Here is a 55812-nt window from a genome sequence, read left to right as displayed (position 1 = left end):
GCACCGGCCACGCCGGCACCCGCCCCGGCCGCCAGCGCGCCGGCCGCTGCAGCCCCCACTGCCACCACCACGGCATCGGCCGACGTGCCCAAGGAATGCCAGGAATACCTGGACAAGGTGAGCGCCTGCGTGGGCAAGCAAAGCGGTGCCGCCGCCGATGCGCTCAAGGGCAGCCTCGAGCAGACCAAGGCCACCTGGGCCAGCTACGGCGCCAACGCCGCACAACTCGGCGCTGCATGCAAGGCTGCTTCCGACGCCTTCGCCGCACAAGCCACGGCCATGAAGTGCTGATGCGCTGAGTCGCTAATGCCGGCGAGGCCACCCTCGCCGCGCGACGCGACACACCTCCTCGTCCTCGACGAGGAGGCGCCGCCCCCACACAGCGGACGGCGCCGAAACGGTTCCTGTCAGACCGAGACAATCCAGCCCCCATGACAGACCTCCTCACCAACCTCACCTGGCACGCCCTCTCAGGCCCGCATGCGTCTTTTGCCGCCGGCACATCGACCGCACGCCGCTACGCCACAGGCTTCTCCCCCATCGTCGGGTTTGCCGATGCCCTGCACCCCGACCTCGACGCGCTCCTGCCCTTCTGCACGCCGGACGAGCACTTCTATGCCATCGGCTGGTCGGGCACCGCGCCGTCCACCTGGCAGGTCGACATGGAGTCGGTCATCGTGAAGATGATCTGGGACGCGCCTGCGCCCGTGGCCGACACGCTTCCTGATGTGGTCCGGCTCGGCGCAGCAGATGTAGAACAAGTGCTGGCCCTGGCCGCCCTCACCCGCCCCGGCCCCTTCTCCACGCGGACCATCGAGCTCGGCGAGTACTTCGGCTGCTTCGACGACAACGGCCGGCTCGTGGCGATGGCCGGTGAACGCATGGCCGCCGGCACGCTGCGCGAGATCAGCGGTGTCTGCACGCATCCCGATGCGCAAGGCAAGGGCTACGCGAAGCGCCTCGTCACGCGCCTGGTGGCGCAGCAGATGCAGCGCGGCGAAGTGCCGGTGCTGCATGTGATGCAAGGCAACGCGGGCGCGCGGCGCATCTATGAGCGCATGGGTTTCCGCGTGCACAGCGAACCGGTGGTTCGCGTGATCTCGCGGCGCTGAGCGGCGGTACGGCTACCGCCTCAGGAATTCGCGCAGCGCATCGAGGGCGCGCAGCACGCCGGCTTCATCCACGTCCCGGTGCGTGACCAGGCGCAGCCGGCCGTACAGCATCGAGACGCGGATGTCTTTCTCTTGCAGGTGCTGTTGAAGCGCACGCGCCGTGTCCTGCCCCCGATCGGCCAGATCAAGAAACACGATGTTGGTCTGCGGCGCCTCCGCACGCACGCCGGGGCGGTCGCAAATGCCTTCATGCAACAGCCTCGCCAGCCGGTGGTCTTCGGCCAGCCGCTCGACATGGTGGTCCAGCGCATGCAGCGCCGCTGCGGCCAACACACCGGCCTGCCGCATCGCACCACCCGCCGCTTTTCTCACGCGCCGCGCCCGCGCAATGAAGGCCGCACTGCCGCACAGCGCACTGCCGACCGGCGCGCCCAGCCCTTTGCTGAAGCACACCGACACGGAATCGAAATGCCCCGCGATGCGCCGCGCGCCGGCCTCGGGCAACGTCGCCTCCGAGGCCGTGGCCGCATTGAACAAACGCGCGCCATCCAGGTGCGTCGACAGGCCGCGCTGCCGCGCCAGATCGGTCGCCGCACTCAGGTACGCATCAGGCAGGCATCGCCCACCCAGCGTGTTCTCGAGCGCGAGGAGCCGCGTGACGGCAAAGTGCTCGTTGTCCGGCTTGATCGCGTCGGCGATCGCCGCCAACGGCAGAGTTCCGTCTTCCGCGTGGTCGAGCGGCTGCGGCTGCACGCCGCCGAACATCGCAGCGCCGCCGGCCTCCCAGCGGTAGCAGTGCGCCATCTGGCCGACGATGTATTCGTCGCCGCGCCCGCAATGCGCGAGCACCGCGCACAGGTTGGCCTGCGTGCCGGACGACACGAACATCGCCGCCTCGAAGCCCAGCATGCCGGCGATGCGCGCCTGCAGCGCGTTGACGGTCGGGTCTTCGCCGTAGGTGTCGTCACCCACGGGCGCGCGCTGCATCGCCTCGTACATGGCGGGCGTGGGTCGCGTGACCGTGTCGCTGCGCAGATCGACGCACGCGCTCATGCCGCGCCCAGCGTGCCGCCGAGTTCCTTGTTGACGACCGAGAGCCAGTAGGCGATGCCCAGCGGCAAGGCCTTGTCGTTGAAGTCGTAATACGGCGTGTGCACGTCGCCCTGGCCGTCGCCCTTGCCCAGGCCGTTGCCGATCAGCATGTAGGCGCCGGGGCGCCTGCGCGCGAAGAACGCGAAGTCATCGCCACCGGTCAACGGCGCCTGCTCGGGATTCACGGCCTGCAGGCCCACCACGTCGTGTGCGGCGCGGATCGCATTGCGCGTCGCGTCGGGGTCGTTCACGAGCGGCACGGAGTTCCACCAGCACTTCACGTGCACCGACGCGCCCTCGGTGGCGGCCGCGTGCTCCGCATGCTCGCGCAGGCGCTTTTCGAGCAGTGCCTGCACCTCGTCCGAGAACGCGCGCATGGTGCCCGAGATGCGCAGCTCCGCCGGAATCACGTTCATGGCCTCGGGATCGCCCGCGCCGATGTGGCCCACGCTGACGGTGGCCGGCTCGGTCGGCGCCACGTTGCGGCTGACGATCGACTGCAGGCCGAGGATGAAGTGCGCCAACACCACGCTCAGGTCGGTCGACAGGTGCGGGTAGGCGCCGCCATGGCCGCCGGTGCCGTTGAAGCGCACCTGCCATCGCCCCGACGCCGCCATCATCGCGTGGCTGCGAATGCCGAACTGGCCCAGCGGCAGCGCGGGCATGGTGTGCATGCCGAAGATGCGGTCGCAGGGAAAGCGCTCGAACAGCTGCGCCTCGAGCATCGCCAGCGCGCCGCCGCGCCCTTCTTCCGCAGGCTGGAAGATCAGGTGCACCGTGCCCTCGAAGTCGGGGTTCTCGGCCAGGGCCTGGGCCGCGCCGAGCAGCATCGCCGTGTGGCCGTCGTGGCCGCAGGCGTGCATGCGGCCCCGGACCGTCGAGGCATGGCCCAGCGTGTTCTGCTCGCACAGGGCCAGGGCGTCCATATCGGCGCGCAAGCCGATGGCGCCCGCCCCCGCGCGCCGGCCGCGCACGACACCGACCACGCCGGTGTTGCCGACCTTCTCGTGGGTCTCGATGCCCCAGCCGCGCAGCTTGCCGGCGATCAGCGCCGAGGTGCGGACCTCCTCGAACCCCAGCTCGGGGTTGGCGTGGATGTCGCGGCGGATGGCCGCGATCTCGTCGATGTGCCGGTTGGCGAGGTCGAGGAGGCTCATCGCGCCACCTCGCTCTTCTCGGGCGGCATGCGCGAGACGATGCCCTGCATCTTGCCTTGCGTCTCGGCCACGACCTCGGCGAAGCCCGGGCGCGCGCCCGCGGCGGCCGGCATGAAGCCGATGCGCCGCAGGTTCGCCGCCACCTTGTCGTCGGCCAGCACGGCATCGACGGCGGCCGACAGGCGCTGCGTGACGTCCGGCGGCGTGTGGCGCGGCACGAAGAAACCCAGCCAGGTGTTCAGGTCGATGCCCTTGAGGTACTTGCTCTCGTTGAGCGTGGGCACGTGCTTGAGCAGCTCGTCGCGCTGCAGGCCGGTGGTGCCGAAGCCGCGCACACGGCCGCTCTCGATGGCTTCGGGAAAGGTGGCCGGCGCCACCAGCGTCAGGTCGACCTGGCCGCCCAGCAGGTCGGTCACCTGCGTGGAGCCGCCCTTGTACGGCACGTGCAGCATCGAGGTGCCGCTGCGCTCCTGGATGTCGCGCATGACCACGTGCTGCAAGGTGCCGATGCCCGAGGTCGCGTAGCTCAGTGCGCCGGGGTTCTTGCGCGCGAACTCGATCAGCTCGTCGGTGGTGCGCGCGGCAATGCCGGGGCGCCCCACCAGCACGAACGAAGAGTCGCCGACGCGCGCCACCGGCACCAGGTCGTCGGTCTTGTAGCTGACGGCGCGATTGACCAGCGGCGCCAGCACCACTTCATTCACCGAGCCGAGCAGCAGCGTGTAGCCGTCGGCGCGGGCACGCACCACCTTGGCGGCACCGATGGCGCCGGCACCGCCGCCGAGGTTTTCGATCAGCACCGGCTGCCCCAGCTGCTTGCCGAGCGCCACATGCAGCGCCCGCGCCATGGCATCGACGGAACCGCCCGCCGGGTACGCCACCACGACCGTCACCGGCTTGTTCGGGTAAGCCTCGGGCGGTGCGGCATGGCCGTGAAAGGCCGCGGCGCACAGCAGCGCGGCAGCGAGGAGTCGGGTTCTTCTTGGCATGGTCGGATGGATGTCGCTGGAATGAACGGGAAAGGCCATTCTTCAATGACGCCCCGTCGAGAACCAATGCCTTGCATGCCCCAGCCATGCATCCTGCTTATAGCTTCAGGGGTGCTTCGCAGCGAAGCGGAACAGATGGTCCTTCAGCAGGTTCGCGGCCTCGCCGCGTTCATCGCGCACGCTCAGGATGCCCAACGGCGGCAACGCGGGCAGGTCGGTCACATCGATCAGTGCGATCTGCCCCATGTCGATGAACTGGCGCATCGCGCTGTAGGGCGTGAAGCTGAGCAGCGTCTCGCTCTGCAACTGGGCCAGCACCATCGCGCTGGAGCGGACCTCGAGCTTGCGGTAGCGCGCCGCTGTGCCGTGTGCGGCCATGAGGGCATCGAAGGTCTTTCGCGCATGGGTCGCGGGATGCAGCATGAGCCACATCTCGTCCAGCAGGTCCGGCAGGCGCAGCCCGCGCTTGCGCACCAGCGGATGGTTCGGGCCCGCGACGACCACGAGCCGGTCGGGCAGAAGGTCGGCGAACTCCCAGCCCTCGGGCCACACCGGCGGCTCACGGCACAGCATGAGGTCGACCTCGCGATTCGAGATCAACGCGCTCGACTCCGCGGCATTGGCCTCCTGCAGCTGCACGAGGATGTCGGGCTTCGATTGCCCGAAGGCCGGCAGCGCCCGCACCAGCAGCCCGTTGATGGCGCCATGGATCGCACCCACGCGCACGATGCTGTGCCCACTCGATTGGCGGAAGGCCACGAACTGCGTGCCCGCCTCGAGCGTGGCGAGCGAGCGCTGCACGAACGGCAACAGCTCGCGCGCCATGTCCGTCATGCGCATGCCGCGCGCATGGCGATGGAACAGCGGGCACTGAAGAAACTCCTCCAGGTCGGCCACGAGGTGCGTCACCGCGGGCTGCGTGAGACCGATCGCGTCGGCCGCGCGCTGCGCGCTGCCGAACTCGGCGATGGCGGCAAACGCCTGCAGATGGCGAAAGCGCGCCCCCGTCATGAGACGCGCATAAAGAACAGCAGACGACGGAGTCATGGCACGGGAGCAGGCCGCGACGGCCTCGGCGGGAAAGCCCGGATGCTAAGCGCCCCTTGCATGCGCGGCCATGGGTTGTGTCCCTGAGGCCGGGGCACCCAGCCATAAGCAAAGCAGACCCCTGGGTCTCAATTTTCATTTGTTGTGCCCCCGCCCCAAAAGAAGAATCGCGGCCGGCAACGCAGCCCTCAGCACAACAACGGAGACAGAACGCATGAAGAAGAGATTGACCGCCCCGGCCACCCTGGCCCTGGCCCTTGCCGCATCGGGTGCAACGCACGCCCAGTCCACCCTCACGATCTTCGGCGTGCTCGATGCCTCGATCACCTCGACCACCAACCGGGCGCAGAACCTGTCGCCGCTCGGCGGCAGCGTCTCGCTCTCGCGCACCGAGCTGGCCAACAGCCGCAGCGCCAGCAGCCGGCTGGGCTTCATGGGGCAGGAAGACCTCGGCGGCGGCATGGCGGCGGCGTTCTGGCTCGAAGCCCCCGTCACCAACGACGACGGCGCCACCGGCATCGCCACCTTCTCGCGCCGCTCGACCTTGAGCCTGCTGGGTACCTTCGGCGAGCTGCGGGTGGGCCGCGACTACATGCCGGTGTTCGTCAACGACGTGCTGGTCGACCCCTTCAGCTTCAACGGCGCCGGTGCCGCCCTCACCTTCATCGCCAACACCGGTTCGCGGCTCGACCGCGTTTCGCGCGCGAACAACTCCATCGCCTACTTCCTGCCGCCGAACCTGGGCGGCTTCTACGGCCAGGCGATGTACGCGCTGCACGAAGGCACCAAGCAGACGCTGTGGACCACGCCGCCACCGCCCAACAGCACGCGCACCGGCCGCCACATCGGCGCGCGCTTCGGCTACGCGAAGGGACCACTGGACATCGGCGTTGCCTTCGGCCGCAGCACGACCGGCGACGACTACAACGCAGGCACCACCGACGAGGTGCAGCTCGCAAGCCTGGGGCTGACCTACGACTTCAACTTCGCCAAGTTCTACGCAGGGGTCAACCGCAGCAAGGCCGGCCGCGACTACGCGAGGCCGCCTGTCTCGCCGCTGCCCGACGCCACGCTGAACAGCGCGCTGGTCGGCGTCACCGTGCCGGTGGGTGTGGGCGTGATCCGCGCGACCTATTCACGGGCCGTCTACGACGAGCACCTGAACGACAACCGCCCCGACCCGCAGGCCAGCAAGATCGCGCTGGGCTACCTGCACAACCTGTCCAAGCGCACCGCGCTGTACGCCACCGTGGCCCGGCTGCGCAACAAGAACGGCGCCGCCATCACCATCGGCGGCCCGGCCTACCTGCGCAGCGCGTCGCTCGTGCCGACGACGTCGACGGGCTACGACGTCGGCATCCGGCATGCCTTCTGACCGGCCGCAGATCAGGCCGCAGCCGCCCCGCGCTCGCTCGTGATCTCCGCGCCTTCACGCATGGTCTTCGTGACCGGCGTGTTGGCCACCACCTCGAGCAGGCGGCTCCACTGCGCATCGGTGAGCGGTGCGCTGGCATGCAGCACGCGGTGGATGTGCGCCTTGCCGTCCGCGTCTTTCGAAAAGCTCAGCTCGGCCTTGAACTCGCCGAGTTCCCAGCCCTTGCGCTGCGCATACATCCGCAGCGTGATCGCGGTGCAGGCGGAGAGCGCGGCCAGGTAGTAGTCGTAAGGCGCCGGCCCCGCGCCCTGCCCGCCCAGCGATGCCGGCTCGTCCGCCACGAGCTGGAACTTGCCGACCTGGATGCGGTGGGTGAAATTGACGTCGGTGGAGACGATCGTTGCGGTGTGGCCCATGGGGTGTGCTCCTGTTGACAAGCAAGCATTCTGGCGTGGCCGGACCGCCCTAAAACATCAGCGCCAACGCGGTTGATCCAGGCGCTCATAATGCTCGCCGGGCGGCCATGCCAGGGGTCGCCAGCCACCCGGCACAAGCGGGTGCGCCGCCTTCCTGCCTGGCATCGACGGAACGACACCATGAGCGCTTTGCACATGTTTCTACCGGTCTGCGAGCCCGCGCGCAGCGAGGCACTGGCACTGTTCATCAAGACACACCACGTCCCCCGCCATCTCGTGAGAGGCATCTCGCGCAAGATGCCGGACGACTGCGGGCCGCCCGCGCCGGTTCGCACTTCGCAGGAACAACCGCAGGCCACATCCGCCCAGCCATCGGCCGCATCGGCCTAGGGCGGGCAGACCGCAAGGAAGACAGCCCCCGCCGCGCCGGCCGCGCGCGGCGCGTGTTCGTGCGCCTCTTCTTGGCTCGCCCCCGGTGGCCGCCAGGCCTCGCGTGTCACATCGCCGCGAGGCAGCCCGTCCTTCCATTCGCCTACACCGAAAGCACGGGATAAAACCCACCTTCATCGGTCACACTGGCGACATCGAAGAACGAATTCGCGAGCCGTCGCGACATACTGCACGAATGCAAAAAAATCACATGGAAACGAGCCGCCCCACGATGCGCTCGTTCCGCAGCCAGCCATGACGGAGTTGAGGGTCAGCTGGGAGCACACGTTCCCCGACGACGGGACGAAGCTGGTCGTCCATTCGAACTGGGTTTCCAACACCCCCGCCACGCAGGCCTACCTCGAGGCCCTGATCGCGCGGGTCGGGGAGATGGACCCGGCCCCCCACTGCGTTTTCGAAAAACGCCAGGCCGTCCCTTCGCGCTCGTTGCCGCCGGACCTCGGCACCTTCACCTCGGCCGAGTTCTGGCAAGTGGCCGAGCTGCTGCACCTGCAGGCCACCCCGTCCCTCGCCGCCGCGCGGCTGGTGCTGGTCGAGGGCATGCGCCCGGCCAAGGCGGCGAGGCAGCTCAACACGAGCCCGCAGGCGCTGACGAACGCGCTGCGAAAGATCCGCACGGAGCGCGCGACCTCGTCGCGGCTGGGCAGGCTGCCCGCCGACCGGCCGCCATCCGAAGGCCTCGCGCCGCGGGAGCCCTGAGCGGCCGTCGTGAGGCCGCACGTCGTGCCTGAGCCAGGCGCCCGACAGCGGGCCCCGCGCCAGCGACCGGATCGGCCGACCGGCGCGCCCTCCCCAGCTTGCATCGGCACGGTCAATCCCGTACGCTGACCCGGCGTCCACGCGCAACACCCGAGCCCCTGCGGGCCGCCGGGCCGGCCTTGCGGACGCGCAAAGGAGTCCCGCCATGCCAAGCCGATCGAACGGCCTCGCGGCCGAAGTGGAAGCCGTGCGAACGCTGGCGCTCGTGGGCGCCGCGGCTTCCGGCAAGACCTCGCTGGCCGAGGCCTTGCTGTTCAAGGCCGGTGCCATCGGCGCATGCGGCAGCATCGAACGCGGCAGCACCGTCAGCGACCACGACCCGCTCGAGCGCCGCATGCTGCATTCGCTCAACGCCTCGGTGATGCACCTCACGCATGCCGCCACGCGCATCCACTTCATCGACACGCCCGGCGGCCCCGATTTCCTCGGCCAGAGCCTGCCGGCGCTCGAGGCGGTCGAAACGGTGGCGGTGGTCATCAATGCCGCCACCGGCATCGAGCCGATGGCGGTGCGCATGATGGCGTACGCGGCCTCGCGCCACCTGGCCCGCATGATCGTCGTCACCAAGATCGACTCGCAGGGCATCTCGCTGGCGGGCCTGCTGGCCGACATCCAGGCCACCTTCGGCCGCGAATGCCTGCCGTTGAACGTGCCCGACGGGGTCAACCGGCAGGTGATCGACTGCTTCTTCAACCGCTTCGGGCGCTCCGACTTCGGGCCCGTCGAAGCGTCGCACCGCGCGCTGGTGGAGCAGGTGGTCGAGGTCGACGCGGCCTTTGTCGATCGCTACCTCGAGGAAGGCGACGTGGACCCGTCCGAGCTGCACGCGCCGCTCGAGCAGGCGCTGCGCGAAGGCCACCTGATCCCGGTGTGCTTCGTGTCGTCGCGCAGCGGCGCCGGCGTGGCCGAGTTGCTGGACGTGATCGTCAAGCTCCTGCCCGACCCGACCGAGGGCAACCCGCCGGAGTTCATCGTGGGCGAAGGCGCGCAGGCCCAACCCATGAAGGCCCTGCCCGATGCGTCGCTGCACGTGCTGGCGCACGTGTTCAAGGTCACCATCGACCCCTTTGTCGGCAAGATGGGCATCTTCCGCGTGCACCAGGGCACGGTCACGCGCGACAGCCAGCTCTACATCGGCGACGGCCGCAAGCCGTTCAAGGTAGGGCACCTGTTCATGCTCCAGGGCAAGGACCATGTCGAGGTGTCGCGCGCGGTGCCCGGCGACATCGTGGCGGTGGCCAAGGTCGACGAGATCCATTTCGATGCCGTGCTGCACGATGCGGCCGAAGACAGCCATGTGCATCTCGCGCCGCTGCCGTTCCCGGTGCCGGTGTACGGCCTGGCGGTGGAGCCCAAGCGCCACGGCGACGAGCAGCGTGCCTGGGAAATTCTCGGCAAGCTCGCGGCCGAAGACCCGTGCCTGCGCATCGAGCATGTGGCCGCGACCAACGAGACGGTGCTCTACGGCCTCGGCGAACTGCACCTGCGCCTCGTGCTCGAACGCCTGCGCGAGGTGTACCGCTTCGAGGTCCTGACGCGCCCGCCACGCATCGCCTACCGCGAGACCGTGACCGCGCCGGCCGAGGGCCACCATCGCCACAAGAAGCAGACCGGCGGCGCCGGCCAGTTCGCCGAAGTCTTTCTTCGCATCGAGCCGCTGGCGCGCGGCGCGGGGTTCCAGTTCGCGGACGAAGTCAGGGGCGGCGCCATTCCGAACCAGTTCATCCCGGCGGTCGAGAAAGGCGTGCGCGAAGTGCTGGCCTACGGCGCGATCGCCGGCTACCCCGTGGTCGACGTGCGCGTGGTGGTGTACGACGGAAAGCACCACAGCGTGGACAGCAAGGACATCGCCTTCGCGACCGCCGCCCGCAAGGCCTTCATGGCGGCGATCCGCGAGGCGCAACCGGCCGTGCTCGAGCCGATCGTCCAGATCGAGATCGCCGTGCCCGAGCATGCCGTGGGCGACGTCACGAGCGACCTGTCATCGCGGCGCGGCCTGGTCACCGGCACGTCGGGCCTGGGGGCCGGCACGGTGGCCATCGGCGGACAGGTGCCCGAGGTCGAGCTGGCCAACTACCAGTCGCGGCTCAATGCGATGACCAGCGGCCAGGGGCGCTACACCCTCACGTTGTCGCACTACGAGGCCGTACCGCCGACCGTGCAGCGCACGCTGATGGGGCAGTACCGGGTGCGCGACGACGACTAGGGCCATGGTCGACCTGGGCTTGCTGCAACCCCTCAAGGTCACGCCCGCAATCCCCGACATCACCTACGTCGCAATGAGCAGGAGCGAGCAGCGAAGCACGTTGATCGACTCCACGGTGCTGCTTGCACAGGAGTGCTGCGACTTCACGCAGGTTTTCCAACCCGGCGCCATCCCCGCCGACGCCCCGGCGCCTCCCAGCTATTGATCGGACTTCGGGAAGCCGCGACGAACCCCGACGTCACCTTGCGCGTGTGGGACGACGGCGAGCACACGGTCTACAACCACGCAACGCAGCGGACTGCCTCCGTGGCGGACTGATTTGCCCGGCGACTCGCGCCGGGTTGACGCTTCGCCCTGCCCCCTCAAAGCACCGCAGCCTCATCCCCCTGCGCACCGTCGTCCACCACCGGCACCTCGCTGGCCACCAGCGGCTTGCCGATGGGCGCGCCGGCTTTCCCCACCTGGACCGCCGCCATGTCGGCGTCGTTCGGGTACTGCCCCGCAATCCAGTAGTCGAACACCCGCCGGACGATCGGCGCCGCGTGCGCCGCGCCGAAGCCCGCGTTCTCGACGATCGCGGCCACCGCGATGGTCGGGTCTTCGGCCGGGGCGAATGCCATGTACAGCGCGTGGTCGCGCTGGCGCGCCTCCAGGGCCTTGCCGCTCGCGCGCGCCTTCGGGCTCAGGCCCACGGCCTGCGAGGTGCCGGTCTTGCCGGCCGAGGTGTACGCGGCGCCCGCGAACACGCGCGTGCCGGTGCCGCCCTTGGTGACCGCCACCATCGCGTCGCGCACCACCTCGACGTGCTTGCGCGCATAGCCCAGGTCCTGGGCCGGGGGTTGGACCTGCCGCACCACCTCGCCGGTCGCCGTGTCGCGGATGGCCCGCACCAGGTGCGGCTGGTAGCGCACACCGCCGTTGGCCAGCGTGGCGTTGGCCGAGGCCAGCTGCAGCATCGTGAAGCTGTTGTAGCCTTGGCCGATGCCCAGTGAAATCGTCTCGCCCGGGTGCCAGGTCTTCATGTCGGCGCGCCGGTAGGCCGCGCGCTTCCATGCCCTGCTGGGCAGCACGCCGCGCGACTCGCCCTGCAGGTCGATGCCGGTGAACTGCCCGAAGCCCAGGGGCGCCATGAAGTCGTGGATCAGGTCCACGCCCATCTCGGCGGCCAGCGAATAGAAATACGTGTTGCTCGAGAACTGGATGGCCCGGTGCATGTCGACGCCGCCCAGCCCGCCCCGGTGGCTGCGGAAGGTGCGCCCACCGAAGTTGTAGAAGCCCGGGTCGTTCTCCACCTTGTCCGCGCTGCGCTTGCCGGTCTGCAGCGCCGCCATCGCCATGAAGGGCTTGTAGGTGGAGCCCGGCGGGTAGGTGCCGCGCAACGCGCGGTTCAGCAGCGGGTTGTCGGGCGACTCGGTCAGCGCCTTCCAGTTCTCGGTGTCGATGCCCTCGACGAACAGGTTGGGGTCGAACGTGGGCTTGCTCACGAAGGCCAGCACCTCGCCGGTCTTCGGGTCGATGGCCACGAGCGCGCCGCGGCGCTCGCCGAACATCTCTTCCACGAGCTTCTGCAGCTTGATGTCGAGCGACAGCATCACCGTCTGGCCCGGCCTGGCGGGGTGGCGCGACAGGCGGCGCACCGCGTGCCCGCCGGCCGAGGTTTCCATCTGCTCCACGCCGGTCTGGCCGTGCAGCGCCTTTTCGTAGCTCTGCTCGATGCCGACCTTGCCGATGTAGTCGGTGCCCCGGTAGTTGGCGCGCTCGTCTTCCTCCCAGTCGTCCATCGCGGTCTTCTCGCGCTGGTTGATGCGGCCGATGTAGCCGATCACGTGCGCGCCCACCTCGCCGTGCGGGTAGCTGCGAAACAGCCGCGCCCGGATTTCCACGCCGGGGAAGCGGTAGCGCTGCGCCGCGAAGCGCGCCACTTCTTCATCGCTCAGGCGGGTGCGGATGGGCAGGGAGTCGAAGCTGCGCGAATCCTCGCGCAGGCGCTGGAAGCGGCGGCGGTCCCTGGGCGTCACTTCGAGCAGCTCGCCCAGCTCGTCGACGACGGTGGCGATGTCGCCCACCTTCGACGGCGTGATCTCCAGCGTGTAGGCCGCGTAGTTGGACGCCAGCACCACGCCATTGCGGTCGAGAATCTGCCCGCGGTTGGGAACCACGGGGACGATCGCGGTGCGATTGCTCTCGGCCCGGTCCGCCAGCGTTTCATGGCGCACCACCTGCAGGTAGACCAGCCGCGCGCCGATCAGTCCGAATCCGAACAGCACCGCACAACCGACCACCACCACGCGGCGGCGAAAAAGAGCGAGCTCGGCGGCGGCATTGCGGATTTCATTCATCGGGCGAAACGGGGTGGGGAAAGAAGCGGAGAAGCCAGATAGGAGGCCCTGCTCGCCCGAAGGTTCCGCGTCGGCGGTCGACGAGACGCGATCGTCCGCTCAGGCCCACGCCTCTTCGGCACCGATGCGAACCTGGCGGGTCGGCACCACCTGCTGGAGGCCGTACCCCGTGCGCTCGTCCCCTTCGGAGATCAGCCGCATCATGGCCTCGCGCAACGCGGGGCACACGCCTGTGCCTGTGTGCAGGTCACGAAAGAACCGCATCGTGGCGCCCGCCACCACCTCGGCCATCTGCACGCCCGCCGCTTCGTGCGACTGCCTGAAATCGAGGGCGGCCACGTCTTCGAAGCGGTGGTCGGACGGGGGCGTGCACTGCAGTTCCATCGCACGGTCTGCTCCTTCGGCGGCGGCCTTCCCCTGCCCCAGGATGCGCTGCACCTCGAAATTCTGGTCGTGCACCAGCCGGACATCGGCCAGGCTGTGCCGGTAGTAGAGGTCGATCCGCGCGTAGATGCGCATGAACGACGTCAGGTTCGGCAGCGTCCAGGCCTGCGTCGACGACGCGTTGAGCTCGGGAGGCGGAAGAAACTCCAGCCAGGGCTGATGCTGGGCCCCACTCAGCGCGTGGTACTCGGTGTTCGCCGCTTCGACGATGCGACCGAACCCTTTGGCGACCTGCGCCGCGGCTTCTTCCTCCTCCTCGGCGGTGTGCGTGGCCAGCTCGCGCAAGCTGGCAAACGATGCGTGAAGTGTCTCAGCCTCCGGCGTCAGGCAGGACGCAACGAAGCTGTCGAGCACATGCGCATCGGCATGGACGTGCAGGAAATCCGCGACGGCGTTCCTGAGAAAGTCGAGCCGCATCGACTCGGGGTAGCCCAGGCAGGACGGCAGCAGCTGGAACGACGTGATGCAGGTGCAGATGAAGTAGCGCTTGTCGACCAGCTCGACGAAAAGCGGGGCCCGCCGGTCGAGCAAGGCGTGGATCACCGCAGCGGCGAACTCCGGCCTGGAGGCCAGCGAACGGGCATCGCGTTCGCCCGAGGGAATGCGGTGGCGATCGCGCAACGCCTGAAGGCGTGCATCCCACTCTTCTTCGTCCTGCAGCCCCACGCCCGCCAATGCAAAGTAGGGTTGCCGCTTGAAGTCGTAGCCCGTGCCGCTGTCGACCATGTCGCCGCTGTGGCCGCTTTCGTCGATGTAGATGGTGGTCATGGTGCCGGGGCGAACGCCTCGCGCCGTCGTGCGGTCACAAGGGCCTCTTCATGCGGCAGGTCGTGGGCTGCTCGGCCGCCTTGGCGTCCACGCTCGCGATCTGCTTCCAGCCGAACCCGGTGCCTTCCTGGTCGTAGCGGACGGCCGCGCCGTCGACCTTCTCCCAGCTCTGGACGAACATCGCCTGCTGGGCCTGGTGGTCGGACTTGCGCAGCACCACGGGACCGTTGATGCCGTCGAAGCGCAAGCCCTCGAGCTGGGCGGCCACCTTCGCCGGTTCGGCGGACTTCGCGCCGCGGATGGCGCTGGACAGCGCGACGACGGCGTTGTAGCCCATGCCGTTGATGAAGTCCTCGCCGAACTGCTTCTTGAAGTTGCCGAGCACCGCCGAGCTCTTCGCACCGGGGTCGTTCGGGTTGAAGGTCGAGACCAGCTTGACGCGGCCCTCGCCCGTCGCGCCGATGGTGCCGGGCACGCCGTAGTTGCTGCCGTTGAAGGTGTAGAAGTCGACTTTGAGCCCGAAGTCGTTGGCCGCGCGCACGATGAGCGCCAGGTCGGAACCCGAGCTGGCCGTGATCACCGCGTCGGCGCCGGACTGGCGGATCTTGGCCATGTAGGGCGCGAAGTCCTTCACCTGCGCGGTCGGATGCAGGTCGTCGCCCACGATCTCGATGTCCGCGCGCTTGCGCGCGAGCGACTCGCGCGATGCACGCGCCGTGTCCTGCCCGTAGGCGTAGTTGGGATTGAGCAGGTGAATCTTGCGGATGTCCTTGCGGCCGGCCAGGTAGGTGGTGAGCGCATCGACCTTCATGTCCGAGTGGGCGTCGGTGCGGAAGTGCCAGTAGCTGCACTTCTCGTTCGTGAGCACCGGCGCCTGCGACGCGTAATTCAGGAAGACGATCTCCTTGCCCGGATTGCGGGCGTTGTGCTTGTCGATGGCCTCGCCCAGCGCGATGCCCACGCTGGACGAACTCGCGCCCTGGACCACATAGCGGATGTCCTTGGCCACGACCGTGCCGAGCAGCGCCACGGCCTCCTGGGGCGAGAGCTTGTTGTCGAAGGGAACGATCTCGAACTGGTAGGGCCCCGCCCACTTCTCCTCGTTCGCCACCCGCGCCGCGTACTGGAAGCTCTTCAACACGTTCTGTCCCAGCCCGGCCATCGGGCCCGACAGCATGTCGAGCGTGGCGATCTTCACGGTCTGCACGGGTTGGGCGCCGGCGGCCAGGGCGATGCACAGCATCGGCGCGGCGATGGTCTTTGTCAGTCTCACGGTAAGTCTCCTCGTGTGGATGTCGATCGATGGGTGTTCAGACGATGACGGCGCCGCCGTCGGCGACGAGCGTCTGGCCGGTCACGAACGCGGCCGCGGGCGATGCCAGGAACGCGATGGCGCCTGCAATCTCCTGCGGCTGCCCGACGCGCCGCAGCGGCAATTTCTTCTGCGTGAACGACTGGATCTCGGGGTCCGCGAGCAGCATGCCGGCCATCTTGGTGTCGATCAGGCCCGGCGCGATGCAGTTGACGCGAATGCCCTGCGGGCCCCACTCGACCGCCAGGTCGCGGGCCAGTTGCATGTCGCCGGCCTTGGACAATCCGTAGGCGCCGATCGTCGAAGAGCCCTGCAGGCCCGCGATGGACGAGACGATCACGATGGCGCCGCTGCCCCTGGCCTGCATGTCGGGCCGAACGAGATTGGCCAGCCAGAGGTTGCTCAGCACGTTGTTGCGCACGATCTTCATGAACATCTCGTCCGCGATCTCGGCCAGCGGCCCGTAGTGCGGGTTGGTGGCCGCATTGCAGACCAGGATGTCGATGGGGCCGAAACGCTCGCGCACCTGCGCCACCATCGCGCGCAGCTCCTCGGGCTGCGAGATGCTGGCCTGGCAGGCGAAAGCCTGCCCGCCTTGCGCGCGGATGCCCTCGGCCACTTCCTCGCAGGCCTCGAGCCGCCGGCTGGAGACGCAGACTTTGGCCCCGAGCAGCGCCAGGTGCTCGGCGGTGGCGCGGCCGATGCCGCGGCTGGCACCGGTCACGACGGCGACTTTTCCGTTCAGGTCGAACAGGTTCATGCGTGGATATCCTTGAAAGTGGGAAGAAGGGAGAGAGCCGGTGCACCGATGCCGTGTCGCAGCAGGTGCTTTTGCAACTTGCCCGACGGCGTGCGCGGCAGCGTGTCGACGCAGACGTAGTCGCGCGGAATCTTGTAGCGGGCCAGCTTGTCGGCCAGGAAGGCCTTGAGCGTCTCCGCATCCGGCTGCCGGCCGGGCCGGGGCACGATGACCGCCACCACGGTTTCGCCCCAGTCCGGATGTGGGCGGCCGATGACGGCCACGTCGGCCAGATCGGGATGCGGCGACAGCGCGTCTTCCACCTCCTTGGAGTACACGTTCTCGCCGCCGGTGGTGATCAGGTCCTTGAGCCGGTCCACCACGTAGTAGTAACCGTCCTCGTCGACCCGGGCCAGGTCGCCGCTTCGGTACCAGCCGTCGGGTGTGTAGGCGGCGCGCGTGGCCTCGGGGTCGTTCAGGTAGCCGCGCATGGCGGCTTCGCTGCGCAGCTGGATCTCGCCGACCTGGCCCGCGGGCGTCGCGCTGCCGTCTTCGGCAACCACGCGCACCTGCACGCCCGGCAGGCTGGAGCGGCCGATCGACCCGGCCTTGCGCAGTGCGTCCTCCGGGAACAGCGCAGTGCCCAGCGGGCCCATCTCGGTCATGCCGTAGACCTGCATGAACTGCGTCGTGCGATAGCGCTGCATGAGCCGCTTCGCCATGTCCTCGCCCAGCGGACCGCCGCCATAGATCCACAGCCGCATCGAGCCCAGGTCGTGGCGGTCGAAGTCGGCAAGCTCGAGCGGCGCGAGCAAGGCGATGGGCGCGCCGAAGGTCAGCGTGACGCGGTGCCGCGCAATGGCTTCCAGGAATCCGCGCGGCGCGTACTCGCGCAGGAAGACCAGCGTGCCGCCCATCAGCAGCGTCCCGAAGGTCCAGTTGTTGAGCGGCGCCGCGTGCCAGATCGGCATCGCGATGAGCATCCGGTCGTTGTGCGTCATCGACAGGGCCGCCGCGCAGACCAGCGCCGTGGTGAAGACCGCGCGATGGCTGTGCAGGCACCCCTTGGGCTGGCCGGTGGTGCCCGAGGTGTAGAGCACCTGCGCCAGCGCCTCGTCATCGACCGGCGCAGGCAACTCGCCCGCTTCGGTGCGCTGCACCAGCGTGTCGAAATGATCGAAGCCGACGCCCGCCGCGCCGGACGCGTCGCCGGTGCCCAGCAGGCAGGCCTCGGTCTCGATGCGTTGCGCCACGCCCAGGGCGACGTCGATGATGCACAGCCTAGCGTCGCTGTGGCGCAGGATGAACTCGACCTCGGGTTTCTGCAGCTTGTGGTTGACCGGCACGACGACCGCACCCAGGCGCAGCGCGCCCAGCACGCCGATGAGGAAGTACGGCGTGTTGAAGCACATGAGCGCCACGCGGTCGCCCTGCCCCACGCCCCGGTCGCGCAGCACCTGCGCGGCGCGGCGGCTGAGCGCCTGGATCTGCGCGTAGCTGAAGGCTTCGTCGCCGCAGTGCAGCAGCGTCTTCGTCGGCCAGCGCGACGCGCTCTCGTCGAACATCGAGATCAGGTTCATGAAGTTTTTTCCAGTGGGATGCAGGGCCGGGCAGCGCGATGCCGCCGGGTTCCGCATCCGGTGTTTTTTGTGGGCGCAGCCGGGAGCGGCTGCGCGGTGGGATCAGAAGCAGTCGGCGTCCAGCGCCATCACGGCGTCGTCGTCCTGGGCGGCCACCAGCAGGTGCTGCTCGACCTCGGGAAACAGGTGCGCGAAATAGAAGCGGGCCGTGGCCACCTTGGCGACATCGAAGGCATCGGACTGCTGCGCGTCGATCCTGCGCTGCGCGATCGAGGCCATGCCGATCCACTGCCACGCGAGGGCCAGCACACCGACGACGCGCAGGCAGCTGTGGCCGGACGCGCCGACCTGGTCGGGGTGCGACGGCGCCCGCGCGATCAGGTGCCGGACCAGCGCATCGAGGCGCCCACACAGCGTGCGCGTCTGGGCCACCCACGGCTGCAGCACCGGATGCGCCTCGTTCTTCTCGAGGACCTGGTGCACCACGTCCAGGAACCGGTGCAGCCTCGCGCCTCCGTCGCCGAGGATCTTGCGACCGAGCAGGTCCTGCCCCTGGATGCCGTTGGCCCCTTCGTAGATCTGGCCCACGCGCACGTCGCGCAGGTACTGGTGAACGCCGCCGTCGTCCAGGTAGCCCCAGCCGCCCATGACCTGCTGCGCGAGGGTCGTGCTGGCGTAGCCGTTGTCCGTCGCGAAGGCCTTGAGCACCGGCGTGAGCAGCGAGACCAGCTCGTCGGCCTCGCGGCGCACCGAGGGCTCGGGGTGGAGCTTCGAGCGATCGACCTGCAACGCGAGCCAGTAGGCCAGCGCGCGCGAACCTTCCGTCCAGGCCTTCTGCACCAGCAGCATGCGGCGCACGTCGGCATGCACGATCAACGGATCGGCGGCCGGCTGCGCCTCGGGCTTGCGCGCCCCGCCGAAGCCGCGCCCCTGCAGCCGCGTGCGGGCGTGGTCGCGTGCCAGTTGGTAGGCCGCCTCGGCCTGGTTCACGCCCTGCATGCCCGTGGCCAGGCGGGCGATGTTCATCATCACGAACATGGCCACCAGGCCGTTGCCGGCGGTGTTCAGCAATTCGCCCCGCGCACCGTCGAGCCGCAACCAGCAGGTCGGCGTGCCGCGGATGCCCATCTTGTCCTCGAGCCCCTCGCAGCGCACGCCGTTGCGCTCGACCGCGCCAGGCAGGTGCCGGGGCACGATGAACAGCGAAAGCCCCCGCGCGCCCTCGGGCGCACCCGCGATCCGGGCCAGCACGAGATGGACGATGTTGTCCGCCAGGTCGTGCTCGGCGGCCGTGACCATGCGCTTGAGGCCGGTGAGGCGGTAGCTGCCGTCCGGCTGCGGAACGGCCACCGTGCGCAGCAGGCCCACGTCGGTGCCGGCCTCGCGCTCGGTGATGCACATGCTGCTGGTCCACGCGCCGCTGGCCAGGTGCGGAAGGTACGCCGCCTGCTGCGCGGGCGTGCCGTTGGCCCGGATGCATTCGTAGCCGCCGCGCGAGATGCTGTGGTACATCAGCCAGGAATGGTTCGCCGAGCCGATCAGCTCCGTCATCAGATTTGTCAGCACCGTCGGCCATGCACGGCCGCCGTGCTCGGTCGCCGCGCCTAGGCCGGCCCAGCCCTTGCCCCGGAATATGTCGTAGGCGGCCTTGAAGCCGCTGGGCGCGGAGACCTCGCCATCGCGCCAGACGCAGCCTTCGCGGTCCGCGCTCTGATTGAGCGGCGCGAGCACCTCTTCGGCGAAGGCCGCCATGTCCTCCATCAGCGCGTCGATGTCTTCCCGGGCGATGGCGCCGGGCAGGTGAAGCGCCTTCAGTTCTTCATCGATGCCGAGCAGGTCGTTCAGGACGAAGCGCAGTTCGCGCAAGGGAGCTTTGTAGGACGCAGGAGGTGACATGCAAGAATGACGAGTGCGCGCGTTGGCCTTGGGTTGAAGTGAGGTTCGGGGCTCGCGGCCACCGGCTGCCTCGGGTTGGAAGAAGTCTAGGAAATCGACCGGGCAAGCATGTTCAGTTTTCGGGACGCGCCCCGAGGCCTTGATTTCCCTCTGCAACGAGGCCCTCCTCCTTGCGTGCGCCGTCCCGGTGTTCGCTTTTCAGCCATGACGACCGCTCTCAAGCCCCGACGCAAACCCTCCCAGTCCCGCGCATGGATGACGTCCATCGCCATCCAGGACGCCTTCGCGCTCCTGCTGCTGGAAAAGGGTTATGAGAAGACGTCGATGCGCGACATCGCCAACGTGGCCGGCGTCAGCGTCGGAAGCGTCTACCAGTACTTCCCCGGCAAGGAAGCGGTCGCGGCCATGACCGTGCGCACCTGGGTGCGCAAGCTCTCGACGGCGCTGTCGAGCGCGGTGGACGACATCGTCCAGGCGGAAGGTCAACGCACGCTGCGCGAGATCACGAGACAGCTGGCGCAGACCCAGGTGCACACGATGCTGGAGGGCGGCGGGCACTGGCGGGTGCTGAGTTCCATCGAACGCCGCGTCTCGCCGCAGCTCGTCTACAACCGCCTGTACCAGCACAACGTCAACCTCTTTCGCAAGGCACTGACGAGTGCGGTGGACTGGCCCGAAGGACTGCAGGATGCGCGCGTCGCCTTCGGTGCCTACACCGTCGTCGATGCGCTGGTGAAACAGACGCTGCTGGTGAGCGCCACGTTGCCGAGCGCCGATGTCATGGTGGAGGAGGTCTTGCTGGCGTTGGACGGGTATCTGCAGGCCGTGCGCGATGGCGCAGCACGCAAGGAATGAGCACAAGCCGCCATGCGGCGGTTGCGATCAGCCGGCCGTTCGTGCCGTGTGCTCGCTTTCGGCCGAAGCGGCGGCCCCTATCAAGGCACGTCGCGACGCAGGAACACATGCATGGCACGCTCGCCCGCCACCTGCCGTTCGCAGCGGTAGCCCAGCGCGGGCAGATCCAGGCCTGCGAACAGCGCTTCCCCCTGGCCCAACAGCACCGGCAGAGGAGAACAGGCGACAGCATCTTGCGAGCGTTCAGCAACTGCTCCACCATAGGCAACGATCAGCCCCGCAATAACGCCCCTCACATCCATCACCATGGCTCACCTGCCCGCTTCCGCGTCCGACCAGGACCTCATCCACTTCGCCGACGCATGGGCCAGGCTGATGGAGGCCGAAGACTACGTGGCCGCCTTTGCATTCACTGCGCACGAGCCCTCCATGCAGTGGACGCCCGCGCTGATCGAGCAGGTCGTCAAGTCGTACGGCGAATGCAGTGCCACCCAGAAGGTCACGCTGCACGGAAAACCAACCGACGTGTCCCAGCGCAAGGAAGTCACCCGATGGCAGAAGGACCACCAGGGAGGCATCGGCGAGATCTGGTACGACCTGAACATCGACGGATACGTCAGCGACCTCACCGCGACCTTCGATGTCGAAGAGGGCGCGGACGGGCTGACCATACGACTGAACGACATCCACGTCATGTAGCGCCTGCCGCCAACCCGGACACCGACTTTCCCAGATATGCAACCCCATTGAAAGAGGAGCCGAAGCACATGACGCTCAAGCGAATGGACAACATCCTGATCGTTGTCGACGATCTGGAAGCGGTGAAGGCGTTCTTTGTCGCGCTGGGCCTGAAGCTCGAGGGCCAGACCACGGTGGAAGGGCCTGCTGTCGGCAGCCTCATCGGGCTGGGAGATGTCCGAGCCACCCTCGCCATGCTGCGAACGCCCGATGGGCAGGGAATCGAACTGGACAAGTTCCACACGCCGGAGGCGGTCAGGTTCGGGCCCGTGAATGCGCCGGTGAACACCCTGGGTCTTCGCCGCATCATGTTTGCCGTCGATGGCATCGATGCGGTCGTTGCGCGGATGCAAGCCCATGGCGCGGAACTCATCGGCCAGATGCAATACGAGACGTCGTACCGGCTCGCCTACATCCGGGGCCCCGAGGGCATCATCGTCGGACTTGCCGAGCAGCTCGGTTGAGGCTCAAAAAGAGCCCCTGCCGACCGGCAAGCGGGCAACAGGGGTGTTGCACTCAAGCACAAGGACAAAGCCTCTCTGGGCTGAGTCCGCACAGCTTCCAGATGCGTCACAGAGCAAAGCTATAGTGCGCCCGCGAACCTCTTCGACTCTCCGGGAGCATCAGTGGACTTGATTTCATGGACTGCGGCTGCCTACATCCTGCTGCTTCCTTCCGGCTATGAGCTGGTCGATCAGAAGGTCGAACAGACCCCCTTCCCCGGGACCTCGGTAGCGACGGTCGAGACGCATTGCTCCTGGAAGGACAAGCAAGGACGCATCGTGGCCTTTTCGTGGTGGAAGCCCATGCCTGCACATCCGGGCGGGCCGATGGTCCCCGAAATGCGGATGAGCGGTTGGTGGGCCAATGAACCTGCGGTGTTCGTTCAGACCCAGGTTTTCGAAGGCATCGAGCAACGCGTTTCCATCGCGTTTCAAAACAACCCGCGTCTCGATGCAGATGCACGCATCTTTGCAACCGGCCTGGATGTCGCTGAACTGCAGCGTTTGCTGAATGCAGCGACGCTGCGTGACCTCACTGCGGACCAAGCTGCAAGGGCCGGGTGTGAGGCCGTGGGTCCGGCCTAGGGGATTTCTTCACACGTCTGCAACGGGCCGACCGCAACGGTCGGCTTCTGGCCACGAGCGTTTCAACGCCAGCGAACGCCAGGCAACGCCCGGGACGCGGCCCCCTTCATTCGGACGATGCCTGCGCACGGCAGCCGACGCACCATGCCTTCACCATTTTTCAAGGAGCAGAAGATGGGGAAACTCGAAGGCAAGACCGCACTGGTCAGCGGCGCCGCACAGGGCATGGGCGAGGCGATCGCGCGCCTCTTCGTCAAGGAGGGCGCACAGGTGGTGATCGCCGACATTGCCGCGGAGGCGGCCCGGCAACTGGCGCACGTGCTGGGCGATGCCGCGCGCGCGGTGGCGCTGGACGTGCGCGACCCGGCTTCCTGGACGGCCGCGGTGGCCACCGCCGAGCAGGCCTTCGGCCGACTGGACATCCTGGTCAACAACGCCGGCGTGCTGGCCTGGCAGTCCATCGAAGCCATGACGCTGGACAGCTACCGCCGCGTGATCGACGTGAACCAGGTCGGCTGCTGGCTCGGCATGAAGGCCGCACTGCCCGCACTCCGACGCGCCGGCGGCGGCGCCATCGTCAACATCGCATCGCTGGCCGGCCGCCAGGGCATGCGCGACGGCTCGGCCTACGTCGCCAGCAAGCACGCGGTGCTGGGCATGAGCAAGTGCGCGGCGCTGGAGTTCGGCCCCGACAACATCCGCGTCAATGCCGTGCTGCCCGGCGCCATCGCGACACAGATGGCCGGGCTGCGCGCAGCCACGGCGGGCGAGCCCGCCGTTCCGGTCTATGCGAAGCAGCCCATTCCCAGGCGAGGCACCCCCGAGGAAGTCGCGCGCCTGGTGGCGTTCCTGGCCTGCGATGACGCGGCCTACTGCACGGGCGCCGAAGTCACGCTCGACGGCGGCATGTCGCTGGGCTGAGGGCGATCGAACGCCACGCGGCTCAAGGGCTGTAGAAGCCCTTGCCTTCACGGGCCAGGCGTGCAAGCAGCGGCGACGGCGTCCGGTGTTCGGCGCCCAGCGCCTGCTGATAGCCCTGCATCGCGCGAAGGATGTGCTTCAGGCCGATCTGGTCCGCATGGAACATCGGACCGCCCCGGTAGCGGGGAAACCCAAAGCCGTGGACGCAGACCACGTCGATGTCGAGCGCGCGCGAGGCCACGCCCTCCTCCAGGATCCTCGCGCCTTCGTCGATCATGGCGAACAGGCAGCGCTCGAGGATCTCGGCATCCGGTACCGGGCGGCGCACCAGCCCTCGCCGCTGCGAGTGCGCCGCGATCAGGGCTTCGGTGTCCGGGTCGGGCACGGCATGCGGCCCCAGGGGAAAACCGAAATCGAACAACACCCTGTCGATCTGCAGCGGTGTCGCGCCCTCCTCCAGCATGACGCTGCGCTCACGCGAGCGCCTGGCCCGCATGCGGTCGCCGACGAGGCCGTCGCAGATGCCGACCCGCACGGATTGCTTGCCGAGCCCCTTCCTGGCTTCGCGCTCGGCGAAGAACAGGTGCCGCAACGCCGCGGACTGCGGCGAAGCCAGCAACGCCCGCGTCAGTTCGTCTTCGCGCGCCAGGCCTTCGGTCAGTGTCAGTTCGCAGGCTCCCCGGATCGCCTGGATGCTGTAAGCGGGCGCGAGAAAGCCTCGGTATGTCGTGGCGACGCGTTGCTCCCAGTCATCGAAGACCTGCAGATCGACCTGCGCAACGGGATGTTCGTCGACAGGGCGCATCGGCCGTCTGCCCGCCACGACCTCTTCGGCGAAGGCCAGGCTGCCATCCAGCAGATCGCCGTCGATCAGGGCATCGATGGCGCCCAGGGCCATCGCCTGGGGCGCACCGACGGGGTCGCCTTCAACGATCAGCCGCAGCGCGGCGTCCACGCCGATGAGCCGGGGCAGGCGCTGCGTTCCGCCGCAACCGGGCAGGATGCCGAGCTTGACCTCGGGCAGGCCGACCTGCGCCGAGGCCAGCGCCACGCGGAACTGGCAGGCCAACGCCAGCTCGAAACCGCCGCCCAGGGCCGTGCCGTGCATGGCGGCGACGACGGGCTTGGCGGACTGCGCGATGGCACGGACCACCTCGGCCAGGTGCGGCGCCTGCATCGGTCGGTCGAACTCGCGGATGTCCGCGCCGACGATGAAGGTGCGGCCCCCGCAGACCAGCACCAGCGCATCCAGCGCGGGGTCTTCGCCCCCACGCCGCACCGCCTCCAGCAGGCCGGCCCGGACCGCCAGCGACAAGGCGTTGACCGGCGGCGAGTGGACGGCGATCACACCGATGCGGCCGTGCGTGGACAAGGTAACAGGCATGGTCATCTCCGGTTCCGAAGAGAGGCGTTCAACCGCGCCCCGGCCTCGGGTCCGCCCGCTCCAGCCGCATCGTGCGGATCAGCCAGTGCCCCTTCGCCCGCACATAGTCTTCGTGGTAGCGGCCGCTGCCCTGCCAGTGGCGCCAGCCATCCGGCGCGGCGGCGTCGGGGAACCACAGCCGATCTTCCATGGACCAGACGCCGTGGGCGGCCGTGGACGACTGCAGCGTGATGAAGGGCATGCCCGCGGCATGAAGCGTGACGGCACCGGCCAACAGCGTCGACACCTTGTCCACGAAGCGGTCGCGGCCACGCCATCGGCCCTGGCCGCCCGTGTCCGTGGCCGCATCGGGCGTGAAGAGTTCGCGCAGTTCGTCCCATCGCTGGCCGTCGACGCACAGGCAGTAGCGGGCCTTGAGCTGCCGGATCGCTTCGACCGCCTCCAGGGCTTCGATGCCCTTCACGGATGCCATGGCAGCCGGCCGATCGCGCGTGTCCATGCCTAGATGGAGAACCCGGAGCCGCTGACCAGCGGCGCGTTGGTCCAATGACCTTCGGGCGTGCGATAGAAGCCGCCCGCCGCGAGCGCGCCGCCATCGACATGCAGCGTCGTGCCGGTGACCCACGACGACAGCTCGCTGGCCAGGAACACGGCGGCACCGGCGACGTCGCGCGGCCGCCCATAGCGCCCGAGCGGCACCCAGTGCTGCGGGTTCTCGCGCAGCCCGGGCGGCAGGCCCGACAGGTCCACCTGGAGCGAATCGGTGGTCTCCGGGGCAATGGCATTGACGCGGATGCCGCGCGGCGCCTGGCCCACCGCCAGGCTGCGCGTGAATCCGGTGAGGCCGGCCTTGAAGGCCGAGTACACCGGGCAGTTCGGGATGCCGCGGAACGCCTCGATGGTCGTCAGGTTGATGATGGAACGGTCGCCCTCGGTGCGCAGCATCAGCGGCAAGGCCGCGCGCGTGACGCGGAACACCTGCTTCAGGTTGATGTCGTACAGCTGCTCCCACTGCGCCTCGGTGTGTCGCTCGAAGCGCCCGAAGATGCGCAGGAAATCGCCGACGTTGTTGACCAGCACATCCAGCCGGCCGTAGCGCTGCCCGATCGCCGCAACGCAGGCATCGACCTGCTCCGGGTTGCGCACGTCGGTGCAACTGACCAGCGCATCCGCGCCCTGCGCATTGAGCGCGGCCTGCAGGCTCTCGGCGCGCCCGGGGTCCGCCTCGGCGACGGCGACGCGGGCGCCCAGTTGCGCATAGGCCTCGACGATCGCGCGGCCGATCCCGGCGCCGCCGCCGGTCACCCACGCGACCTTGCCGTGCAGATCGATGCTCGGGGGCGTCATGGGTGCCTGTACTGGGCGACGATCTCTTCGATCGCCCGGTCGATGTCGTGCCGGTCGTAGCCCAGCAATGCGGTCTCCGCCGGATCGGGCTCAAAGTAGAGGGTCCCGCCCAGCCCGGCATAGCTGGACGCGAGCGGATGGTCCTGTGCCAGCTGCGGGATCGCCGCCGTGTTGCCCACGGCGCGAAAGAAGGCCGTGAAGTAGTCGAGGAAGGAGAGGTTCCGGTCGCCGACCAGGTAGGCCCGCCCCGCTTCGCCGCGCGTCAGCGCACCTTCGATCGCTTGCGCCAGCGATCGCGTCGACATGAAATTGACGCCACCCGTCGGCGCGAACACCGGGATCTTCGCCACCCGCCCCTGGGCGTACTGGGTCAGGCGCTCGAACGCACGCGAGCCGAGGCCAGGCACGGCGCCGAGCATGTAGGGCGGGTTCAGGCAGACGACGCCGAAATCCGGCGTGCACAGCGCGCGCACGGCCTCGTCGACGCGATGGCGCGACAGGATGTAGGGGTTGCCCACCATCAGCTGCGGCGCGGCCTGCGGATAGAAGCTGCCGATGTTGATGGCGCGCCGCACGCCGGCGTCACGGGCCTGCGCAAAAAAGCGCGGCACGGCCTCCACGTTGGCACGCTCCCAGAGCGCCTCGGCATCGTCGCCCTTGCGCAGGTGGCGCGGGTCCTGCCCGGCCGCGAACACCAGCGCGTCGAAGCGCGCGAGATCGGCGGTCTTGAAGCTCCCGGCCACGTAGTCGCCCTGAAGAAACGGCAGGGCCGACATCGGCGTCGCCGCGGCCGGTGGGTTGCGCGAGGCGATCGTGACCTCGTGCCCCGAGGCCGCCAGATGCAGGGCCGCGTGTCCGCCAATCATTCCGGACCCGCCGACGACGAGAATTTGCATGGGGCTCCTTGTCCAATGGACCGGGGAAGACAATCCCCGTGAAGCCCGATCTTGCTTTCGCCCCCTGCGCCGGTCGTCGTCTGTTCAGACTAGAAGAGCACTGAACAGACCTTAGTCCGACTGGACGATGCCTGCCCACCCCGAAGTACAGACCATCCGCACTGAAGCCCCGCGCCCGTGCGGCAAGCCTCGCATTCTTTCAATAACGATGGAGTAGACAAATGAAGCCTTCGCGAGCCCCTCACCGAGCCCCTGTTCGTTCCCCTTCCCGGCGCACCCTGGTCGCCGCGCTCGTCGCCGGTGCCTGCTGCCTGCCGGCACTGGCCCAGACGGCCGCCGAGCCCGTGCGCCTCGGTGCGCTGGTGTCGGTGACCGGCAACCCGGCCAACGGCCTGACCTCGCTGGCCGGCTACAAGTTGGCCGTCAACGAGATCAACAAGTCCGGCGGCATCCTCGGGCGCCAGGTCGACCTGTTCGTCGGCGACGACGCCAACGACCCGACCCAGGCGGTCACCGCCGTCAAGCGCCTGATCTCCAAGGACAAGATCCAGGTCCTGGTCGGCCCCATGGTGAGCCAGGCGACGCTGGCCATCGCGCCGGTGCTGACCGAAGCGCGCATCGCCAACATCAGCGTCTCCGGCTCGTCGGCCATCACGCCCAAGGTGGCGCCCTACCACTTCAGCCTGTTCACCAGCATCGAGGCCGTCTCCGAGGCCATGACCGACTACATCGCCAACGTGCTGAAGGTCAAGTCGGCGGCGATCATCACCGACACCGGCAGCCAGGGAAAGTCCGCGCAGGAGAACCTGCAGCGCATGCTCGCGGCGCGCGGCATCAAGGTGACCGGCACGCAGCAGCATGAGCCGCACATCACCGACATGACCTCGCAGGTCCTGTCGCTGCGCCGGGGCAACCCCGAGGTGCTGCTGCAGGTCAGCAGCACGGGCGACGACACCGGCTCCATCCTGAAGAACCTCGACGAGGTGGGCTGGAAGGTCAAGCTGGTCAGCAACTCGGCGGCGCTGAACGTGCCGATGGTCATGCGCACCGGCGGCCCCGATGCGTTCAGCAACGGGCTGACCGCCGGCCAGCTGCTCAAGGCCTACACCTACTGCCCCGGCGATGCGGTGGGCCAGACCGAGTTCGGCAAGTTCGTCACGAAGCTCAAGGCCGCCGACAGCAAGAACTTCGCCCAGCTCAACCAGCAGGTCGTGAGCATGGCCTACGACGGGGTCTACATCGTGAAGGCCGCGGTCGAGGCCACCCAGTCCTTCGACGGCCCGGTGCTGGCGGCGTGGATCGAGAAGAACGCGCAGGCCATCAAGGGCCGCATCAACGGTCCGCTGTCGGCCTCGCCCGCCAACCACTTCCTGGTCGGCACCGACGCCATCGTGTTCGTCACCCGGCCCGACAAGAAGCGCGAAGACGGCCTGCCCGAGCGCAGCTGCCTGTAGACACAGCAACGAGGAGCGGCCTGCCGGAAGGCGCAGGCCGCTGCCGCCGCGCTCACAGCATCCAGTTGCCCCCGTTGACCAGCAGCGTCTGCCCGGTCACGTAGTTGCTAGCATCGCCGGCAAAGAACGAGACCACGCCGGCGATCTCTTCCGGCTCGGCGATGCGCTGCATGGGAATGCCCGCGATCACCTTGTCCATCAGGTCCTTGGGGGCCTGCTCGATCGCACGGGTGCGCGTGGCACCGGGGCCGATCACGTTGACATTGACCTGGAAAGGCGCCATCTCGCGTGCCAGGGCGCGCGTGAAGCCGATGACCCCGGCCTTGATCGCCGCGTAGTCCCAGTTGCGCAGCACGCCGTTGACGGCCGCCTCCGAGGTCACGTTGATGATCTTGCCGCTGCGGCGCTCACGCATCTGCGCCACCACCTGCTGCGAGCACAGCACGCAGGTCTTGAGGTTCACGGCGAACAGGAAGTCGATGGACCCCAGGTCGGCCTCGAGGAACTCGTGCGTGTTTTCGCGCGCGCCCTGGCCGACGTTGTTGAACAGGATGTCCACGCGCCCGAACTCGCGGTCGATGCCGGCAAAGGCCTCGCGCACCGCCGGCTCGCTGGTGCAGTCGATGGCGTAGGTCTGCGCGCGCCGGCCGAGCGCGCGCACGTCCGCGGCGGTCTGGCGCAGCCCGGCTTCGTCCCGGTCCAGCAGCGCGATGTCCGCGCCGTCGCGTGCCAGCCGCAGCGCCGCCGCGTGGCCGATGCCGTTGGCACCGCCGGTCACGACGGCGATTTTTCCTTGCAGGCTCATGTCTTGTCTCCTGATCCTCGGGTCTGTTGTGGGGGGTTGTTGCGTGGGGCTGTTGCACAGCGGATGCATGCGCCCGACGCCATGACCTTATCGAAGCGTGTCCCTGCGCTCATCGTCCAAGCGGACGATTCGGCCCGTCGCAATCGTTCCTACGCTGCAGGCGATCCCTGGAGAAAACTTCGTGCCCGACCCCACCCCCGACGCCCTGCAGCGCCTGCTCGACCACCGCGAGATCCAGGACCTGGCGATCCGCTATTGCCGCGCCATCGACCGGCACGACTGGGCCGCGATGCGCGCGCTCTACCACGCCGATGCCACCGACGACCACGGCAGCCTCTTCGAGGGCCCGGCCAGCGCGTACATCGACTGGCTGCCCTCCATGGCGCAGAGGATGCACGCCACCTTCCACCAGGTCAGCAACCACCTGATCGCGTGGCGCGGCGACCGGGCCGAAGGCGAGGTCTATGTCGTGGCCTGCCACCTGAAGACCGGTGCCGACGGGCAGGAGGAACAGGTGATCACCGGCGGACGCTATCTCGACCGCTACACGCGGCGCGACGGCGTCTGGAAGTTCCAGAGCCGCAAGGCCGTGATGGACTGGAACGAAGTGCAGCCTTCGCTGCGGCGCTGGCCGCTCACGGGCGCACGCGGGCGGCAGGACCCGGCCTGGGACTTCTTCGAGTTCCTGGGCAAGTAGGCCCCGGAGCAGGCCCCGAAGCAGGCCCCGGCTCAGGGCGCCGTGGCATCGCGCCTGCGCGCCAGGCGCGCGTGGGCCTCCAGCGCGAAGGCGACGCTCTTGCGGTCGGGTTCGATCTCGGTGCTGGCCTCGACGGCCCGCAAGGTACGCAACGACACGGCCGCCAGGCGCTGGTATTCGGTCGTGCCCTCGGACTTCCAGAACACCTCGTCATCGGTCAGCGTGCGCACCACCCGCGCGGGAATGCCGGAGACCATCGAGCGCGGCGGCACCACCATGCCCTTCTTGACGAAGCTCAAGGCCGCCACCAGGCTGGACTCGCCGATGACGGCGTTGTCCATGACGATGGCGTTCATGCCGACCAGCACATTGCGGCCGATGCGGCAGCCATGCAGGATCGCGCCGTGGCCGATGTGGCCGTCGGCCTCGACCACCGAAGCCCGCCCGGGAAAGCTGTGCATCACGCAGGTGTCCTGGACATTCACTCCGTCTTCCAGCACCAGTTGCCCGAAGTCGCCGCGCAGGCAGGCCGCCGGGCCGACGTAGCAGCGGGCGCCGACGATCACGTCGCCGATCAGCACCGCCGTCGGATGGACGTAGGCCGAGGGGTGGACCACCGGCCGCACGCCGTCGAACTCATACACGATCGTCATCGCCGTGCGCCGTTCATCCCGGATGCGCCAGCGCCTCGGCCTGCTGCTTCAGGTGGGCCTTCAGGTCCCCGGCGGCGCAGCTGAGCTTGATGGCGCCGCGCTCGACCACCATGGCCCGATCGGCCACCGACAGCGCGATGTCGATGTGCTGCTCGACGATCACGATCGCCGTGCCCGAAGCCGCCCAGCGGCGCAGGAAGGCGAGGATGGGCGGCAGCAGCGACTGCGCCAGGCCCAGCGAAGGTTCGTCGCTGAGCAGCACGCGCGGCTGCGCGACGAAGGCCTGGCCCAGCGCCAGCATCTGCTGCTGCCCGCCGCTCAGGTTGCGCGCGGGCTGCTTCAGCCGCTCCTTGAGGATGGGGAAGACGTCGAACACCTCCTCGATCGCCCGGTCGAAACCGCGCTTGTCGCGGCGGATCACCGCGCCCAGGCGCAGGTTGTCCCACACCGAGATATCGGGGAACACGCGGTGCCCGTCCAGCACCAGGCGCAGGCCGCTGCGCGCGATGGCCTCGGGGCTCATGCCGCCGATGTCCTTGCCGTCCAGCCGGATGCGGCCCTGCTCGGGCTTGATGAAGCCGCCGATGGTGCGCAGCAGCGTGGATTTGCCCGCGCCGTTCTCGCCCACCACCAGCAGGATCTCTCCCGGCTTGACCGAGAGATCGATGTCGCGCAGCACCGGCACATTGCCGTAGCCCGAGCGCAGTTGTGTGGTTTCAAGCATGGGCCGGCTCGATGAACAGTTTGCGGACGAAGGGGTTTTCGGCGATGTCGCCGGCGCTGCCGTGCGCGACCACCTTGCCGGCCTCCAGCACGGTGATGGTGTCGGCAATGTCCCAGACCAGCTCCAGGTCGTGCTCGACCAGCACCACGGTCTTGCCCAGGTCATCGCGCAGGCGGCGCAGCAGCTGCTTGAACTGCTCGCGCTCCGACGGCGAGAGGCCGGCGGCCGGCTCGTCCAGCAGGATGATGTCCGCGCCCATCAGCACGACGCGCATCAGCTCCACCAACCGGCGCTGCCCATGGGGCACCAGGTCGACATGGCCACCGGCCATGGCCTGCGCCAGCGCCGCGATCCGTTCGGCCGGATGCGCCTGCCCGCCCTGCCCACCCACCCCGCGCACGACGCGCGAGGCGTCCACGCCGATCTCCACGTTCTCCCACAGCGACATCGCCGGGAAGATGCGCGGCTTCTGGAAGGTGCGCCCCAGGCCCAGCCGGGCGATGCGGTGCGCAGGCAACGCGCTCACCTCGCGGCCCGCCATGCGCACCGAGCCGCTGTCCAGGCGCGAGAAGCCGCTCAGCATGTTCAGCAACGTGGTCTTGCCCGAGCCATTGGCACCGACCAGGCCGTGGATCTGGTGGCGCCTGACCTGGAGGTCGACGCCGTCCAGCGCCGCCACCGAGCCGTAGCGCTTGGTCGCCGAGCGCACGTCGATGGCGTCGCCCGATGCCTGCCCGTCCACGCGGGCCTTGGCGGTGCCGCCTTCCAACAGGCACTCCAGGTTCACGCTCAACGGCGCTTGGGTCTTCCGGCGACGCTGGCGCCAGCGCTCGAAAGTGCCGACGATGCCGTCCGGCAGCAGCAGCATGACGACCAGCGCCGCGGCGCCATAGGCCAGCAGGCGGTACTGGAACAGCTCGGCCAGCAGGATGTTGGGCAGCAGGTAGAGCACCCACACCCCGACCACGGTGCCCAGGATGTGGCCGCGCCCGCCGACGATCACCGCCAGGAAGAACAGGATGGACGTGTCGAGGTTGAAGGCCGCGGGACTGACGAAGCCGACGATGGGCGTGTAGAGCGTGCCGACGATGCCCGTGCCGAAGGCCACGAGGGTGAAGGCAACGCAGCGCATCAGGCCCGGTGAGACGCCCAGCGATTGCGCCGCCTCGGGGCTGCTGGCGGCCACGCGCAGCAGCCGCCCCAGCGCGGTCCGCCGCAGCAGCACGTGCGCGGCCAGTGCGGCGCAGGCCACGCCGCAGACCGCCAGCGTCATCGGCGAAACGCCGAGCACGGTGCGCTCATGCCAGGAAGAGAAGCTCAGCGAGAGGCCGTTGATGCCGTTGGTGTAGCGGTTCGCCGCCACCAGCATTTCAGGGAACACGGTGGCCGCGCTCATCGTGACGAAGCCGAGGTAGTAGCCCTGCACGCGCAGCGACGGCAGCGCGTAGAGGAATCCCGCCACGACCGCGGCCGCCACGCCGCAGCAGGCCGCCACCCAGTAGGGCTGGCCGTACAGGCTGGCAACCACGGCCGCACCGTAGGCGGCCACGCCGAAGATCGCGCCCTGGCCGAACGAGGTCTGGCCGGCATCGTGCATCAGCAGGTTCTGAAAGGCGGCGACAGCAATGAACAGGTTGACCAGCTGGAAGCTGTGCGTCCAGTAGTCGTTGCCGACCCAGTCGGGCAGCAGCCCGCTCAGCACGATCAGCACGCAGGCGATCGCCAGTTGCCCGGTGTCCGCATCCATGCGGAAGCGGCGGGCCGTTCCGGGGACGGTGGGCGTCAAGACAGTGGATGTCATTCGAAGGATTTCCAGAGAGACACTCATCACACGCGGCGCGCGCTCGCCCGACCGAAGAGGCCTTCGGGACGGATCAGCAGCATGCCCACCAGCAGCAGCAGCGACACCAGGCCCTGGTACTCGCCGCCGACCAGGTAGATGGCCAGCATCGAGACCACGCCCACCAGCGCACCGCCCACCATGGCGCCCAGGTTGCTGCCCATGCCGCCGATGACCGAGGCGACGAAGCCGTTGAGCACGTAGCGGATGCCCGTGTCGGCCGAGATCGACATCAGCGGCGCCGCCACGAAGCCCGCGCTGCCCACCACCAGGCCGCTGATGCCGAAGGCCAGCAGCTGCAGCTGGCGCACCTTCAGGCCCGCGGCCCGCGCGGCCTCCAGGTCCTGCGACAGCGCGCTCACGGCCAGGCCGACCAGCGTTCGGGTGAGGAACAGGCGCAAGGCCACGAACCAGAAAACGGCCAACGCCATCACGGCGATGTAGGGACCGGGCGTGCGCACGCCGAACAGCACCAGCGGCGGCATCGGGCTGCGCGCCGTCGCGGCCCAGGGGCCCTGCACCAGCAGCAGCGTGGCGCTGATCATGATGGACACGGCCATCGTCGTGATCAGCCAGGAGTTCTGTTCCACCGAATGCCGCAAGGGCACCAGCGTGATCCAGCCCTGCACCGCGACCACCAGCGCCAGCACCAGCGCCGCGGCCGGGATCAGCGCCAGCCAGAGCACCATGCTCTGGCCGGCGGGCGTCGCGGCCACGGCGACGAAGCCGCCCAGCACGAACATGTTGCCCTGCGCGAAGTTGAGGATGTGCGTCGCCCCGTAGACGATGTTCATGCTCATCGCGATCAACGCGAAGATCGCGCCGAGGCCGATGCCCCGGATCACCACAATCGCAAATTCGTCAACCATAGTCACTGCCCTTGAATGTCGGCGGCCGGTGGACGGCCGCCCTGGCGGCCATTAAAACTTGTACTTGCCGATGAACGACAGGCGGCTGCCGATGCCGGACTTGGGCACGTCGTTCTTGATCTTGGCCCAGGCGTATTCCAGCCCGAGCTCGGCCTGCGGCACCGGCGACCAGATCAGGTTGGCGAAGACCGACTCCACCGAACTCATGGTGGTGAGCGGCAGCTGCGGATGCGGCACCGTGGTGCGGACCCGGCCGTAGTCGATGGTCGAGCGCCACTGGTCGTTCCAGTAGTGCAGGTAGGAGATGTTGAAGCCGCGCGACTTGATGGCGTCGAGCGCGTTGGGCGCACCGGCCACGTTGGGATACAGCACGGCGGACGGCTGCTGCTGCGTGATGTAGCGGCCGGCACCCTTGCCCCAGACCAGGTGGTAGCCCAGCTTGTCCCTGCCGAACACGTTGAAGGTGCCCTGGTTGTTGAGGGAGTAGCCGGTGGTGCTCAGGGTCTTGTCGCCCAGCGCCGCGCCCGCCGTGCCCGCGCCGCCCACGTTGGTCGCCGTCAGGCGGCGGGCCACGAAGCCGAAGGACTGGCGGCCCCAGGTGTCGTCATAGACATAGCGCGCGGTGATGTCCGGCAGCTTGTCCAGCGAATTGGTGCTGATGTTGTTGTAGCCCGCCTGGAACACCACGCTGTCCGCGCCGCTGAAGTCCTGCGTGGGTTGCTCGATCGAGGTCGAGAAGGTGGAACGCGGATTGATCTTCCAGGTGTAGCGGATCTGCGGCACGCGGCTGAGGGCCGCCAGGCCGACCGGGCCGCCGAAGTCGTACACGTCCGGTCCCTGCATCAGGTCCGCCGAGTTGGACCAGTACTGGCCGAACATCCAGGGGCCGATTTCCGCCATGGCGTGGCGCAGCCGGAACGAGACCGAGTTGGTCGAGGCCTTGGTGCCACCGGTGCCGTAGAAGTCGCCTTCGATCAGGGTCCGCAGGTCGCCATAGCGCGTGGGCGTGAGCGTGGTGACGTTCAGTCGCGATTCACGCGCCTCGAAGCTCGTCTCGCCGCTGCGCTTGGACGCCTGCGATCCCGCGTACGGAATGCCGCCGGCAGCCGCGGAGAACGGCGACAGCACGGTCTGCGTGTTGCCGATGAAGCCGTTCATCTCCCGGCTCGCGGCCAGCTGCACGTAGCCGCCGATCTTCAGCGAGGTGTTGGTGCCCGGCAGCATGATGGAGCCCGGCAGCGTGCCCGCCACGACCGGCGCTGCACCCTCCGGCTTGGCGGCGGCATTGGCCGCCTGTTTCGCCTCCATGTCGTCCTGCTTCTTCTGCAGCGCCTGCACCTGCAGCAGCATCTCGCTCATCTTCGCCTTGAGGTCCGACAGCTCGTCGGCGTGCGAAGGCAGGGCGAACGCCGCCGAGAGGGCCAGCGCCATCGGCACTTTCCTGAATGTCGTCATGTCTCTTGTCTCCTGGTGCTTTTATGAAAATCGGAGGAATCTCTGAAGACCCCGTGTGCGAATCGCGCCGTGTCCGGTGCGTGTCCGCCGGCCGGATTCTGTGGAAAGACATCCGCCTCAACATCGTCCTTAAAGACTAGGCGGATCGAATGGATCGGCGCGGTCAGCCGCCGGCGTCCGCCTCGCGCGGATAGCGCAGTGCGTAGGGATGCAGCACGAGCTGCGCCCCCACCACGCCGACCGGCAGCTGCCGCGACTTCAACTGCGCCTCGAAGGCCTGCGCGACCTCGTCCACGCCCCAGCGGGCGCTCTCCAGCGGCGGATGCAGCACGGCCGGATGCGTCATGAGCGACAGGCGATCGCCGTCGATGCGCACGACCTGTCCGTTGACGCCCTGCGCCGCATCGGACAGCAGGTAGGCCACGACGGGCGCGTTGTCTTCGGGGCTCACCGCGACCTGCGGCCACGGCGTGCGATGCCGGTCCGTGAAGTAGCTGCGGGCCAGGTCGGCCATCGGCGTCTTCGCCATCGGCGACACCGCGTTGACGCGCACGCCGTGCGGCGCGGCGTCGACCGACCAGCTGTAGGTCAGCGAGGCCACCGCGCCCTTGGACGCGCCGTACATGCCCTGCAAGGTGGTGCCGGTCTGCGAGCCCGAGGTGACATTGACGATGGCGCCCCGGCCGCGCGCCAGCATGTGGCGCAGCGCGTGCACGCCGCAAAAGGCCGTGCCCAGCACATTGACGGCGAGCAGCGCGCGCATCGCGGCCTCTTCCTCGTCCTCGGGCCGCGCCATGTAGAAGCGCGCGGCGTTGTTGACCAGGCCGTCGATGGTGCCGAAGCGGCCGATGCATTCGCCGATCAGCCCGGCGGCGCCGGCCCAGCTCGAGATGTCGGCCGCGTTCGCCACGGCCTGCCCGCCGGCGGCCTCGATGCCCTGCACCACCGCCTGCGCAGCCGCGCCGTCGATGTCGTTGACCAGCACGCTCGCGCCTTCTGCGGCAGCCAGGCGCGCATAGGCCGCGCCCAAGCCCTGGCCGGCCCCGGTGATGACGACGGCCTTGCCCTGCAGGACACCGGCGCGCTCAGTCCTCGCGGTGCCCGCGCCCGTCGTGGCGGCCACGGATCACAGCACCTCGAACAGGGCCGCCGCACCCATGCCGCCGGCGATGCACATGGCCACCACCACGTAGCGCACGCCGCGTCGGCGCCCTTCGATCAGGGCATGGCCCACCATGCGCGCACCCGACATGCCGAAGGGATGGCCGATGGCAATGGCACCGCCATTGACGTTCAGGCGGTCGTGCGCAATGCCGAGCTGCCCGGCGCAGTACAGCACCTGGCAGGCGAAGGCCTCGTTGATTTCCCACAGGCCGATGTCGTTCACGCCCAGGCCGTGCCGCTGCAGCAGCTTGGGAATCGCGAACACCGGCCCGATGCCCATTTCGTCCGGACCGCAGCCCGCCACCGCCATGCCCCGGTAGACACCCAGCGGCGCCAGGCCGCGCCGCGCCGCCTCGGTGCGGCGCATCAGCAGCGTCGCCGAGGCCCCGTCCGACAGCTGCGAGGCGTTGCCCGCGGTGATGTGCCGCCCCTCTTTCACCCAGGTGCCGTTCTTCAGCACCGGTTGGAGGGCGCCCAGGCTTTCCAGCGTGGTGTCGGCGCGGTTGCCTTCGTCGCGCTCGAGGGTCACGCGCGTGCTGCCGAGCGACTGCCCTGCCTTGTCCGTCAGCGCCTTGTCGACGGTGAGGGGGACGATCTCGTCGTCGAACAGGCCCGCCGCCTGCGCGGCGGCCGTGCGCTGCTGGCTGGCCAGCGAATACGCGTCCTGCGCGGCGCGTGAAATCCCGTAGCGCTCGGCCACCACTTCCGCCGTTTCGATCATGGCGATGTAGGCCTCGGGCACCACGGCGCGCACGGCCTGCGACTGGGCGCGAAAGCTGTTCTTGTGTGCGTTCTGCGTGAGCGAGATCGACTCCAGCCCGCCCGCGACGGCAATGTCCAGCTCGCCGCACATCACGCCCTTGGCGGCGGTGGCAATGCTCATGAGGCCGGAGCCGCACATGCGCTCGATGGCCATGCCCGGCACGCTCAACGGCAGGCCGCCGGTGTAGGCGCACAGGCGACCCAGGTTGTACGACTGCGTGCCCTGTTGCGCCGCCGCGCCCATCAGCACGTCGTCGACCTCGCCGGGCTCGATGCCGGCACGCTCGACCACAGCGCGCACCACATGGCCGCCCAGCACGGGCGCCTCGGTGTCGTTGAAGGCGCCCCGGAAGGCCTTGCCGATGGCGGTACGGGCGGTGGCAACTATCACTGCTTCATGCATGGCTTACTCCGTCGATTCAGAAAAGGTGTGGCCGGGTCCGAGCGCCGCGGCGGGGTCGAACACGTGCTGCGCGACGCGGGCCTTGTGGAAGGCCTCGTCGCCCCAGGTGGCGTCCAGTGCCCAGACGCGCTTGGCAAAGATCTGCAGGTCCATGTCCCACGTGTAGCCCATGGCCCCGTGGACCTGGATGCCGTTGCGGCACGCCAGGCGCGCCGCATCGGCCGCCACCAGCTTGGCGTGCGACACATGCACGTCGCGCAGGTCTTCGCGCTCGGCCTGCGCATAGGCGGCGCGGTAGGTCACCGGCTTGGCGAACTCCAGCTCGACCGCCACGTTGGCGATCAGGTGCTTGACCGCCTGGAAGCTGCCCACGGGCTTGCCGAACTGCTTGCGCTGCGCGGTGTAGTCGACCGACAGGTCGATGAGGCGCTGCGTCAACCCGTTCATCTGCCCGGCCACCGCCAAAGCCCCGCGGTTCAGGGTGTCGGCCCACAGGCGCTGGCCGAGCTCGGCATCGGCAATGCAGCTGGCGCGGCTGGGTGTCCACTCGACATGGAACAGCCGGCGCGAGGCGTCGATGCTGCGTCGCGGGCTCATGCGCACGTCCTCGCGGTGCACCGCATGGACCTCGTCTTCGTGCGCGAGCAGCAGCAGATCGGCCACATGCGCGTCGGCCACCAGCGGGTTGACCGGATGCCCGATCGCCAGGCGGACCTCGCCCGCCGCGATGCGCGGGAGCCAGCGCGCGCGCTCGGGCGATTCCGACCCCAGTGCGTCGATCAGCGCAGCGGCCAGCCAAGCGGTCTCGAACAAGCCGTCGGAGCCGCCGTAGTAGCCGATGACCTGCGTCATCAGCGACCAGGCATCGTCGCCGCAGCCCAGGCCGCCGAAGTTTTCCGGCACGGACATGCCCAGCATGCCCTGCCCGGCCACACGGGCCCACATCTCGGACGAGCGCCCGGTCGGCGTGTCCCACAGTTCGCGCGCCAGCTCGGGCGTGGCCTCTTTCATGAAGAAGCTGCACATGGCTTCGCCGAACTCGCGCTGGTCATCGGTGAAATGAAAGTACATCGCGGTGTCCTCAGGAGCGCGGCATGCCGAGCATGCGTTCGGCAATGATGTTTCGCTGGATTTCGTTGGCGCCCGCATAGATCGTTCCGGCCTGCGAATGCAGGAAGCCGTTGAGCCAGTGGCCCACCACGCCGGGCTCGCGCACCGGCGGCAGCAGTTCGGCTTCGGGGCCGAGGATGCGCAGCGCGGTCTCGTACATCCGCAGGTCCAGCTCGGACCAGAAGATCTTGTTGGTGCTCGACTCGGGTCCGATGCTGCCGCCGTTGTCCAGGCGGCTGGCCGTGCGGTAGGTCGCCAGGGTGTAGGCCTCGGCATCCATCCAGGCGCGCAGCACGGCGTTGCGGATCGCCGGGTCGCGATCGGCCGAGGCGCGATGCCGTTGGTACAGCGCCACCAGTGCGCGTGCCGTGGCCTGGAAGCGCGCCGGCGAGCGCAGCATCAGCCCGCGCTCGAAGCCCGCCGTGGCCATGGCTACGTGCCATCCCGCGCCCTCCTCCGCGATGCGGTTGGCCACCGGCACCTTGACGTTGTCGAAGAAAACCTCGGCAAAGCCGGCTTCGCCGTTGAGCTGGCGGATCGGTTGCACGGTCACGCCCGGTGCGTCCAGCGGCAGCAGCAAGAAGCTCAGCCCGTGGTGCCGCTGCGAATCGGGGTCGCTGCGGAACAGGCCGAACAGCCAGTCGGCCCAGACCGCGCGGGACGACCAGGTCTTCTGGCCGTTGACGACATAGAAGTCGCCGTCGCGCACGGCGCTGGCCCGGATGGCGGCCATGTCCGAACCGGCGTTGGGCTCGGACCAGCCCTGCGCCCAGATGTCGTCGCCGGCGGCCATGCGCGGCAGGAAGCGCGCCTTCTGCTCGGCGCTGCCGAAGTCCATCAGCGTGGGGCCGAGCAGGAAGATGCCGTTCTGGTTGACGCGCAGGGGCGCCTGCGCGCGCCAGTACTCCTCTTCAAAGATCAGCCACTCGATGAGGTCGCAGCCCCGCCCGCCGAGCTCGACGGGCCAGGTCACCATGCTCCAGCGGCCCGAGTTGAGCGTGCGCTCCCAGGCGCGGTGCTGTGCGAAGCCTTCGGCCGTGTCGAAGCTGGCCAGCGATTCCTTCGGCACGTGGGCGGCCAGCCAGGCGCGGACCTCGGCGCGGAAGCTGCGCTGTTTTTCCGTGTAGTGCAGGTGCATGGAACGCCTCAGGCCTTCGCGTCGACGTTCGCGTCGAAGCTCGCATCGCGCTTGGCGACGAAGGCCTCGCGGCCTTCCTGCGAGTCCGGGCTCATGTAGGCCTCGAAGGTGAAGCCCTGCTCCCAGCGGTACTTGTCCTCGAGGTTGCCGTCCTCGATGCCGTTGAGCGACTCCTTGGCCAGGCGGATCATGGTGGCGCTCTTGGCCGCGATCTTGCGGCCGATGTCCAGTGCCGCCTCCCGCAGTTGCGCGCGCGGCACCACGCGCTCGACGGCGCCCAGGCGGAAGGCTTCCGACGCATCGATGGCCTCGCCGGTGAAGTACATGTGGCGCACCTTCTGCACCGGGAACAGGCGCTGCAGGTGGGCACCGCCGCCCATTGCGCCGCGGTCCACCTCGGGCACGCCGAAGGTGGCGCAGTCCGAGGCGACCACGATGTCCGCCGCCCCCGAAATGCCGATGCCGCCGCCCAGCACGAAGCCGTGCACCGCCACGATCACCGGCACGCGGCAACGGTGGATGGCGCGGAAGGTCGCGTAGTTGCCGGCGTTGACCGAGGCGATGCGTGCGGGGTGCGCCGCCAGTTCCTTGATGTCCACGCCGGCGCAGAAGCCGCGCCCTTCGGCGCGCAGCACGATGACGCGGACCTCGGGGTCGCTGCCCAGGCGGTCGATGCGCGCGGCCAGCGCGTGCCAGCCCGCGCTGGGCAGGGCATTGACCGGCGGGTGGTCGATCACCAGTTCCGCCACGCCGGCGTCGATGGTGCTTTTCAGGGAGTTTTCGATGTCGTTCGTCATGAGAGGGTCTCTTGCGTTCTTGTCAGCGCGGCGATCGCGTCCAGCCGCGCATGGGCCTGGGCGACCAGTTCCTCGATCACCTCGGCGCAGCTCTTGAGCTCGCCGATCGCAGCGGCCACCTGGCCGCTGGGCAGCACGCCCTCGTCGGGCCGTCCGTCCACGATGGAGCGCTGGATCAGCATGGGCGCGTTGGCCGCCATCAGCGTCTGCGCCACGCTCATGCCGTCCTCGCGCAGCGCGCTCGCCGCGGTGCGCAGCATGTGGCCGGTGCTCATGCCGGTCTGCGCCTTCCATTTCCAGGCGCACTGCAGCGCCACCAGCACGCGCTTGAATCCGCTGTCGGCTTCGAGCCGCAACAGGTAGGCGTTGTCGATGTGGCGCTGCGGCATGCCGTCCACCGCGTGCGACACGCGGATGTGGGCCACGTCGTTCACCGCCACGTAGTGCTGCTTCGTCGCGTCGGGCACCGGCGAGTCACGGGTCATCAGGAAGCGCGTGCCCATGGCGATGCCGACCGCGCCATAGCCCAGCGCTGCCGCCAGGCCGCGTCCGTCGTGAAACCCGCCGGCCGCGACCACCGGCACTTGGACCGCATCGAGCACCTGCGGCAGCAGGATGGAGGTCGGCACGTTGCCGGTGTGGCCACCGCCCTCGCCGCCCTGGATGGTGACGATGTCGGCGCCCAGCTCGACGGCCTTCAGCGCATGCTTGACCGCGCCGACCGTCGGCATGCACAGCACGCCCGCGTCCTTGAAGCGGCGGATGGTCGCCTTGTCCGGCCCGCGCCCGTAGCTCACGGCGCGGATGCGATGGCTGTACTTGACCACGAGGTCGATGGCCTGGGCGGCATTGGATTGCCACATGTGGAAGTTCAGGCCGAAGGGCTGGTCGGTCAGCGCCATGACCTTGCGGATTTCATCCTCCAGCCTGTCGAGCTCGATGGTGACGCCGGCCAGGAAGCCGAAGCCGCCCGCATTGCAGGTCGCGGCAACCAGCCGGGCATCGGCCACCCAACCCATCGCCGTCTGCACGATCGGATAGCGGCAACCCAGCAGGTCGCACAGTTCGGTCTTGAGGGCGCGGCTCATGCCACCGCTCCCGCGTCGGCGGCAGGTGACGCCGTGCGCTGAAGGGCGACGTTCATGCACGCACTCCGGGCGGGTTGTCCTTGAGAACGCCGGCGCGCAGGTCGTGCGGGTCGAGCTGGCGGATCAAGGCCATCTGCGCGTCGGTCGGCGCGGGCGTGACGCCCAGGTCTTTGGCGCGCAGCAAGGGAAAGCCCGTGGCGGCCTGCACCTGCTCGAAGCTGACGCCGGGGTGCAGCGACTTCACCGCGATGGCGTGGTCGGGGCCCGAGAAATCCATGATGCACAGGTCGGTGACGATCAGGCGCAGGTCCACCGCATCGCGGTTCATGCCGGGCAGCCAGCGCGCAGGGTTGTAGCCGACGCTGCCGACCACATCGACCTCGCCGGCCACGAAGACACGGGTGCTGTGCGCCGGCACGAACATCGAATTGGCGTGGTTGATGCTGTTGCCCGGAAAGCCGCGCGAGCCCAGCATCTGCACCTTGGGCTTGTGGAAATCGCCGAGGCAGGAAATGTTGGCCTGGCCCCAGCGATCGATCTGGGTCGGGCCGACCAGCGCATGACGCTTGCCGCTCCAGACGCAGTCGAACACCCGCGCGTAGGTCATCGTGCCGGAGAAGCGGGGCTTCCAGTCGCCGCGCGGACCGAGCGGGATGGGCTCCTCGACCAGGTAGGCCTCGCCGTCGGTCATCAGCAGTTCCGGCGAATGGGTGAGCTTGGCCACGCCCAGCGCGATGCGCGGCAGCGTGCCGATGCCCGAGCCGAGCAGCTCGCCGTTGCCGCGCCAGGCTTCGGACGCCGCGCTGATCAGCAATTCGGCCAAGGTGAAAGAAGAAGAAGTCTGGCTCATCTCAAGGTCCTGTCTTCGCATCAGAAAATCGGCATCGGCAAGGCGCCGATGCGTTGCACGCCGCCGACGGCCGACTGGTAGGCGGCCTCGTCGCCGCGCAGGAACTGTTCGCCGTAGGCACTCCAGCCGTCGGCCTGGCTCGCGCTGGCGACGTACTGCTTCAGGTGGCCCATGTCCCAGCCGTAGCGCGGTGCGCAGGAGGTGGGGTGCGCGCCGAAGGGCGCATGGATGACGTGAGTGACCAGGTTGCGCTCGAAGAGGTTGGCCTTGGCGTCCTCGGGGCGGGCGATGTCCAGCCGGTCGTGGATCTCCTCGCAGCTGACGATGGTCTTCTTCGCCGCCCGCGCGAACAGGTCGTCGAAGAACGGGTCCGGCCCGTGGATGTGGGTGTTGCCCAGCCGGTCGGCGGTGTCGACGTGCAGCAGGGCCAGGTCCAGCGCCAGCGCCGGCATGGCCAGCAGCACCTCGCCATCGGCATACGGCGACTGGACCGTCTTGAAGGACGGGTTGTAGGTCAGGATGTCGCTGCCCAGGCCCACGCGCGTCGGCAGGAAAGGCACCCGCATGCCGGCGGCGCGCAGGCCCCAGTGCAGCAGACCTTCGTCCAGTTCGCAGACCTCCAGCGCGCCCGCCTCGCGGGCCTTGCGGAAGTACGGCTCCAGAGGAATCGCATCGAGCGTCACGAAGCCGTAGACCAGCTTGCGGACCTTGCCGGCGGCGCACAGCATGCCGACCTCCGGGCCACCGTAGGCCACGACCGTGAGGTCCTTGACCGGCGACTTCAACACCTCGCGCACCACCGCCATCGGCTTGCGGCGCGGGCCCCATCCGCCGATGCCCACCGTCATGCCGTCTCGCAGATGCGAAGCGACCGCATCCAACCCCAACTGCTTGTTCATCCTTGGCTCCTTGAATCTGTGCGTCGATTCTGTGGAGCCCCCTTGCGGGACACATCGTCCGATGAGACTACGCGCGTGTGCGAAGTCCTTCGAGCCGGCCTTTAGTCTGATCAGACGATGCCCGCCGCGCAGGGCGCGAACCAGAATGGCCGCGGTTCATTGACAGACTGACGGAGAGACCCGGTTCATGACGGAAGCGCTTCTTGCACGTGTCGATCGGCTGGAATCCATCGAGGAGATCCGATTCCTCGTTTCCAAGTACTCGTTGTCCCTGGACATGCGCGACGTGGATGCCCACGTCGGACTGTTCGCACCGGACATCCGCGTGAGCCGCGACAAGGTGGGCCGTGCGCACCTGAAGGCCTGGGTCGACCAGACCCTGCGCCAGCAGTTCAGCGGCACCTCGCACCACCTGGGCGGACATGTGATCGAGTTCACCAGCCCCGACCGCGCACACGGTGTCGTGTACTCGAAGAACGAGCACGAGGCCGGCGGCGACTGGGTCATCATGCAGATGCTGTATTGGGACGACTACGAGCGCATCGACGGTCGCTGGCTGTTTCGCCGGCGCCTGCCTTGCTACTGGTACGCCACCGACCTCAACAAGCCGCCCATCGGCGAACGCAAGATGCGCTGGCCGGGGCGCGAGCCCTACGAAGGCAGCTGGCATGCGCTGTGGCCCAGCTGGAAAGCGTTCTGGGCCCAGCCCCCGGGCGCTGAAACGGCCGACGTGGCAGCGCCTGCGCCGCTGGAGCAATTCCTGGCGACCATGCGCCGCGGCGCACCGGAACCGAAGATCCGCGTGCGCTAGGAGACCCCCATGACACTCGCCTCCGACCCGCTGTTCGAACCGCTTGAGTTGGGCGCCATCGCGCTGTCCAACCGCATCGTCATGGCGCCCATGACGCGCAGCCGCGCCGCCGAAGGCGACGTGCCGACGGACCTGCATGTCGCGTACTACCGCCAGCGCGCCACGGCAGGCCTCATCGTCACCGAAGGCGTGCAGCCCAGCGCCGCCGGCAAGGGCTATTGCCGCACGCCGGGACTGCACACGCCGCAGCAGGTCGCGGCCTGGCGGCGGGTGACCGCGGCGGTGCATGCGGAAGGAGGCCGCATCGTGGCCCAGCTCATGCACGCCGGGCGCATCGCCAGCCACCACAACAAGCAGGCCGACACCGTGGCGCCTTCGGCGGTGCGGGCGAGCGGCAAGATCTTCACCGATGCAATCGGCCCGGCCGGGTTCGACATGCCGCGCGCGCTGCGCCTGGACGAGATTCCCGGCGTGATCCGCGAGTACGCCCAGGCGGCCGCGCTGGCACGGGAGGCAGGCTTCGACGGCGTGGAGCTGCACGGCACCAGCGGCTACCTGCCGATGCAGTTCCTGGCCACCAACACCAACCTGCGCGAGGACGCCTATGGCGGCAGCGCCGAGAACCGCCGCCGCTTCATGGTCGAGGTGCTGCAGGCCCTGTCCGGGGCCATCGGCGCGGACCGCGTCGGGCTGCGCATCCGCCCGGCGAGCCCCTACAACGACGTGACGGACGCCGCGCCGCTTGAAACCTGCGGCGGCCTGCTGGACGCGGTCTCGCCGCTGAAGCTGGCCTACCTGCACATCATGCGTTCGCCCTTGCCGACACTGGATGCCTTCGCGATGGCACGCCGGCATTTCGCCGGGCCGCTGATCCTCAACGACGGCTTCGATGGCGGCGACGCTCGCCAGGCCTTGCGGGCGGGGCACGGGGAGGCGGTCTCCTTCGGCCGGCACTTCATTGCCAACCCCGACCTGGTGCGTCGCCTGCGCGAGAACGCCGCGCTGGCGGACTTCGACCCGAAGACCCTCTACACACCCGGTGCCGCCGGCTATACGGACTATCCCTGCCTGCCCTGAGCCAGCAAGCCACCGGGCGTGGCAACAGACTGAAAAAAGCTGCGAATCCTAGTCCGATTGAACGATGTTGCAGCAGGGGCGCTCGCCACAATGGAGCCATCCTGCGATGGCCGGCTTGCAGGGCTTCACGCCCCCTTCGCCCTCGCGATCGCGCGCCCCTCCCAGACACTCCTCCTCTGCACCATGTCCCTGCTGCCACCGATTCCCACCATCCCCCGTGCCTTCGCGCAGACCGTCTCGCGCCATCCGGACCACAGCGCCATCGAAGAGCGGGGCGTGCGCACCAGCTATGCCGAACTGGACCGCATGGTCCTGGCCGCCAGCCGCGCCCTGATGGCCTGGGGCATCGCGCCCGGCGAGCGCGTGGCCATCTGGGCGCCCAATTGCCGCGAGTGGATCGTCGCCGCGCTGGGCATCCTCGGCGTGGGCGCGGTGGTGGTGCCGGTGAACACCCGCATGAAGGGCCTGGAGGTCGGCTATGTGCTGGAGAAGAGTGGCGCGCGCCTGCTGCTGTCCACGGGCGACTTCCTGGGCGTCCACTACCCCGACCTGCTGACGGGCCACCTGCCGCCGTCGCTGGAAAAGATCCTGGTCATTCACGGCGCGAAAGACAGCGACACCGGCTGGCAGGACTTCATCGCCCGCGGCGAGTCGGTGAGCGAAGCGGCCGCGCGGGAACGGGCCCTGTCGGTCACGCCCGAGATGGTCTCCGACGTGATCTTCACCTCGGGCACCACCGGCCACCCCAAGGGCGTCAAGTGCGGACACGGGCAGAACCTGCGCACCATGGACGACTGGTCGCAGGTCATGGGCCTGGTGCCGCAGGACCGCTACCTGATGGTCAACCCCTTCTTCCATTCGATGGGCTACAAGTCGGGCTGGATGGTCGGCATCATGAACGGCCTGACGCTGATGCCGGTCGCCGTGTTCGATGCAGGCGAGGTGCTGCGCACGATCGCGCGCGACAAGGTCAGCGTGCTGCCCGGGCCGCCGACGATCTACTACAGCATGCTGAGCCACCCGGATTTCGCGGCCACCGACCTGTCGAGCCTGCGCGCCGCCATCACCGGCTCCACCTCCACGCCGCCCTCGCTGATCGAGTCGATGCGGCGCGACTTCGGTTTCAAGACCGTGCTGACCGGCTACGGCCTGAGCGAGTGCTGCGGCACGGCCGCGCTGAGTGCGCCCGACGACGACGCGCACACCGTGGCCACCACGGCAGGGCGCGCCATCCGAGATGTCGAGATCAGGATCGTCGACACCGACGGCCGGACCCAGCCGCCGGACCAACCGGGCGAGGTGCTGATCCGCGGCTACAACGTCATGCTGGGCTACCTCGACGACGAGGGCGCCACGCAGCAGGCCATCGATGCGAATGGCTGGCTGCATTCGGGCGACATCGGCACGCTCGATGCGCACGGCTACCTGCGCATCACCGACCGGGTCAAGGACGTCTACATCGCCGGCGGCTTCAACTGCTACCCCGCCGAGATCGAGCGCCTGGCCAGCCGGCATCCGGCGGTGTCGCAGATCGCCGTGATCGGCGTGCCCGACGAACGCATGGGCGAAGTCGGCCGCGCCTTCGTCGTCAGGAAGCCCGGCGTGCCGCTGGAATCCGGCGAGTTCGTCACCTGGTGCCGCGCCCACATGGCCAACTACAAGGTGCCGCAGTTCATCGACTTTGTCGAGACGCTGCCGACCAACGCCAGCGGCAAGGTGCTCAAGCGCGAACTGCGCAAGCTGCCTGTGGCCAGCGGCCACTGAGACGCTTTCGACGGGTGGGTGTTCCGACGCGACATGAACCCTCAGGCCCCCCGCTTTCTTCTTCCCGAGCACCTTCATGACAACCTCTGCTTTTCCCTCCGGCGTCACCCTGGTCATCGGCGGCAGCGGCGGCATCGGCCGCAGCATCTGCCGCGAATTCGCGCGCGCCGGCAGCGATGTCGCCCTGACCTATTTCTCCCGTGAATCAGCGGCGCAACAGACCGCCGACGAGGTCCGGGCGCTAGACCGCAGCGCCAGCGTGCACCGGCTGGACACAGCCGATGGCGCGGCCATCGCCGCGCTGATCGACACGGTCGCGCAGCAGCACGGCCGCATCCACACCATCGTCTTCAGCGCGGCCGCGGTGACCGAGCAGGTCTACATCTCCCGCATCACCCGCGACCAGTGGCAGCGCGCCCTGACGGAAGAGGTGTCGGGCTTCTTCAACACCGTGCAGGCAGCCCTGCCGCGCTTTCGGGCCTGGGGCGGCGGCTCCTTCGTGCACATCGGCTCGGCCGGCGAGGTGGTCTGGCCGGCGCGGGATGGCCTGTCGGTCATCCCCAAGGCGGCGAACGAGGCGGTGGTGCGCGGCGTGGCGCGTGAAGAGGGACGCTTCAACATCCGCGCCAACTCGGTGCTGGTCGGCGTCATCGACGCAGGCATGCACCTGGAGCTGCAACGGCGCGGCGTTTTCGATGCACAGTGGGAACGCAACACGATCGATGCGGTGCCGCTCAAGCGCATCGGCAAGGCCGAGGACATCGCCCATGCGGCGGTGTTCCTGGCCTCCGACCGCGCCAGCTACATCACCGGCCACCAGCTCCCGGTGGCCGGCGGCTTCGGTGTCTGACCACAACCGGCGCATCGGGCCACACCCCAACGAAGAGACCGAGAGAGCGAGTACGACATGAATCCGAATCAAGAACTTGCAGGCAAGGTGGTGCTGGTCACCGGTGGCGCGCAGGGCGTGGGCCGGGGCATCAGCCAGCGCTTCATGGACGCCGGCGCCACGGTGATCGTGTGCGGCCGCAAGACGCCCGCCTCGCTGCCGCAGTCGGACGGCCGCAGCGCGCAGTTCCACACCTGCGATGTGGTCGATACCGATGCCACGGCGGCGCTGGTCGCGGCCATCGTCGCGGACCACGGGCGGCTCGACGTGCTGGTGAACAACGCGGGCGGCACGCCCTTTGCCTATGCCAGCGATGGGTCGCCGCGCTTTCACCAGTCCATCCTGCGGCTGAACCTGATGGCGCCGCTGACGCTGGCGATCCAGGCCAATGCCGTGATGCAGCAACAGGCCGAAGGCGGCGTCATCGAGTTCATCGGCAGCGTTGCCGCCACGCGCGCGCAGCCGGGCACCGCAACCTATGCCGCGGCCAAGGCCGGCATCCTCAGCCTGACCAGTTCGCTGGCCATCGAATGGGCGCCCAAAGTGCGTGTCGTGGCGGTCAGCCCCGGGCTGGTGGAGACGGAGCAGTCGGCGTTGCACTACGGCGATGCCGCCGGCATTGCGGCGGTTGCGGCGACCATTCCGGCGCAGCGCCTGGCGCAGCCGCAGGACATCGGCGATGCCTGCGTCTTCCTTGCCGGCCCGCGCGCCAGCTACGTCTCCGGCACGAGCCTGCTGGTGCATGGCGGCGGCGAACGGCCGGGCTTCCTGACGGCGGCCAACGTCAACCAGGGCTGAGCGAACCCGCGTCGACTTCACGCACCGCGGGCAGTCGATGACTGCTTGCGGTGCGTGAAGCGGCGCGTGCCTGAACGATCTCTCGGGCCGTGGAGTCTTCGCGCATGCACGGCGTTCACCACCAGTCACTCCTAGTCCCGATGGACGATGCATGCACCGATCTCGCCCGGAAGAATGGCCCACACCAGCCATCAACCAGTACGTGACGGAGACCCAGTGACTGAAGCCTATCTTGTCGACGCCTTGCGCACCCCCACGGGCAAACGCCGTGGCGCGCTGTCCGGTGTTCACCCCGCCGACCTCGGCGCCCATGTCCTCAAGGCGCTGGTCGAGCGCAACGCCGTGCCGGCGGAAGACTACGAAGACGTGATCTTCGGCTGCGTCGATGCGGTCGGGCCCAATGCCGGCGTCATCAGCCGCACCTCGTGGCTGGCCGCCGGCCTGCCGATGCATGTGCCTGGCACCGTGATCGACCGGGCCTGCGGCTCGTCGCAGCAGGCGCTGCACTTCGCGGCACAGGCCGTGATGAGCGGCACGCAGGACGTCATCGCCGTCGGCGGCGTGCAGAACATGAGCATGGTGCCCATCGCCTACGCCATGAGCGCGGGCCAGGCGCTCGGCTACCCCGACCCCTTCTCGGGCAGCCAGGGCTGGACGGCCCGCTTCGGCAACCAGCCGGTCAACCAGTTCTATGCGGCGCAGATCATTGCCGACAAGTGGCAGTGCTCGCGCCAGGACATGGAGGCCTACGCGCTGGAAAGCCACGCGCGCGCGCGCCGTGCCATCGCCGAAGGCCGCTTCACGCGCGAGATCGTGCCGCTCGCGGGCCTTGCCATGGACGAGACGGCGCGGGAAACCTCGCTCGAAAAGATGGCGACGCTGGAGCCGGTCGCGCCCGAGTACCCGGGCATCACCGCCGGCGTGTCGAGCCAGACCTGCGACGGTGCGGCGGCCCTGCTGGTCGTGTCCGAGCGTGCCCTGAAGCGCTACGGCCTCACGCCGCGCGCGCGCATCCACCACATGAGCGTGCTGGCCGACGACCCCATCTGGCACCTCACCGCGCCCATTCCGGCAACGGCCGCGGCGATGAAGAAGTCCGGCCTGCGGCTGGAGGACATCGACCGCGTCGAGATCAACGAAGCCTTCGCGTCGGTGGTCATGGCCTGGCACAAGGAGACCGGCTATCCGGCGGAACGCACCAACGTGAACGGCGGTGCCATCGCGCTGGGCCACCCGCTGGGCGCGACCGGTGCCAAGCTGATGACCACGCTGTTGCACGAACTCGAGCGCAGCAGCGGCCGCTACGGGCTGCAGGTCATGTGTGAAGGCGGCGGGCAGGCCAACGTCACCATCATCGAACGCCTGGGTTGAGGAGCCGCCTGCCATGAAGATTTGCGAACAGCGAACCGTCATCATCACCGGCGCCGGCGGCGGCCTGGGCCGTGCCTATGCACTGGCCTTTGCCGAGGCCGGCGCCCAGGTCGTGGTCAACGACATCCGCCTCGACGCGGCGCAAGAGGTTGCCGATACCATCGCGGCGGCCGGCGGCCAGGCGCTGGCCAACAGCGACGACATCGCCACGATGCGGGGCGCGCAGGACATCGTCGCGCAGGCCATCGCGCGCTTCGGCGACGTGCATGTCCTCGTCAACAACGCAGGCAACCTGCGCGACCGCATGTTCGTCAGCATGAGCGACGAGGACTGGGACGAGGTCATGCGCGTTCACCTGCGCGGCCACTTCTGCCTGTCCAACACGCTGGCGCGCCACTGGCGAGACCGCAAGAAGGCCGGTGCCTCGGTGGACGCACGCATCATCAACACCAGCTCGGGCGCAGGCCTGCAGGGCTCGGTGGGCCAATCGAACTACAGCTGTGCCAAGGCCGGCATTGCCGCGCTGACGCTGGTGCAGGCGGCCGAGCTGCGGCGCTACGACATCAGCGTCAACGCCCTGGCGCCCGCGGCTCGCACCGCGATGACCCAGAGCACGCAGGAGATGGCCGCCAGGGTGCAGGTGCCCGCCGACGACAGCTTCGACTTCTGGGACCCGGCCAACGTCGCCTCGCTGGTGGTGTTCCTGGGCAGCCCGCTGTCCGCGCACATCACGGGACGCGTCTTCGAGGCTTCGGGCGGGCAGGTGTCGCTGTCCGACGGCTGGCGCGTGGGTGCGCTGCGCGACAAGGGCGCGCGATGGGAACCGGCCGAGCTGAGGCCGGTGATCGATGCGCTGATCGCCGAGGCGGCAACGCCGCAACCGGTGTACGGCGCATGAGCGCCGCGCCGGGCCGCCCCAAGCAAGCTCGCACCGCAGTGCGAAGCACGGAGGTATACCAATGAGCGGCTATGTCGACTTCAGCCTGAGCGCGGACCAACGGATGATCCGCGACGCCGCCGCCGACTTCCTGACGGCGCAAAGCCCGTCGGGTGCCGTGCGCCAGGCCATGGAATCCGAACGCGGCTTCGATCCCGCGCTATGGACGCGCATGGGCGTGGAAATGGGCTGGTGCGCCCTGCCGATCGCCGAAGACTGCGGCGGCCTGGCGCTGTCCTGGGTCGAGGTGGCGCTGCTGCTCGAACAGATGGGCCGCCGCCTGGTCTGCTCGCCCTACTTCGCCACCGTGTGCCTGGCCGCAACCGCGTTGCAGCAAAGCGGCAACCCCGCGGCCTGCGAAGCCTGGCTGCCACGCATCGCGGACGGCACCCTGCGCGCCACGCTGGCCTTCGGCGAAACCGGCATCGGCTGGGACCCTGCGCGCGTGACCGCCATCGCCCGGCGCACGGACAGCGGCTTCGTGCTGGAGGGGAGCTTTCGCCACGTGCCCGACGGCGCGCAGGCCGAGCTGCTGCTGGTCACGGCCCTGCTCGACCAGGCACCTGCGCTGTTCGCCGTGCCGGCCGGCACGCCCGGCCTGCGCGCCACGGAACACCGGGGCATGGACCTCACGCGCCGCACCGCCGAGGTGGTGCTGCCCGAAGTTCAGTTGCCGCCCGGGGCGCTGGTCGCCGAGGGTGCCCGGGCCGCCAAGGCGCTGCAGCGCACCGAAGCACTGGCAGCCATCGCGCTGGCCGCCGAGCAACTGGGCGGCGCACAGCAGTGCCTGGACCTCACGCTGGCCTATGTCGCGGAACGCGTTCAATTCGGTCGCACGCTCGCCTCGTTCCAGGCGGTGAAGCACCGCTGCGCCGAGATGATGGTGCGCATCGAGTCGACCCGCTCCGCGGTGACCGGCGCCGCACGCGCGGCCTCCGAAGCGGACGTGACGACCGCCGGACTCCTGCTGGAAGCGGCGTGCGCCAAGTCCTTTGCGTCCGATGCCTTCTTCTTCTGCGCGCAGGAAGCCATCCAGCTGCACGGCGGCGTCGGCTTCACCTGGGAATACGACCCGCAGCTGTACTTCAAGCGCGCACAGGCCGGCACCCAGTGGCTGGGCACCCCCGACCTCTTGCGCGAACGCGCGGCCGCCACCTTGCTGGGCGACGCCCGAAACCTTTCTTGCACACCATGACCCTTGCAACGACCGACACCGACGAGGCGTTCCGCGCCGAAGTGGCGCAATGGATGCAGACCCACCTCGTGGGCCGCTTCGCGTGCCTGCGCCACCGCGGCGGCCCCGGCGACGAAGACGCCTACCCCGAGCTGCGCAAGGCGTGGGAACAACTGCTGGCCGCCGGCCGCTGGACCTGCATCGGCTGGCCGCGCGCACATGGCGGGCGCGAACTCTCCGTGGCGCGCCAGATCATCTTTCACGAAGAGTACGCACGCGCCGGCGGCCCCGGCCGCATGGGCCACCTCGGCGAAACCTTGCTGGGGCCGACCCTCATCGCCCATGGCAGTGCCGAGCAGCAGCGCCGCTTTCTGCCCGGCATCGTGGCCGGCACCGACTACTGGTGCCAGGGCTATTCCGAACCCGGCGCGGGGTCCGACCTGGCCAATGTGCAGACCCGCGCCCGGCTCGATGCCGACACCGGCGAGTGGGTGATCGACGGGCAGAAGGTCTGGACCTCGCTGGCGCAGGACTCGCAATGGATCTTCGTGCTGGCCCGTTGCGAGGCCGGCTCGCGCGGGCACTCGGGCCTGGTGTTCCTGCTGGTCGCGCTCGACCAGCCCGGCGTCGAGGTCCGCCCGATCCGGCAGATCACCGGCACCTGCGAATTCAACGAGGTGTTCTTCGACGGTGCACGCACGCCGGCGGCGCACGCCGTGGGCGCACCGGGCGAAGGCTGGAAGGTGGCGATGGCCCTGCTGGGCTTCGAGCGCGGCCTGTCGTGGATCGACCAGCAGATGCACTTCGAGCACCAGCTGGCCCTGGTGTGCGACGCAGCCCGCGCCACCGGTGCCGACCAGGTGCCGGCGCTGCGCGCGCGCATCGGCCACGCGGCGCTGGGCCTGAAGGTGATGCACTACAACACGCTGCGCACGATGTCCGCGCAGTTGAGCGGCGAGCTCTCGCGCGAGGCCTACATCAACAAGCACTACTGGTCGCACTGGCACCGCGACCTCGGCAAGCTGGCCATGGATGTGCTCGGCCTGGAAGGCGACATCCTCATCGACGACTTCTCGCGCACGCGCCTGCAGCAGATCTTTCTGTTCAGCCGCTCGGACACCATCGTTGCCGGCACCAGCGAGATCCAGCTCAACATCATTGCCGAACGCGCCCTGGGCATGCCCAAGGAACCGCGCCCGGCGCGCTGAGGCCGACCGCCGGTTTCCGCACTCTCCGTTCACGCCCCATCCACAGCAGGAGCCCTCGTGGTCCCCCTTTCTCCTCCCCCCTACCCCACCACAGCGCATGGCCTCGCCAAGGGCAAGTCCGTGCTGATCACCGCCGCGGCCGGTGCCGGCATCGGCTACGCGGCGGCGCGCCGCTTCGCCGAGGAAGGCTGCCGCGCGCTGATGATCTCGGACATCCATCCGCGCCGGCTCGAGGAAGCCGCCGAAAAATTGCGCGCCGAGACCGGCCACGGCCACATCCACACCCAGTTGTGCGACGTGACGCAGGAAGACCAGGTGCAGGCCCTGGTCGCGGCGGCCGAAGACAAGCTCGGCGGCACCGACGTGCTGATCAACAACGCAGGCCTGGGCGGCTCCCGGCGCGTGGTCGACATGAGCGACCAAGAGTGGCAGCAGGTGCTGGACGTCACGCTGACCGGCACCTTCCGCATGACCCGCGCCATGCTGGGTCCCATGCAGGCCCGCCGCAGCGGCGCCATCGTCAACAACGCCTCGGTGGTCGGCTGGCGTGCGCAGAAGGAACAGGCGCACTACGCCGCCGCCAAGGCCGGCGTGATGGCGCTCACCCGCTGCAGCGCGCTGGAGGCGGCCGAGTACGGCGTGCGCATCAACGCCATCGCGCCGAGCATCGCCATGCACGATTTCCTGCGCAAGGTGGCGCCGGCGGACATGCTCGAGAGGCTGGCGCAGAACGAAGCGTTCGGCCGCCCCGCAGAGGTCTGGGAGATGGCCAACATCATGGTCTTCCTGGCCAGCGACTACGCCAGCTACCTGGTCGGCGAAGTCCTCTCCGCGAGCAGCCAGCATGCATGACGTCCAGGGCCTGACCCCTTCCGGCGAGGCACCGCCACGCCCTGTCTTCGCCTCGGCACAGGCGCTGGTCGCGGCGGCGGGCCATCCCCTGGGATGCAGCGACTGGCTGCGCATCACGCAGGAGCGCATCGACCAGTTCGCCGCCGCCACCGGCGACCACCAGTGGATCCACGTCGACCCGCAGCGGGCCGCCGCCGGGCCGTATGGCGCCACCATCGCGCACGGCTACCTGACGCTGTCGCTCGCCAACCTCTTCATGCCGCAGATCCTGCAGGTCGACATGCGCATGGGTCTGAACTACGGCAGCGACCGCGTGCGCTTTCCCGCGCCGGTGCGGGTCGGCTCGCGCCTGCGCGGCAGCGGGAAGATGCTCACCGTCACGCCACTGGGGGACGGCGGCGTGCAGTGCGTCATCCAGGTCACCGTCGAACTCGAAGGCAGCGAGCGGCCGGCGTGCGTCGTGGACAGCCTCAACCGCTACTACTTCTGAGGCGCCCACGCCCATGATCGAGCCCGGCGTTCGCGCAGGAAACAGGGGCGTTGCCGAATGAACCCCGGCACTGGAAATGCCCCCGTGGTCGAACAGCCGCACCCGGTTTCGTGTTCCGAGAAACGGTAGATCGAGGCCCCATGAACACCCTCCACGCACAAGCCCGCCCCCTGCCGGACGATCGCTTTGGCGAAACCTTTCGAACTACACTGGAACGGCAGGCGCCTGTAAAATTTTCACCTTCGCTCGCCCTGATTCGTACCAACCGAGGCTTGAAAGTGGAAGAAAACGACAAGCCTGTGCAGGCGCCGGTGGGCACAGGCGCTGCCATTCCTCTTTCGCTGTCGGAATTCAGCGAACTGGTGCGCTTGGTCTATCACGGCTCGACCGAAACCGTGCCCTGGCAAAGCCTGCTCAGCGAGGTCGGGCGCCTGCTGGACGCCAACTGGGTCACCCTGGTCCTGCGCCGGCCGGTCATCGACCGCTACGGGCTGGTGCTGGTCTGGAAGCAGGGGTTTCCGGTCCGCATCGCCACCGCCTACGACCAGTACGCCTGCGCCATCGACCCCTTCGTGAACCTGCCGCTGGACCGCGTGCTCAGCCTCGATGAAGTGATCAACGAGGCCGACCTCAAGGCCTGCGAGTTCTACAAGCAGTTCCTGGAGCCGGAGAACATCGGCCAGATGCTGGGCTTCGACTTCCATGCCTCCGGGCACGCCCAGCCTCACACTTCGCCCCACGACGGCGGCATCCTGGATTGCCATTTCCGGATCTGCCGCTCGGACACGCAAGCGCGCTTCTCGGGCACCGACCGCGAACTGCT

General features: G+C 68.7%; 55 protein-coding genes (2 of these 55 running past the window's edge). 25 read left to right on the top strand and 30 right to left on the bottom strand.

What is annotated here, in order from left to right; translation table 11 throughout:
- Both AC3WQM_RS00470 and AC3WQM_RS00465 read left to right on the top strand, forming a co-directional pair.
- Positions 1–291 carry the 3' portion of a hypothetical protein gene (locus AC3WQM_RS00470; protein WP_492676474.1) on the top strand. 108 nt of this gene lie to the left of the window's left edge, so the window shows 291 of its 399 coding nt (coding positions 109–399); its start codon lies beyond the left edge, outside the window; it ends in the stop codon at positions 289–291.
- Positions 292–431: 140 nt separating this feature from the next.
- Positions 432–1112, top strand: a complete 681-nt coding sequence (locus AC3WQM_RS00465; RefSeq protein ID WP_492676473.1) for a GNAT family N-acetyltransferase — start codon at positions 432–434, stop codon at positions 1110–1112.
- Positions 1113–1124: 12 nt separating this feature from the next.
- Here AC3WQM_RS00465 and ltaE read toward each other — a convergent pair whose 3' ends face one another.
- The 4 genes from ltaE to AC3WQM_RS00445 form a co-directional block, all read right to left on the bottom strand.
- Positions 1125–2165: a low-specificity L-threonine aldolase gene (ltaE, locus tag AC3WQM_RS00460; protein ID WP_492676472.1), complete on the bottom strand. Its 1041-nt coding sequence runs from the start codon at positions 2163–2165 to the stop codon at positions 1125–1127.
- Entirely contained in the window at positions 2162–3361 is a 1200-nt protein-coding gene (locus tag AC3WQM_RS00455; protein WP_492676471.1) for an amidohydrolase, read from the bottom strand. The genes ltaE and AC3WQM_RS00455 overlap by 4 nt, the downstream gene beginning before the upstream one ends.
- Positions 3358–4350, bottom strand: coding sequence for a tripartite tricarboxylate transporter substrate binding protein (locus tag AC3WQM_RS00450; protein ID WP_492676470.1), 993 nt, complete (start codon positions 4348–4350; stop codon positions 3358–3360). The genes AC3WQM_RS00455 and AC3WQM_RS00450 overlap by 4 nt, the downstream gene beginning before the upstream one ends.
- A gap of 105 nt (positions 4351–4455) precedes the next feature.
- Positions 4456–5361: a LysR family transcriptional regulator gene (locus tag AC3WQM_RS00445; protein ID WP_492676469.1), complete on the bottom strand. Its 906-nt coding sequence runs from the start codon at positions 5359–5361 to the stop codon at positions 4456–4458.
- A gap of 250 nt (positions 5362–5611) precedes the next feature.
- Here AC3WQM_RS00445 and AC3WQM_RS00440 point away from each other — a divergent pair, with 250 nt between their 5' ends.
- Positions 5612–6772, top strand: a complete 1161-nt coding sequence (locus tag AC3WQM_RS00440) for a porin (protein WP_492676468.1) — start codon at positions 5612–5614, stop codon at positions 6770–6772.
- An 11-nt stretch (positions 6773–6783) separates the two neighbouring features.
- Here the strand turns inward: AC3WQM_RS00440 and AC3WQM_RS00435 are convergent, their stop codons facing one another.
- Positions 6784–7188: an OsmC family protein gene (locus AC3WQM_RS00435; RefSeq protein ID WP_492676467.1), complete on the bottom strand. Its 405-nt coding sequence runs from the start codon at positions 7186–7188 to the stop codon at positions 6784–6786.
- A 684-nt stretch (positions 7189–7872) separates the two neighbouring features.
- Here AC3WQM_RS00435 and AC3WQM_RS00430 point away from each other — a divergent pair.
- The 3 genes from AC3WQM_RS00430 (at position 7873) to AC3WQM_RS00420 (ending at position 10808) form a co-directional block, all read left to right on the top strand.
- Complete coding sequence (locus AC3WQM_RS00430; protein WP_489058628.1) at positions 7873–8337, top strand: hypothetical protein; 465 nt, start codon at positions 7873–7875, stop codon at positions 8335–8337.
- Between the two features lie 205 nt (positions 8338–8542).
- Positions 8543–10603, top strand: a complete 2061-nt coding sequence (fusA, locus tag AC3WQM_RS00425) for an elongation factor G (RefSeq protein ID WP_492676466.1) — start codon at positions 8543–8545, stop codon at positions 10601–10603.
- A 4-nt stretch (positions 10604–10607) separates the two neighbouring features.
- Positions 10608–10808: a hypothetical protein gene (locus AC3WQM_RS00420; protein WP_492676465.1), complete on the top strand. Its 201-nt coding sequence runs from the start codon at positions 10608–10610 to the stop codon at positions 10806–10808.
- Positions 10809–10965: 157 nt separating this feature from the next.
- Here the strand turns inward: AC3WQM_RS00420 and mrdA are convergent, their stop codons facing one another.
- The 6 genes from mrdA to AC3WQM_RS00390 all read right to left on the bottom strand — a co-directional run bounded on the left by mrdA (position 10966) and on the right by AC3WQM_RS00390 (position 19651).
- Positions 10966–12942: a penicillin-binding protein 2 gene (gene mrdA / locus AC3WQM_RS00415; RefSeq protein WP_492676464.1), complete on the bottom strand. Its 1977-nt coding sequence runs from the start codon at positions 12940–12942 to the stop codon at positions 10966–10968.
- 99 nt (positions 12943–13041) lie between these two features.
- Entirely contained in the window at positions 13042–14154 is a 1113-nt protein-coding gene (locus AC3WQM_RS00410; protein WP_492676463.1) for a DUF3800 domain-containing protein, read from the bottom strand.
- A 34-nt stretch (positions 14155–14188) separates the two neighbouring features.
- Positions 14189–15397, bottom strand: a complete 1209-nt coding sequence (locus AC3WQM_RS00405; protein ID WP_492677173.1) for a branched-chain amino acid ABC transporter substrate-binding protein — start codon at positions 15395–15397, stop codon at positions 14189–14191.
- Positions 15398–15464: 67 nt separating this feature from the next.
- On the bottom strand, positions 15465–16226 hold the full coding sequence (locus tag AC3WQM_RS00400) for an SDR family NAD(P)-dependent oxidoreductase (RefSeq protein WP_369646518.1): 762 nt from the start codon (positions 16224–16226) through the stop codon (positions 15465–15467).
- Complete coding sequence (locus tag AC3WQM_RS00395) at positions 16223–17785, bottom strand: class I adenylate-forming enzyme family protein (RefSeq protein ID WP_492676462.1); 1563 nt, start codon at positions 17783–17785, stop codon at positions 16223–16225. The genes AC3WQM_RS00400 and AC3WQM_RS00395 overlap by 4 nt, the downstream gene beginning before the upstream one ends.
- A gap of 102 nt (positions 17786–17887) precedes the next feature.
- Positions 17888–19651, bottom strand: coding sequence for an acyl-CoA dehydrogenase family protein (locus AC3WQM_RS00390; RefSeq protein WP_492676461.1), 1764 nt, complete (start codon positions 19649–19651; stop codon positions 17888–17890).
- Between the two features lie 234 nt (positions 19652–19885).
- Here AC3WQM_RS00390 and AC3WQM_RS00385 point away from each other — a divergent pair, with 234 nt between their 5' ends.
- Positions 19886–20536, top strand: coding sequence for a TetR/AcrR family transcriptional regulator (locus AC3WQM_RS00385; RefSeq protein ID WP_492676460.1), 651 nt, complete (start codon positions 19886–19888; stop codon positions 20534–20536).
- 80 nt (positions 20537–20616) lie between these two features.
- Here the strand turns inward: AC3WQM_RS00385 and AC3WQM_RS00380 are convergent, their stop codons facing one another.
- Positions 20617–20844: a hypothetical protein gene (locus tag AC3WQM_RS00380; protein WP_492676459.1), complete on the bottom strand. Its 228-nt coding sequence runs from the start codon at positions 20842–20844 to the stop codon at positions 20617–20619.
- On the opposite strand from AC3WQM_RS00380, the gene AC3WQM_RS00375 reads away from it, so the two are divergent.
- The 4 genes from AC3WQM_RS00375 to AC3WQM_RS00360 all read left to right on the top strand — a co-directional run bounded on the left by AC3WQM_RS00375 (position 20843) and on the right by AC3WQM_RS00360 (position 23283).
- Complete coding sequence (locus AC3WQM_RS00375) at positions 20843–21235, top strand: DUF7668 domain-containing protein (RefSeq protein ID WP_492676458.1); 393 nt, start codon at positions 20843–20845, stop codon at positions 21233–21235. The two genes, AC3WQM_RS00380 and AC3WQM_RS00375, sit on opposite strands and share 2 nt — an antisense overlap.
- 68 nt (positions 21236–21303) lie before the next feature.
- Positions 21304–21738: a VOC family protein gene (locus AC3WQM_RS00370; RefSeq protein ID WP_095946714.1), complete on the top strand. Its 435-nt coding sequence runs from the start codon at positions 21304–21306 to the stop codon at positions 21736–21738.
- Positions 21739–21900: 162 nt separating this feature from the next.
- Positions 21901–22362: a hypothetical protein gene (locus AC3WQM_RS00365; protein WP_492676457.1), complete on the top strand. Its 462-nt coding sequence runs from the start codon at positions 21901–21903 to the stop codon at positions 22360–22362.
- A 144-nt stretch (positions 22363–22506) separates the two neighbouring features.
- A complete protein-coding gene (locus AC3WQM_RS00360) occupies positions 22507–23283 on the top strand; it encodes an SDR family NAD(P)-dependent oxidoreductase (RefSeq protein WP_492676456.1) in 777 nt (258 codons plus the stop codon).
- 22 nt (positions 23284–23305) lie between these two features.
- Here AC3WQM_RS00360 and AC3WQM_RS00355 read toward each other — a convergent pair whose 3' ends face one another.
- The 4 genes from AC3WQM_RS00355 to AC3WQM_RS00340 are packed head-to-tail and all read right to left on the bottom strand — an operon-like array spanning position 23306 to position 26910.
- On the bottom strand, positions 23306–24673 hold the full coding sequence (locus AC3WQM_RS00355; protein WP_492676455.1) for an enoyl-CoA hydratase-related protein: 1368 nt from the start codon (positions 24671–24673) through the stop codon (positions 23306–23308).
- 22 nt (positions 24674–24695) lie between these two features.
- Entirely contained in the window at positions 24696–25139 is a 444-nt protein-coding gene (locus AC3WQM_RS00350) for a nuclear transport factor 2 family protein (protein WP_492676454.1), read from the bottom strand.
- A 29-nt stretch (positions 25140–25168) separates the two neighbouring features.
- Complete coding sequence (locus AC3WQM_RS00345; protein WP_492676453.1) at positions 25169–26014, bottom strand: SDR family NAD(P)-dependent oxidoreductase; 846 nt, start codon at positions 26012–26014, stop codon at positions 25169–25171.
- Positions 26011–26910, bottom strand: coding sequence for an NAD-dependent epimerase/dehydratase family protein (locus AC3WQM_RS00340; protein ID WP_492676452.1), 900 nt, complete (start codon positions 26908–26910; stop codon positions 26011–26013). The genes AC3WQM_RS00345 and AC3WQM_RS00340 overlap by 4 nt, the downstream gene beginning before the upstream one ends.
- Positions 26911–27131: 221 nt before the next feature.
- On the opposite strand from AC3WQM_RS00340, the gene AC3WQM_RS00335 reads away from it, so the two are divergent.
- On the top strand, positions 27132–28364 hold the full coding sequence (locus AC3WQM_RS00335; RefSeq protein ID WP_492676451.1) for an ABC transporter substrate-binding protein: 1233 nt from the start codon (positions 27132–27134) through the stop codon (positions 28362–28364).
- A 52-nt stretch (positions 28365–28416) separates the two neighbouring features.
- Here AC3WQM_RS00335 and AC3WQM_RS00330 read toward each other — a convergent pair whose 3' ends face one another.
- Positions 28417–29169 carry an SDR family NAD(P)-dependent oxidoreductase gene (locus AC3WQM_RS00330; RefSeq protein ID WP_489058647.1) on the bottom strand — a complete coding sequence of 251 codons (753 nt, stop codon included), beginning with the start codon at positions 29167–29169 and terminating at the stop codon, positions 28417–28419.
- Positions 29170–29350: 181 nt separating this feature from the next.
- On the opposite strand from AC3WQM_RS00330, the gene AC3WQM_RS00325 reads away from it, so the two are divergent.
- Positions 29351–29866, top strand: a complete 516-nt coding sequence (locus tag AC3WQM_RS00325; RefSeq protein WP_492676450.1) for a nuclear transport factor 2 family protein — start codon at positions 29351–29353, stop codon at positions 29864–29866.
- Positions 29867–29898: 32 nt separating this feature from the next.
- Here AC3WQM_RS00325 and AC3WQM_RS00320 read toward each other — a convergent pair whose 3' ends face one another.
- From AC3WQM_RS00320 to AC3WQM_RS00260, 13 genes are all read right to left on the bottom strand, one after another.
- Positions 29899–30519, bottom strand: coding sequence for a phenylacetic acid degradation protein PaaY (locus AC3WQM_RS00320; protein WP_492676449.1), 621 nt, complete (start codon positions 30517–30519; stop codon positions 29899–29901).
- A 13-nt stretch (positions 30520–30532) separates the two neighbouring features.
- Complete coding sequence (locus AC3WQM_RS00315; RefSeq protein WP_489058650.1) at positions 30533–31243, bottom strand: ABC transporter ATP-binding protein; 711 nt, start codon at positions 31241–31243, stop codon at positions 30533–30535.
- Positions 31236–33044: a branched-chain amino acid ABC transporter ATP-binding protein/permease gene (locus AC3WQM_RS00310; protein ID WP_492676448.1), complete on the bottom strand. Its 1809-nt coding sequence runs from the start codon at positions 33042–33044 to the stop codon at positions 31236–31238. The genes AC3WQM_RS00315 and AC3WQM_RS00310 overlap by 8 nt, the downstream gene beginning before the upstream one ends.
- Positions 33045–33070: 26 nt before the next feature.
- Entirely contained in the window at positions 33071–33952 is an 882-nt protein-coding gene (locus tag AC3WQM_RS00305) for a branched-chain amino acid ABC transporter permease (protein ID WP_492676447.1), read from the bottom strand.
- 51 nt (positions 33953–34003) lie between these two features.
- Positions 34004–35407, bottom strand: a complete 1404-nt coding sequence (locus AC3WQM_RS00300) for a DcaP family trimeric outer membrane transporter (protein ID WP_492676446.1) — start codon at positions 35405–35407, stop codon at positions 34004–34006.
- Positions 35408–35570: 163 nt separating this feature from the next.
- Positions 35571–36530: an SDR family NAD(P)-dependent oxidoreductase gene (locus AC3WQM_RS00295; RefSeq protein WP_492676445.1), complete on the bottom strand. Its 960-nt coding sequence runs from the start codon at positions 36528–36530 to the stop codon at positions 35571–35573.
- Positions 36531–36533: 3 nt separating this feature from the next.
- The gene (locus tag AC3WQM_RS00290) at positions 36534–37736 is read right to left on the bottom strand and encodes an acetyl-CoA C-acyltransferase (protein WP_492676444.1); all 1203 of its coding nucleotides are present in this window, start codon (positions 37734–37736) and stop codon (positions 36534–36536) included.
- Positions 37737–37739: 3 nt separating this feature from the next.
- A complete protein-coding gene (locus tag AC3WQM_RS00285; protein ID WP_492676443.1) occupies positions 37740–38807 on the bottom strand; it encodes an acyl-CoA dehydrogenase family protein in 1068 nt (355 codons plus the stop codon).
- Positions 38808–38817: 10 nt separating this feature from the next.
- Complete coding sequence (locus tag AC3WQM_RS00280) at positions 38818–39984, bottom strand: acyl-CoA dehydrogenase family protein (protein WP_492676442.1); 1167 nt, start codon at positions 39982–39984, stop codon at positions 38818–38820.
- An 8-nt stretch (positions 39985–39992) separates the two neighbouring features.
- Positions 39993–40781 (bottom strand): enoyl-CoA hydratase family protein, encoded by a 789-nt coding sequence (locus AC3WQM_RS00275; protein WP_492676441.1) that lies wholly within the window; start codon positions 40779–40781, stop codon positions 39993–39995.
- Positions 40778–41869, bottom strand: a complete 1092-nt coding sequence (locus AC3WQM_RS00270) for an NAD(P)H-dependent flavin oxidoreductase (RefSeq protein ID WP_492676440.1) — start codon at positions 41867–41869, stop codon at positions 40778–40780. The genes AC3WQM_RS00275 and AC3WQM_RS00270 overlap by 4 nt, the downstream gene beginning before the upstream one ends.
- A gap of 52 nt (positions 41870–41921) precedes the next feature.
- A complete protein-coding gene (locus tag AC3WQM_RS00265) occupies positions 41922–42719 on the bottom strand; it encodes a CoA-transferase subunit beta (RefSeq protein WP_492676439.1) in 798 nt (265 codons plus the stop codon).
- A 20-nt stretch (positions 42720–42739) separates the two neighbouring features.
- Complete coding sequence (locus tag AC3WQM_RS00260; RefSeq protein ID WP_492676438.1) at positions 42740–43618, bottom strand: CoA transferase subunit A; 879 nt, start codon at positions 43616–43618, stop codon at positions 42740–42742.
- 187 nt (positions 43619–43805) lie between these two features.
- On the opposite strand from AC3WQM_RS00260, the gene AC3WQM_RS00255 reads away from it, so the two are divergent.
- The 12 genes from AC3WQM_RS00255 to AC3WQM_RS00200 all read left to right on the top strand — a co-directional run.
- A complete protein-coding gene (locus tag AC3WQM_RS00255; RefSeq protein WP_492676437.1) occupies positions 43806–44429 on the top strand; it encodes a nuclear transport factor 2 family protein in 624 nt (207 codons plus the stop codon).
- A gap of 9 nt (positions 44430–44438) precedes the next feature.
- Positions 44439–45506, top strand: coding sequence for an alkene reductase (locus AC3WQM_RS00250; RefSeq protein ID WP_492676436.1), 1068 nt, complete (start codon positions 44439–44441; stop codon positions 45504–45506).
- A 183-nt stretch (positions 45507–45689) separates the two neighbouring features.
- Positions 45690–47270 (top strand): FadD3 family acyl-CoA ligase, encoded by a 1581-nt coding sequence (locus AC3WQM_RS00245; RefSeq protein ID WP_492676435.1) that lies wholly within the window; start codon positions 45690–45692, stop codon positions 47268–47270.
- A gap of 76 nt (positions 47271–47346) precedes the next feature.
- Positions 47347–48120 carry an SDR family NAD(P)-dependent oxidoreductase gene (locus AC3WQM_RS00240; protein ID WP_492676434.1) on the top strand — a complete coding sequence of 258 codons (774 nt, stop codon included), beginning with the start codon at positions 47347–47349 and terminating at the stop codon, positions 48118–48120.
- Positions 48121–48177: 57 nt separating this feature from the next.
- Positions 48178–48957 (top strand): SDR family oxidoreductase, encoded by a 780-nt coding sequence (locus AC3WQM_RS00235; RefSeq protein WP_492676433.1) that lies wholly within the window; start codon positions 48178–48180, stop codon positions 48955–48957.
- A 216-nt stretch (positions 48958–49173) separates the two neighbouring features.
- Complete coding sequence (locus AC3WQM_RS00230; RefSeq protein ID WP_492676432.1) at positions 49174–50328, top strand: acetyl-CoA C-acetyltransferase; 1155 nt, start codon at positions 49174–49176, stop codon at positions 50326–50328.
- 13 nt (positions 50329–50341) lie between these two features.
- The gene (locus AC3WQM_RS00225) at positions 50342–51226 is read left to right on the top strand and encodes an SDR family oxidoreductase (RefSeq protein ID WP_492676431.1); all 885 of its coding nucleotides are present in this window, start codon (positions 50342–50344) and stop codon (positions 51224–51226) included.
- 61 nt (positions 51227–51287) lie between these two features.
- Entirely contained in the window at positions 51288–52460 is a 1173-nt protein-coding gene (locus AC3WQM_RS00220; protein WP_492676430.1) for an acyl-CoA dehydrogenase family protein, read from the top strand.
- Complete coding sequence (locus AC3WQM_RS00215) at positions 52457–53647, top strand: acyl-CoA dehydrogenase family protein (RefSeq protein ID WP_489058670.1); 1191 nt, start codon at positions 52457–52459, stop codon at positions 53645–53647. Before AC3WQM_RS00220 ends, AC3WQM_RS00215 begins: the two co-directional genes overlap by 4 nt.
- A gap of 57 nt (positions 53648–53704) precedes the next feature.
- Positions 53705–54499, top strand: coding sequence for an SDR family oxidoreductase (locus AC3WQM_RS00210; protein WP_492676429.1), 795 nt, complete (start codon positions 53705–53707; stop codon positions 54497–54499).
- Complete coding sequence (locus tag AC3WQM_RS00205; RefSeq protein WP_492676428.1) at positions 54492–54989, top strand: MaoC family dehydratase; 498 nt, start codon at positions 54492–54494, stop codon at positions 54987–54989. The genes AC3WQM_RS00210 and AC3WQM_RS00205 overlap by 8 nt, the downstream gene beginning before the upstream one ends.
- 278 nt (positions 54990–55267) lie before the next feature.
- A protein-coding gene (locus AC3WQM_RS00200; RefSeq protein WP_492677172.1) for a helix-turn-helix transcriptional regulator crosses the window boundary here: on the top strand, positions 55268–55812 show its 5' portion. The gene runs 667 nt beyond the window's last position; 545 of the gene's 1212 nt are visible here — the first part of the coding sequence; it begins with the start codon at positions 55268–55270; the stop codon falls past the right edge of the window.

It is taken from the genome of Variovorax sp. FW301-JW7 (genome assembly GCF_058788795.1).
This window is presented reverse-complemented; position numbering and strand designations above follow the sequence as displayed.

Coding starts and splice junctions, on each gene's coding strand:
- AC3WQM_RS00360 (WP_492676456.1), top strand. CDS start 22,507: ATGCCTTCACCATTTTTCAAGGAGCAGAAGATGGGGAAACTCGAAGGC.
- AC3WQM_RS00305 (WP_492676447.1), bottom strand. CDS start 33,952: ATGGTTGACGAATTTGCGATTGTGGTGATCCGGGGCATCGGCCTCGGC.
- AC3WQM_RS00240 (WP_492676434.1), top strand. CDS start 47,347: ATGACAACCTCTGCTTTTCCCTCCGGCGTCACCCTGGTCATCGGCGGC.
- AC3WQM_RS00465 (WP_492676473.1), top strand. CDS start 432: ATGACAGACCTCCTCACCAACCTCACCTGGCACGCCCTCTCAGGCCCG.
- AC3WQM_RS00310 (WP_492676448.1), bottom strand. CDS start 33,044: ATGACATCCACTGTCTTGACGCCCACCGTCCCCGGAACGGCCCGCCGC.
- AC3WQM_RS00330 (WP_489058647.1), bottom strand. CDS start 29,169: ATGAGCCTGCAAGGAAAAATCGCCGTCGTGACCGGCGGTGCCAACGGC.
- AC3WQM_RS00450 (WP_492676470.1), bottom strand. CDS start 4,350: ATGCCAAGAAGAACCCGACTCCTCGCTGCCGCGCTGCTGTGCGCCGCG.
- AC3WQM_RS00445 (WP_492676469.1), bottom strand. CDS start 5,361: ATGACGGGGGCGCGCTTTCGCCATCTGCAGGCGTTTGCCGCCATCGCC.
- AC3WQM_RS00380 (WP_492676459.1), bottom strand. CDS start 20,844: ATGGTGATGGATGTGAGGGGCGTTATTGCGGGGCTGATCGTTGCCTAT.
- AC3WQM_RS00245 (WP_492676435.1), top strand. CDS start 45,690: ATGTCCCTGCTGCCACCGATTCCCACCATCCCCCGTGCCTTCGCGCAG.
- AC3WQM_RS00315 (WP_489058650.1), bottom strand. CDS start 31,243: ATGCTTGAAACCACACAACTGCGCTCGGGCTACGGCAATGTGCCGGTG.
- AC3WQM_RS00250 (WP_492676436.1), top strand. CDS start 44,439: ATGACACTCGCCTCCGACCCGCTGTTCGAACCGCTTGAGTTGGGCGCC.
- AC3WQM_RS00255 (WP_492676437.1), top strand. CDS start 43,806: ATGACGGAAGCGCTTCTTGCACGTGTCGATCGGCTGGAATCCATCGAG.
- AC3WQM_RS00400 (WP_369646518.1), bottom strand. CDS start 16,226: ATGAACCTGTTCGACCTGAACGGAAAAGTCGCCGTCGTGACCGGTGCC.
- AC3WQM_RS00440 (WP_492676468.1), top strand. CDS start 5,612: ATGAAGAAGAGATTGACCGCCCCGGCCACCCTGGCCCTGGCCCTTGCC.
- AC3WQM_RS00350 (WP_492676454.1), bottom strand. CDS start 25,139: ATGGCATCCGTGAAGGGCATCGAAGCCCTGGAGGCGGTCGAAGCGATC.
- AC3WQM_RS00455 (WP_492676471.1), bottom strand. CDS start 3,361: ATGAGCCTCCTCGACCTCGCCAACCGGCACATCGACGAGATCGCGGCC.
- AC3WQM_RS00420 (WP_492676465.1), top strand. CDS start 10,608: ATGGTCGACCTGGGCTTGCTGCAACCCCTCAAGGTCACGCCCGCAATC.
- AC3WQM_RS00225 (WP_492676431.1), top strand. CDS start 50,342: ATGAAGATTTGCGAACAGCGAACCGTCATCATCACCGGCGCCGGCGGC.
- AC3WQM_RS00275 (WP_492676441.1), bottom strand. CDS start 40,781: ATGACGAACGACATCGAAAACTCCCTGAAAAGCACCATCGACGCCGGC.
- AC3WQM_RS00270 (WP_492676440.1), bottom strand. CDS start 41,869: ATGAGCCGCGCCCTCAAGACCGAACTGTGCGACCTGCTGGGTTGCCGC.
- AC3WQM_RS00220 (WP_492676430.1), top strand. CDS start 51,288: ATGAGCGGCTATGTCGACTTCAGCCTGAGCGCGGACCAACGGATGATC.
- AC3WQM_RS00290 (WP_492676444.1), bottom strand. CDS start 37,736: ATGCATGAAGCAGTGATAGTTGCCACCGCCCGTACCGCCATCGGCAAG.
- AC3WQM_RS00355 (WP_492676455.1), bottom strand. CDS start 24,673: ATGACCATGCCTGTTACCTTGTCCACGCACGGCCGCATCGGTGTGATC.
- AC3WQM_RS00435 (WP_492676467.1), bottom strand. CDS start 7,188: ATGGGCCACACCGCAACGATCGTCTCCACCGACGTCAATTTCACCCAC.
- AC3WQM_RS00260 (WP_492676438.1), bottom strand. CDS start 43,618: ATGAACAAGCAGTTGGGGTTGGATGCGGTCGCTTCGCATCTGCGAGAC.
- AC3WQM_RS00375 (WP_492676458.1), top strand. CDS start 20,843: ATGGCTCACCTGCCCGCTTCCGCGTCCGACCAGGACCTCATCCACTTC.
- AC3WQM_RS00235 (WP_492676433.1), top strand. CDS start 48,178: ATGAATCCGAATCAAGAACTTGCAGGCAAGGTGGTGCTGGTCACCGGT.
- AC3WQM_RS00215 (WP_489058670.1), top strand. CDS start 52,457: ATGACCCTTGCAACGACCGACACCGACGAGGCGTTCCGCGCCGAAGTG.
- AC3WQM_RS00320 (WP_492676449.1), bottom strand. CDS start 30,519: ATGACGATCGTGTATGAGTTCGACGGCGTGCGGCCGGTGGTCCACCCC.
- AC3WQM_RS00395 (WP_492676462.1), bottom strand. CDS start 17,785: ATGAACCTGATCTCGATGTTCGACGAGAGCGCGTCGCGCTGGCCGACG.
- AC3WQM_RS00405 (WP_492677173.1), bottom strand. CDS start 15,397: ATGCTGTGCATCGCCCTGGCCGCCGGCGCCCAACCCGTGCAGACCGTG.
- AC3WQM_RS00345 (WP_492676453.1), bottom strand. CDS start 26,014: ATGACGCCCCCGAGCATCGATCTGCACGGCAAGGTCGCGTGGGTGACC.
- mrdA (WP_492676464.1), bottom strand. CDS start 12,942: ATGAATGAAATCCGCAATGCCGCCGCCGAGCTCGCTCTTTTTCGCCGC.
- AC3WQM_RS00205 (WP_492676428.1), top strand. CDS start 54,492: ATGCATGACGTCCAGGGCCTGACCCCTTCCGGCGAGGCACCGCCACGC.
- ltaE (WP_492676472.1), bottom strand. CDS start 2,165: ATGAGCGCGTGCGTCGATCTGCGCAGCGACACGGTCACGCGACCCACG.
- AC3WQM_RS00385 (WP_492676460.1), top strand. CDS start 19,886: ATGACGACCGCTCTCAAGCCCCGACGCAAACCCTCCCAGTCCCGCGCA.
- AC3WQM_RS00410 (WP_492676463.1), bottom strand. CDS start 14,154: ATGACCACCATCTACATCGACGAAAGCGGCCACAGCGGCGACATGGTC.
- AC3WQM_RS00370 (WP_095946714.1), top strand. CDS start 21,304: ATGACGCTCAAGCGAATGGACAACATCCTGATCGTTGTCGACGATCTG.
- AC3WQM_RS00340 (WP_492676452.1), bottom strand. CDS start 26,910: ATGCAAATTCTCGTCGTCGGCGGGTCCGGAATGATTGGCGGACACGCG.
- AC3WQM_RS00280 (WP_492676442.1), bottom strand. CDS start 39,984: ATGCACCTGCACTACACGGAAAAACAGCGCAGCTTCCGCGCCGAGGTC.
- fusA (WP_492676466.1), top strand. CDS start 8,543: ATGCCAAGCCGATCGAACGGCCTCGCGGCCGAAGTGGAAGCCGTGCGA.
- AC3WQM_RS00265 (WP_492676439.1), bottom strand. CDS start 42,719: ATGAGCCAGACTTCTTCTTCTTTCACCTTGGCCGAATTGCTGATCAGC.
- AC3WQM_RS00335 (WP_492676451.1), top strand. CDS start 27,132: ATGAAGCCTTCGCGAGCCCCTCACCGAGCCCCTGTTCGTTCCCCTTCC.
- AC3WQM_RS00430 (WP_489058628.1), top strand. CDS start 7,873: ATGACGGAGTTGAGGGTCAGCTGGGAGCACACGTTCCCCGACGACGGG.
- AC3WQM_RS00285 (WP_492676443.1), bottom strand. CDS start 38,807: ATGTACTTTCATTTCACCGATGACCAGCGCGAGTTCGGCGAAGCCATG.
- AC3WQM_RS00300 (WP_492676446.1), bottom strand. CDS start 35,407: ATGACGACATTCAGGAAAGTGCCGATGGCGCTGGCCCTCTCGGCGGCG.